The following is a 55,478-nucleotide window of genomic DNA, read 5'->3' as shown; positions in this document are numbered from 1 at the left end:
CGCCGAAATCGCGACGAAGGTCGGCTGCACGCAACAATGGGTCAACATGATCGGCAGCTTGATCGAGCGGGGCGAGGAACGCCTCCTGTCGGCCGTCGAGACCGGGATCCTGCCGATCAGCGTGGCCATCGAGATCGCGAAGGCCGACGAAGCGGGGGAGCAGGCCCTCCTGGCACAGGCATACGCGGAGAAGAAGCTGTCGGGCGGGAAGCTGGTGAAGGCGCGCCTCCTGCTCGAAGCCCGCCGGAAGCGGGGCCGCGAGGTCGACACCAACGCTTTCGGACGCAAGGAACCCCCACGGTCCCCGACATCACCGACCGCGCTGCTCCGCATCTTTCAGCAAGAGGCCGATCGTGAGAGGGTCCTTGTTAAGAAGGCGGAGCTCACGCAATCCCGCTTGATGTTCATTGTCGAGGCCATGCGTAAGCTTCGAGGGGACCAAGCCTTCGTGCAGTTGCTGCAGGCCGAGAGGCTGGATGCGATGCCGGCTGACCTAGAGGCCCGCGTGGCCGGGAGGACGTCATGAGCGAGGGGCGGCGACAATCAGTAAGCCTCGGGTTCGAGCCGGGGATCGTCGTTGTGCCGATCGCCTCGCTGATGCCGGTGAAGATCCTCAGGCCGACCCTGAGGGCGAGCCTCGCGTACGCGCAGATCGCGCAGTCCATCCGAGAGATCGGCGTGGTCGAGCCCCCCGTGATATCGAGGGACGCGGCTGCCCCGGGGCGCTACCTCCTGCTCGACGGCCACGTCCGAGTAGAGGTGCTGAAGGACGAGGGGGCGACCGAGGTGGAATGCATCGTCTCCAAGGACGACGAGGCGTACACCTACAACCGCCACCTCAACCGCCTCACCCCCGTGATGGCGCGGGCGATGATCGTCCGCACAATTGAGCGCGGCGTGCCGCAGGAGAAGATCGCCGCCGCGCTTCGGATGGACGTTGTGAGCATCCAGCGCCGGGTGAAGATGCTGGATGGGATATGCGATGAGGTGGTAACCCAGCTGACGGACCGACACTGCCCGCTGGCCGTCTTCGACATCCTTCGGAAGATGAAACCCTTGCGGCAGATGGCCGTCGCTGACCTCATGGTCCAGCACAACAACTTCAGCGTGGCCTACGCATCGGCGATCCTCGCCGGAACGCCTCAGGCGGACCTCGTCTCTGGAGCGAAATCCAAGCCGAAGGGCGTGAGCCCGGCGGCGATGGCCCGGATGGAGCGGGAGCTGGAGAACCTGCAGATGTCCATGGGCGCGATCCAGGATTCCTTCAGCCGGGACAACCTCCACCTGACGGTGGCCAAGGGGTACCTCGCTAAGCTCCTCGCCAACCGGCAGGTGCATCGCTTCCTCGCCACCCGGCATCCCGAATTGCTCGAACCGTTCCGGACGATCGCGGAGGTGACTTCGACCATGCCCGAGGGCGAGGCGGCCTGAGGTCGAGCCGCGGGGCGCACCGCGTCCGCGTGCTGGCGACCCAGCCTGCGCCCTCAATCGCGGGCCTCGTCGTTGCGATTGAGGGACTGGGAAGGCGCGTAGAGCATGCGTCGGAGGGCAGCGCCGGTCTCCGACCGACCGAGGGACAACCGACCGGGTCCTGTTCGGCCGAGGCGATGTGGGCGGTACCGAGCGCCTTGAGTGAGGTTGGGACAAGCGGCCTCTCCCGCCGTGAACTCTCGGACGCGATACAGGGGCTCGGCGTCAAATCGTGGGCCGGGGAGGCCGCGAAGGCTGTCCTGCGCGCGGTTGGCTTGGTCCGCTGTGAGGGACGACGCCGGTACCTCGATGGGTCGGGCTGGACCGAGTAGGGGCTGGTCGCACCCGGTCGAGAAGGCCCGAGAGGCTCCTCGGCCAGCAAATAATGTGCTCCCCACCGTGCGCCCGCCGTCAGGCGCACGCGGCCCGGTGATCAACCCTGGTAGGGCCGGGGGCGCTACGTTTGCCGGCACAAGCCCGCCCCTCGGTGGATACCCCTTCCCTGCGGCTCCGAGAGGCGCCGTCAGGCGGAGCGCTCTCGCACAGGCAAGCAGAATCCGTAACGACGCGCAGGGCCGGCGTGTGGCGTCGGGGCCGCGTCGCGTCCGAGACATCCATTCCATGCAGCATGCGCGGCTTACATGGAATGGATTTCTGGCTTCCACGAAATGCCTGCCCGGCTCAGCCGGCGGCTCGGCGCCGCCTGTCCCATGGAATGCTTCCAGTCGGGAATGATGTACTCCCGACCGTGCGCCCGCCGTCGGGCGCAGACACCTGGGAATTGGGCCCGATGGTGTGACGGATGAGGAATGCTTTAGTCAGCGCGGCCATTCATGCCGGGAACCACTGGATACGACTCTTGAGATCGCTGCGACCTGCTGCTCACTTGGTGCAAGGATGAACGCTCTTAGGCGTTTACCGGCTCCACCCCGCAGGGATCACGAACCGTGAGGGTGCCGGCCGGAACAGGCCCGCATGTCACGTAGTGCGGGCATCGTGGGCAGGATTTCTCGTCAGGGTCCGGGGGAAAGTTGCCCGCGAGGATGCCCTCGGCAATGAGGCGGAGCTTTTGCTCGCGGTTCGTCTGCTTCCTTGCGGTCAACGAGACGCTCATGACGCCGTCACCGCTCAGGTGGATGGCCTCGACCCGCGCGCCGGGGCCGTAGCGTAGGCCGGCCGCCATGGAATAGGCGGCGTAGACGAGATCGTCCTCCTCTTCCTTCCGCCTCCGACCGGTTCGCACACGCCGGTAGACCGTGCCCGATCCCTCGCCGCGCACCTCGTCTGGCAACACGACGAGGTCGAGGCCGCCGAGATCGATGGTGACTGGCTCACGCGGCCCGGGGACATACCCCTCCCGGGTCCGCATGAGCGTCTCCAACAGTTCGAAGCCCGCACGCTGGAGATCCGCAACGTAGCCCTCGGTCGGCCCCTTCACGGACCAGACCGCGTCGAAATGCGCCCGCACCGCCTCAAGCGGCAGGCTCCAGTTCCGCGCATCCTGCCTGAGCCAGCGCAGTACCTCGTAGACCACGTCGTGCATCCTGGCGAAGGGGGTCGCGCGGCGCCCGCCGGCCGCGCCCAGCACGTGCGTGTAGAAGAAGCGACGGGGACACTGGTCGTAGAGGGAGATCTGTTCAGCGGTGAAGGAGGGCGGTCCCGCCCACGCGACGCCTATCCGGTTCTGGTCGGGCTCGGGTATCTCGGGCAAGTGCAGCGGGGGATTGGCCACGTCCCGCACGACCCCGGCAACCCTGTCGAAGAAAGGTGAGAGCTGGCGACCGCTGCCGTTTGCCTTGCGGCTTGCCGCGAGGAGCGTGAGATGGCGGCGCGCCCGGGACGTCGCGACGAAGAAGAGACACTCCTCCTCCTCGGCATGCCCGCGCCGAACCGCCTCCACGCCCGGCAAGCCCTCGGCGCCGACGATGAGGCCATCCGGAGGAGGGCAGCGCGGCGTCCGGCCGCCGCTCGGAAATCCTTGTCCGACCATGCCGGGGATATGCACGGCCTCGAACTCCAGGCCCTTGCTGGCGTGGACGGTCATCAGGTGAACCCCGTCCATCGCGGCCGCTGCCGCGGGCATCTGGCGGAGGTCCCTTTCCTCGGACAGAAGGACCAACCGCCTGGTGCGGTCCAGCAGGCGTTGGATCGCGAGGCCCTGGCCCGATGGTAGGTCCCGGCAGAATGCAAGGAACTGCCAGAGTGCCACCATCCGCATCCGGTCCCGGGTCCCAAGGGGGGTACGAAGATCGGGCAGCAGGTGCCGTCGGTCGAACAGCAGGCGGCAGAGTGCCTCCCAGGGATGGCTGGTCGCGTCGAGGCCCTGGAAGTCGGCTCGGAGGTTCGCCAGCGCCGCCGCCGGGGCGCCGGGCGGGGCCGTCGATTCCGACGCCCATTCCATCGGTTCCTCACACCGCGCGCTCACGCGCTGGAGGCGACCGACGTCTTCAAGTGGCATGGCGTATCGCGGCATGCGCGCGACCCGTGCCAAGGTGCCGGCCTTGGGATCGACCAACAGCGCCAACACGGCGAGGAGATCTCGGACCTCCTCGCGCTCGAAGAGGTTACCGAGAAACAGCACCGGGACGTCACGTTGTTCGAGCGCCGCCGCGACCGCAGCCAAGCGGCCGTTGCCACGGCAGAGCACGGCCTGATCCCGGAAGTCCACGCCGCAGGTCTGCTGCAGTTCGAGGATGCGGGCCGCGATCGCGGCGGCCTCGTCCTCCGGGCGTTCGACCTTGCGTGTCTCAGGGAGGGCTTGCGCGGGCCCCGCGTGTGCGGTGAGGTCGAGCGGCAGGACGCCGCGCGAGGCCGCCATGTCAGCCGCGAAGGCCGAGAACGTCGCGACTACCTCTTCCGACGAACGGTAATTCATCGTCAGGCGCCCGACCTGCGCGCCGGGAAAATCGGTCTCGAAGCAGGTCATGTTGGCCGAGGAGGCGCCGCGGAACCGATAGATCGATTGGCGAGAATCGCCGACGACCCAAAGCCGCTCGCCCCCGCCAGCCAACGCCCTGAGGAGCCTGACGCTCGCCCGGTTCACGTCCTGGTACTCGTCGACGAGGATGTGGCGGTGTTTGCCGCGCAGGATATCCAGGGCGTCGGGGTCCCGTTCCAGCAGGAGGGTCGGTCGCATGACGAGATCGCCGAAGTCGAGGTGACCGAGCCGCCGCATCTCCGCGTCGTAGGCGCGGTAGACGGCGGCGACCTCGATTGCCTTCTCGGCGCGTAGACCCGCCTCCTCGTCGGCGCCAGCCCGCTCCGCCATGCGCTCGGCGAGGGCCATGTAGTCGTCTGGAAGGGTGAGTTCGTCCTTCGCCCGGGACACAGCTGCAAGGATGTCGCTCAGGTCGAGCGTCGGGTCGTGCAAGTTCCGGAAGTGACGAAGCGGCAACCGTGGGACGAGATCTTCGAGCATGCCGACGGCATCGGCCTTGTCCACGAGCCGAGGATCGTCGGGCAGCCTCTCGCGGTCGTGGAACTGCCGCAGGACGTCGAGGCCGAAGCCGTGGAACGTGCCGATCCAGGCGGCGGCCGCTGCCTCGGGCACGCGAGCGGTCAACCGCTCGACAAGCTCGCCCGCCGCCTTGTTCGAGAAGGTAAGGACGAGGATCTCCGAGGCTGTCGCGCCCCGGTCGAGCAGCCGCTCGATGCGGCTGACCAGCGTGCGCGTCTTCCCTGTTCCGGGACCCGCCTGCAGCAAGTACGGGGTGCCCTCGTGAAAGGCGGCAGCCCGCTGGCTCTTGTCGAGCGGAGGTCCCGAACCGGCACCCAGTTCGGCGCGCGGACGGTGCTCCGGTAGCAGCAGGCAATCGGCCAATTGCTGGGCGACGAGGGCATGGGGCAGGCCGGTGAGACGGACGATGTCGGTGGCACCCTGCCCGTCCTCCAGGAAGAGGCGCCGCGCCAAGGCTCGCGGGAGGACCAGTTCGCGGGCGAACAGGTCGGCCTGCAACTCCCGGCGCTCTCGCCGGCCGTAGCCCTCGACCTTCTCCACGCCCGTGGCGGCGGCCTCCACGGCGCGGCTGGGATCGATGTCGCCGTCGACGATGACATCGTCGGGATCGTGCAGGACGGCGTGTCCCAGCTCATGCCCCGCGAGCAGCGCCTTGGCCGTGGCGTCCCCGCGATCCTCGCAGGCGATGGCCGGAAGGGTCGGGTCGTAGAGGCCGCGTCCGCCGCGGAGGTAGGCATCGCCGGGGCGGAGCCAGCTGAGATCGATCTCATGGGCATCGATGGCAGCGACCACGAGATCCAGCGGGCAGAGCGGATCGGCGCCGCCCTCGACCGCAGCCGCGTGAACCTGCGCCGCTTTCAGCCTGACAACCTCGAACCCGTTCACGACGGCGATGTCCTTCTAAAGCGATGCCAGGTGCCGCCTCTGCTCGTCGCTCAGGCCCGAGCTCTCGATGGCCTCGGCCAGCGATTGCTTCTCTCTGGCCTCCGGCTTGACGTCCGATTTGAACCGCGCGTTCGCAGGCACCCGGGCGGGCCCGGCGAGGAAGCGGGCGAGCTCGTCCGGGCCGGTCCCGAGCGCCTCAGCCAAGCGTGCGACGAACGCGGCGCTCAGATCCTCGGCGCGGACGAGCCGGTCCTTGAGCCGCCCGAGAAAGTTCAGGTTGCAGCCGAAGCTGCGCGCCACCCCACGCAATCCCCCGTCGGCCCGTACGGCGAAGGGGTCGATCCCGCTTTCGGCCGTCGCCGCGGCTGAAGCGGTAACGGTTGGGGCGGGGCACGTGGCGGCGGCGCAAGTGGCGTGGGCGCGCTCGAAGGCGGCATCCGCTATGGCGACGAGTGTGTCCGGGTCCTCCCCGATGGCGAGCAGCTCCGCATCGAGCTCCTCGGGAGAGGCCGCCAGGATCCCCTCGATGTAGAGGTCATCCAGGGCATCCAGGAACCTTTCGTCCTTGGTCATCTCTCGGTTCATGATCTCCATCCTTTCGGGTAGCGGAGGGAGAGCGCATTCCTGATGCGCTTCTTCGCGTAGTCGAGATCGCCCTGTGCCAGCCCGGTGCGCTCCCGCAGCGCCTTGCCGGCGAGCTCGTCCCTGAGAGCTTCGAGCACCGCAAGCTCCTTCGGCTGGTCCCGGAACATCTCGAACACCTCCTCGATGATCCTCGCCCTCTCTTGGGCGTCGATGATGGCGTCCTCCGCGCTCCCGGCCTTCGGCATCCCGCCGAGCCGAGCCCGCATATGCGCGTCGACCTTCTCCGCGTCGTCGGTCGAGACCGACCGGTTTTGCTTGTCCCGCTCGTGCGAGGCGAGACTGCGCATCACACCCGCGAGGTAGGCGACGACGTTCAGCTCCCGGTCGCACTGCCTTGTGCCAAGCAGGGTTCGACAGATCGCCTCGTTCAGGAGATCGTCCGGGTTGAGCGTGGTACCCCCGCACAACCGCTTCGCGATGGCGCCCAGTTTCTTGCGGTCGTCGCGCGATAAGCTGCGACAGGCCGCCCCGAATTCCTCCGGGCTGAAGTCATCTCCCACCCGTTCGCCCCCGGCTCGCCTCCGCAGCCGACCGCTCGGCCCATCGTCCGACCGACATCCCCTATGCCCCCCGCCGACATTTTTCAGAATCCGAGCCAGCCAAATTCTGAGACGCGAGCTTGGCCGGCATACCTCGGCAGGATGCCACGGACACGACGGTTTTCAACCTCGGCGAGTGTCTAGCCAAGGAAAGTTTTCATGAACCATTTTCGACACCCCATGGACCTCGATCCCTTCGCCAGCGCGCTCGACGCGGTCATGGCCGACATCGCCATCTCGGTGCAGCTGCCCCCGGGCCTGCACGCGAAGGCTGGCGGGCGCTATGAGGCCATCCGCGATTATGCGGAGCGCCCGGGCAGCCCGTTGAACGGGCGCATCCTGCGGTTCTATCCGCAGGGCAGCATGGCGATCGACGCGACGACGTCGACGCGGGGCACCGACGACGAGTACGACCTCGACATCGTCGCGGCGCTGGATCTCGATCCGCAGTCCGATCCGGACGCGGTGCTCGACCTGCTCTACCGCTCGCTTGAAGGCTACCCGACCAGCCAGAAGGTCGAGCGCCAGACCCGGTGCGTGACCGTGCGCTACGCGGACCGGATGCATGTCGACGTGACCCCGGCGGTGCGCCTGGGATACGGCGCGGAGCGGGTCAGCCACATCTTCCATGCCCACCCGGACCAGCCGGCATCGAAGCACTTCCACGTGCCGATGAACGCCTACGGCTTCGCCGAATGGTACCAAGCCCGCACGCCGCTGGAGCGCCGGTTCGCGGCTGCCTTCAACAAGCGGCTGCACGAGGCCTACGGCATGGAGGTGCGTGCCGATGCGGAGGTCGACGAGATCCTCGACCAAGTTCCCATCATCGTGAAGGCGGTGGCGACGGTCGCCCTGCAGCTGCTCAAGCGCCACCGCAACGTCGCCTATGCCGGCGTCAAGGGGCGCATCCCGCCCTCGGTGATGCTCTCCTGCTTCGCCGGGCACGCCTCCCAGCCGGGCCTGCCTCTCACCGACATGGTGATCCGTCTGGCTCGCGCCGTGGCAAGCTCCCTGCGCGCGGCCAGCAACCGCCGCGAGCGCATCAAGGTCGTCAACCCCGTCCATACGGACGACTGCTTCACCGATCGCTGGCCGGAGAACCTCGCCCAGCAGGACGACTACGCCGCCAAGCTCACGGACCTCGCCGACGGCCTTGCGTGGATCAAGCAGCACGGTTCGAGCCTGGAGGATATCCAGGACTGGCTGCGGGAACGCTTCGGCAGCCACGTGGTCTCTACCTCGGTCCGCCGCTTCAACGACAGGACCGGCCGCGCGGTCCAGTCGGGGCTCCACGCCTACACGCCGCGAGGCGGCCTCTACGTCCCGAGCCGCCCCGCGCTGGTTGGCGTCGGCGCCGTCGCCGCCGCGGCGCCGGTCTCGGCGAGTTCCCACACCTTCCGTGGGGGGCGCCGGTGGTGAGCGTCTTCCCCTCCATCGCCGATCAGGACTGGGCCATCCGGACCTCCTGGCCATCGTTCCGGCTCGTCGAACGCTCAGAGCGGGCGGCGACCTGGCGCGGGACGCTCAAGCCCTTCATGCTCGGCTACGAGGTGCAGGTCTCGTATCGGCTCCCTCTCGTCATCGAGCGCATCGCCCCTCTCCGGCAGCAGCCCGAGGTCCGCGTGATCTCGCCGGCTCTGAAGCGGCAGCCGGGCAACAGCGAGGGCTCGCTGCCGCACGTCTACGTCGACAGGGCCGGCGATCCGATCCTGTGCCTGTTCGATCACGAGACCGGCGAGTGGACCCCGTTCCGCCTGATCGCCGAGACGACCATCCCTTGGGCTCTCGATTGGCTCGGTTGCTACGAGGGCTGGCGCGCGACCGGACAATGGTCCGGGGGCGGCCGGCACGCCGAACCCCCTGCCGCTAAGGAAGCCGGACGATGAGTTACGTACCCCCGCGCCGTTCCGACGGCACCCAGCAGGGCCGCAGGGAGCCCCTGCCCTGGCCCAAGGACCGGCCCTTCCGGATCCTCTCCATCGACGGCGGCGGCATCTGCGGCATCCTCCCGGCAGCGGTGCTCGCCGAGCTTGAGGGCCGCTTCCTTGATGGGCACTCGGTCGCCCGACACTTCGACATGATCGCCGGGACCTCGACCGGCGGCATCATCGCCCTCGCGCTCGCCCACGGCCTGACGGCCCGCGCGATCCGCGACGTTTACGTCGAGCGCGGCGGCAACATCTTCCCGCCGCCGTCGCGCATCGAGCGCCTCACCCGGTTCGTGCGCCAGCGCTACCGCTACGTCTACGAGCGCAAGCCCCTCGAAGACGAACTGCTGCGGATCTTCGGGGAGACGACCTTCGGCGAGGCCAAGACCCGTCTCTGCATCCCCGCCTTCGAGGGATTCCACGGCGAGCCGTTCGTGTTCAAGACGCCTCACCACCCCGCTTATCGGAAGGACCGCTCCGAGCGCATGGTCAAGGTCGCGCTGAGCACCGCGGCCGCCCCGACCTACTTCGAGGCGCTGTCGAACAACGGCTACGTGATGGTCGACGGCGGGCTGTGGTCGAACAATCCGACGATGAACGCGGTGGTCGACGCGCTCGCATGCTTCGACATCGACCGCAGCCAGATCCAGGTGCTCACCCTCGGCTGCGGGGAGACGGCCTTCAAGGTCGACGCGAACAAGACCTCCGGCGGCATGATCCAGTGGCGCGGCGTCATCCAGGCGGCCATGAAGGCGCAGTCGCACAACGCCATCGGACAGGCGGGCCTGCTCATCGGCCGCGACCGGCTCACGCGCATCGACGCGCCCGAGAGCACCAACCCGATCGCGCTGGACGACTATCTGCGCGCGAAGGCGGAGCTGCCGGCCATGGCACGGGTCCTCGTCGAGGGCGCCGGGCGGGAGATCCAGAGGAACTTCCTGGTCGACGAGGTCGAGCCATACATTCCTTGCCCCGTCGCCTGAAGGGCCCCCAACGCGGGCCAAAAATCTGAAAACCCGTCCTGGGCGGCATCACTGCCTAGGACATCAAGGCGGCTGTCGCCCATTCCGGGCTCCGGCGTTCCAGAGGTAGGCGGATGCCCAAAAATATCGTGGTCTTCTCGGACGGCACCGGGCAGGACGGCGGCGTCCGCCCCGAGCAGCATGTCAGCAACGTCTACAAGATGTACCGCGTGTGCAAGGTCGGGCCGGAGAGCGGCATCGACCCGGCCGAGCAGGTTGCCTTCTATGACCCGGGCCTCGGCACCGATATCGGCGCCACGGCGCTGACGGCTCCCGTCAGGTTCGCGCAGAAGATGGCGGCCTCCCTCTCGGGGCGCGGCATCACCACGAACATCGCGGACTGCTACCGATTCATCATCGACCACTACGAGCCGGGTGACCGCATCTACCTGATCGGCTTCAGCCGCGGCGCCTACACGGTCCGCTGCGTGGCGAACTTGCTGATGTACTGCGGCGTCCCGACCACGGGCGACGGCGTGCCGCTCCTGCGCTATCGCAAGATGTCGCGCGACATCGCCCGCGAGGCCGTCGACACGGTTCTGGAGCACGGCGCCGGGCACCCTCGCAAGGATTTCGACGAGGAGCGACGCGAGCTCGCCCGCCGTTTCCGCGAGCGATACGGCTCGACCCATCTGGACGGCACGGCCAAGTCCAACGTCGAACCATACTTCGTCGGTACCTTCGACACGGTGGCGGCGCTGGGCGTCGCCGGTCCCAAGCGCACGCTGATCAAGGCTGGGCTTGTCGCAGCGGTGACCATCCCGCTCGCGGTCTTGATCGCGGTAACCTCCGCCGTCGTCGGGGGCCTCGCGTACCTCTTCGACCGCTCCTTCTGGTGGGCGGACCTGAGCACCTCCGCGGTCCTCGTGACGGCGTCGGCGCTGGCCGCCCTGACGGTGCGCCGTCACTTCGTGGCCAAGAAGACCAAGAAGATCACCGATTGGCCGACAAAGGGGCAGAGCCACAGCCACGTCGCCGAGTGGAAGGGGGAGAACTTCGACCGTCTACTCAGCGCCCAGGTCGGCTACGCACGCGCGGCCATCGCCATCGACGAGCGGCGCAAGGACTTCGACCGCGTGAAGTGGGGGCCCACGGAGGTGCGCCCCCCGCGCGAGCCGGGGACGCCTGACCAATTTCGGCAGTTCTGGTTCGCCGGCAACCACTCCGACATCGGCGGCAGCTACGACGAGACCGAATCCCGCCTGTCCGACATCGCGCTGAAGTGGATGCTGGAGCAGGCCGTCGGGATCCCGGATGGCCTCAAGGTCGACGGGATGCCCCCGGTCGCTGATCCCCGCCACCCAATCGAGGTGATGCAGATCCCGAGGCTGCGACTGCATCCCTCGGCGGCCGGGGTCCAGCACTGCGAGGTCGCCGGCATGCGCGACACGATCGCCGCGCGCGTCTCGGCCTCCTGGATCCCGGGCTTCGTGCGCCGCTGGGCCGAGGGCAAGACCTGGGAGGCCAAGGATCGAGAGATCAAGCCGGACGCGACCGTGCACCCCAGCGTCGCCGATCGGTTCGCGCTGCCCTCCGTCGTGCAGTGCGACGGCGTCGCGCCCTACCGGCCGGCCGCCCTCGCCAAGCACCTCGATTACCAAGGCTGGTACGCCTCGCAGACGACCCCGGCCGCACCGACCGAAGTAACGCGGGCCACCGCGATCGCTTCCTGAAGCCCCATCGGCAGGAGAAAGAGCCATGTCCCCCGAGAAGTTCAAGTCCGAGGTCCAAGCAGCCTACTCGAAGGCCATCGCCAACACGAATTCATGGCGGAGCTACTCAGAGCAATCCCACCGGATTTTCGATGCCGTCGCCGTTTTCGGCCGGGAGGCCGGCGTCGATCTCGTCGAGACGAGCATCGAGGCGATCCTGCAGGAGGCGATCCAGGCTGCTGCGGCCAAGCGTACCTCTCTCTCCCTGGTGCCCGGCAAGGTCGGCAAAGCTGCCTTCGCCGGCATGGTCGAGACCCTCAAGAGCATGACGGGCCTTCCCGTCAGCGAGCGCAACGGCGTGATCACCCTCGCTTGGGCCAAGGACGAGCCCCAGCTGTACTGAACCCTCGCAACTCCCGGACCTACGCGGTCGTCAGGAAAGACGCATGGCCACGATCTTCTTCTCCTACTCGCACAAGGATGAAGCGCTGCGCGACCGGTTGGAGGTCGCCCTCACGACCATGAAGCGCCAGGGCTTGATCGAGACGTGGCACGATCGCCGCCTCAGGGCTGGCGACGACTTCGACACGGGAGTGAGGGCCGAGCTCGAACGGGCTGACGTCATCCTGCTGCTCGTGTCCCCGGACTTCATTGCCTCGGACTACTGCCATGACGTGGAGATGACCCGCGCGATGGAGCGTCACGAGCGCGGGGAAGCCCGCGTCATCCCCGTGATCCTGCGTCCATGCGACTGGCACCCAATGCCGTTCGGCAAGATCCTGGGAGTGCCTCGCGATGGCCTCGCAATCACGCGCTGGCCCGATCTCGACGAAGCCTTCCTCGACGTCGTGAAGTGGATCCGCGCGGCCCTTCCCAAGCCGGGCCCCGCGCCCGCGCCCCCGCGTGGCGTGCCCGGCCCGGAGGCAGCCGCGCCGATCACGGGGCCGAGGTCGAGCAATCTGCGCCTCAAGAAGGTGTTCACCGAAGCGGACCGCGACCGCTTCCTGACGGATGCCTACGAGTACATGGCGCGCTTTTTCCAAGGGTCCCTTGAGGAGCTCCAGGAGCGCAACGAGGGCATCGAGACCAACTTCCGTAGGCTCGACGCAAACCGCTTCACTGCCGTCGTCTACGATCGCGGGCAGGCCGTCTCCCGCTGCAGCGTGGTGCTCGGCGGCATGCTCGGCAAAGGCATCTCCTACTCGGCCAACGACCGGGCGGAGAGCAACTCGTTCAACGAGAACCTGCGGGTCGACGCAGACGACCAGGGCATGTTCCTGCGCTCGCTCGGCATGGCAAGCAGGAGAACGGATGACGAGCGGAAGCTGACCCCCGAAGGTGCCTCCGAACTCTATTGGGAGCTGTTAATCGGCCGATTGCAGGGACGTTGAAATAAAACCTTACGCCCAACAAAGCATTAGATGATAGGGTGTCGCGATTTTTGTACGTGTCAAGTAGCGTGATCCATGACTTTTCACAGTCCTGGGGAGCCTTTGTGATAGGAGAGGCGACAATGATGATGAAGACGGCACAGGAGGCCCTGGCTCAGGGTCGATGCCTTGAGGTGCGGTACGATGGCTATGTCCGCGTCGTTGAGGTCCACGCCTGCGGTTTCACTCGCCAAAACCATGCGGTGATGCGGGTCTGGCAGGTGAGCGGCGGCAGCGTGAGCGGAGAGCGCACCGGCTGGAAAATGCTGCGTCTCGACGAGGCGCTCGCACTGGCAGTGACGGGCGAGGCGTCTGAAGCGCCGAGGCAGGGCTATCGCCGTGGCGACGCGGGCATGGCCCGCATAGTCGCTCAGGTCTGAAATTATCTGTCGATCCTACGAGAGATGCCCGCAAACGCCCGCCGATCGGGTGACCCTACCGAGGAGGCTTCGCCTTGTCGTCCGATTCGAGCCAGCGCGTCGCGGTGTCGAGACCGATCGCGTGGCCCGACATGGCCGCGATACGCAGCTTCACCTTTCCCCAGTGCGCGCTCGACCTGTTGGCGTCGAACGTCCTGCCGTCGCGTGCGGCCCTGGCGCGATCCCGGGCCACCGAGTACGCCGAGCCCCCGAACCGCTTGACCAGATCCCTGGCATCGCGCTCGACAAGATCGCGGCGGACGGCGCGGGCGGCACGAAGGCGGGAGAGCCAGCCGAAAATCACGTCGCGGCCCTGAATCCGTTGAGGCGTTCTTTCTCGCGCGACCCTTCCATCCCGCCCCGTGAAATGATGGCGATCATCTGCTTACCGGCAGGGCCGGCTGCGTCACGACGCCGTCCCTGCTCTCCCATCTCAGCGCCATGGTCCCGGACGGGAATTCGACGCCGCCGTCGATCCAGGCCTCGTCGCCCTGAATGTGGATGCGGAACCCCATGTCCCCGGTCCAGACGGTGACGCTGCCGTCGGCGTGGCAGCGGATTTCCGTGATGAGGTCCCGAAGCTCCTGAGCGGCGGCGGACCGAACGTCGAACCGTTCCTTCTCGGGTAGGTCGCGAGATGCCTCGACGGCCGAGATGATGCCACACCGCGCTTCCGGCGACGACGTCGGCACCGCCGCCCTCGCGGCACGCCGCGCCGCCACAACGGCCTCTTCCGCCTGCGCCAGTTCGGTCTGACGCTGGATCAGCCGCCCGTCCAGCGATGCGCCTTGCTCGATCGCGACGACCAGACGTTCGACGATGGCGGCGGCTTGATCCCGCAGGCGCTCCGCCGTGGCCAGCGCTTCGTTTTCCGGGATGCCGTGTTGTGTCGCTGGTTCGTCCGCGAGCTTCGCCCATGACAGGACCGTCCGCTCCAACGGCAAGTATCGGGGCCTGCTCTCGTTGTCGCACGTCCCGTTGCGGTTGCCCGAGCATCGCAGGCACGGCGTACTCCGCGGCCCCCTGTCGCGGTAGTTCATCGGGCTCTCGCAGGCGTCGCACTTGGCGAGGCCGCCGAACAGGTTGGAGAGGATGGTGCCTCTCCGGCCGCCGGTGTTGCCCTTGCCCTGCCGCGCCACCTTGTCCGAGGCCTTGCGGGCATCTTGCCAGAGTTTGTCCGAGATTACCTTGGGATAGTAATCTTCGATTGGGTCGCCGACGGGGATGCGTTTCTCGATCCTCACCCCATCTACAACCTTGCGCTCAACGGTGCAGGGCTGGAGGCGGCCGATGAGAGCCTCGTTGTCGGTGAACTTGGTCACCGTTCCGCCGTGCCACTCGCGGCCATGTCCCCAGGGCTTCACGCCATCGGCGTTGAGGCGCCGGGCGATCTTGTCGCGACCGATGCCGGAGGCAAGCTCGTGCAGCATGCGCTCGATGAGTTCGACTCGCTTCCGATTGACGATCCATTCCGTTCCATCATCGGACACCGTAAGCCATGACGGACACTTGCGCGTCATCTTCCGACCGCGGTCGGCTCGCTTGCGGACCCAGACACCTCGCAGGGTCTGGACCTTGCGCATGCTCTCCTCGTGAGCACGCGACATCACCGCCAGCGAGATGATGAGCTCGGTCCAGTTCTGGTTGATGCTCTCTTCGCTGTAGATCCGATCGTCGCCGAGCGTCGCAATGACGATGCCGGCCTCCAGGATGTCCATGAACACCCGGAAGGCTCTCATGACGTTGTCGCGCGAGAGACGGTCAAGGTTCTCGACGAGGAGGTAGGACCCCCGGGGGATCTCCCTCGCCTTGACCTTGCGCAGGAACTTCCCGAGCGCACCGCGCTCCACGTTGTCGCGGTCGAAGGCGGAGACGCCGAGGTCGCGAAGGGTCTCGTCGAGATCGAGGTCGTGCTGCGCGACGAAGCGGTCCCGCAGCTCGATCTGGCGGGTTTCGCCGTCTCCCTTGAGCTGCTTCTCCGAGGACAGGCGGATGTAGGAGTAAGCCTTGATGCGCGGCATGACCGAAACCCTGGACCCAAGGATCGTGCCGGTCAACCTTCCTCATACGACGACGTGATAGATGCCGGCCGCCCGCAGGGCGTCGTTGGTGGGCTGGTCGATGAGGCCGCGCTTGCCGGTGACGAGGGCCGCCGCCACCGCGCCGGCTTGGGTGATGCCGTCCTGGCCGCCATTGGATTCGGCGATGCGGCGGGTGAGCGCGTTGCGGGCCTCGTCCAGGCCGGCGGCGAGCCTCAAGCCCAGCGGCGCCGGCTCGGGCGGCGGCTTGACCGCGGCCTGGCCGAGGAGCGAGCCGACGGCGCCGATGCCGCGAAAGTACGCATCGCGTGCGAAGTCGTAGCCGCCCGGCCGGGCCGGCTCCGGCGGCGGGAGCAGGCGCGCCTTGGCCTCGATGTAGTCGCCGGGCTTGAGGCCGTCGGCGCGGCGATACGAGACCCGCACCCGGGCCGGGCGCTCGGAGACCGGCATCTCGCCGAGCCGCACGACCCGCACCACGAGCCGTGCGCCCTCCTCGCGCTCCTCCAGCGCCTCGACGAAGCCATGAAGCGGCGCGATCACCGTGCGGGCGAGCGCCGGCGCGGCGACGCTGGCCGTCCGATAGGCCGCGGCGCCGAAGCCGAGAAAAACGAAGGACAGGGCCAGGAGCAGGGCCGGCGCCACCGCCCGGGCCCGCAGCGCGACAGCCGCCCCGGCGAGCGCGGCCCCGGTGCCGAGCGGCGCGGCGAGGAAGACCGGGCCGTCCGCCACGGTGAGGAACAGCAGCGCGCCGGCCCCGAAGGCGACGGCGAGCCAGGGAAACAGCCGGCGCTGCGCGGCTTCCGTCGCGAGCCCGGCGGAGAACCAGGAGCCGAGCGCCGGCAGCAGCAGCACGGGCGCCGGCAGCGCGCGGAAACCGCGCACCAAGAGCCCCGTCCCCGCGCCCGGCCCCGCCATCCCGCGCCCCGACCCGACGAGGCTGCGCCCAACCGCCGCTGATCCCGCCGCCAAATCCCTCGCAGCGACAGGACGGCCCGGAAAGCGGTTTCTTAACGGCTCGTCTCGCGCATGCTACAGGACCCGGCGCCGGCGGGTCGACTCAGCCGACCCTGCCCTAACGGCCCCGGCCACACCGTTTTTTCGCTCTCACCCGGTTCTCGTCGCGCATGTCCTCCGTCGTCACCCGCTTTGCCCCGTCGCCCACGGGCTTCCTCCACATCGGCGGGGGTCGCACGGCGTTGTTCAACTGGCTCTACGCCCGCCGGCACGGCGGCCGGATGCTCCTGCGCATCGAGGACACCGACCGCGAGCGCTCGACGCAAGCCGCCATCGACGCGATCCTCGACGGGCTGAACTGGCTCGGCCTCGATTGGGACGGCGACGTCGTCTACCAGTTCGCCCGCGCAGCCCGGCACCGCGAGGTGGCGGAGGGGCTGCTCGCCGCCGGCCGGGCCTATCACTGCTACGCCACGCCGGACGAACTGACCGAGATGCGCGAGGCGGCGCGCCGCGAGGGCAAGCCGATCCGCTACGACGGCCGCTGGCGCGACCGCGACCCCGCGGAGGCGCCCGCCGGCGTCAAGCCGGTGATCCGCCTGCGCGCGCCCACCGACGGCGAGACCGTGGTCGAGGATGCGGTCCAGGGCCGGGTGGTCTGGCAGAACAAGGACCTCGACGACCTCGTCCTGCTGCGTTCGGACGGCACGCCGACCTACATGCTGGCGGTGGTCGTCGACGACCACGACATGGGCGTCACCCACGTCATCCGCGGCGACGACCACCTCACCAACGCGGCGCGCCAGACCCAGATCTATCAGGCGCTCGGCTGGGACGTGCCGAACATGTCGCACATCCCGCTGATCCACGGGCCGGACGGGGCGAAGCTGTCCAAGCGCCACGGCGCGCTCGGCGTCGATGCCTATCGCGACCTCGGCTACCTGCCGTCGGCTTTGCGCAACTACCTCGTGCGCCTCGGCTGGAGCCACGGCGACCAGGAGATCTTTTCCACCGAGGAGATGATCGCCGCCTTCGACCTCGCCCAGGTCGGGCGCTCGCCGGCCCGGTTCGACTTCGCCAAGCTCGAGAGCCTGAACGGGCACTACATCCGCTCGTCCTCGAACGAGGCGCTGGTGGAGGCGATCGAGGCGATCCTGCCGACGCAAGGGTCGCGCTGGAGCCTCTCCGCCCCCCTCGATGCGGCCCTGCGCGAAAAATTCATCGCCGCGATGCCGGGGCTGAAGGAGCGGGCCAAGACCCTGATCGAGCTCGTCGACAGCGCCTATTACCTCTACGCGCCGCGCCCGCTGGTTCTCGACGAGAAGGCGGCCGGCCTCCTCGGCAATGGCGGGCGCGAGCGGCTGGCCGGGGCGCTGCCCCATCTCGAGGCACTGAACGAGTGGACCGCCGCCTCGACCGAGGGGGCGGTGCGCCACTTCGCCGAGAGCGCCGGGGTCAAGCTCGGGCAGGTGGCCCAGCCGCTGCGGGCCGCGCTCACCGGCCGGGCGACCTCGCCGCCGCTCTTCGACGTGATGGCGGTGCTCGGCCGCGACGAAAGCCTGGAGCGCCTGCGCGCGCAGGCAGCCTGAGGCACAACCGAACCGCGCACCCCCGCGAATCTGCGCGCGCGGGGGTGATTCGATCGCCCATGAACAGAAACTGAATTCTGTCACCCGGGCGGGGGGCCGCGGTTGATGCCGGTGCGTCGATCCGCTAACCCGGTCGGCGAGTGAGCACCCGCAGCAAAGTCGCCGCCCTGCCCCGGGGGCCGCGGTCGAGGCGCCAACGCTCAGTCACGTTGATGGAAAGGGTCCGCAACCCCATGAGCCTCCCCACCAGCACCCTCACGGTGAACGGCCGCGCGATCGAGATGCCCACGAAGGCCGGCACGATCGGCCCGAGCGTCATCGACATCAGCAAGCTCTACGCGCAGACCGGCCAGTTCACCTACGACCCGGGCTTCACCTCGACCGCCTCGTGCGAGTCGAAGATCACCTACATCGACGGTGACGAGGGCGTGCTCCTGTACCGGGGCTACCCGATCGAGCAGCTGGCCGAGCACGGCGACTTCCTCGAGACCTGCTACCTGCTGCTGTACGGCGAGCTGCCGACCGCCGCCCAGAAGGCCGATTTCGACTACCGCGTCACGCGCCATACCATGGTGCATGATCAGATGAACCGGTTCTTCCAGGGCTTCCGCCGCGACGCCCACCCGATGGCCGTCATGGTGGCCTCGGTCGGCGCGCTCTCGGCCTTCTACCACGACTCGACCGACATCACGGACGAGAAGCAGCGCATGATCGCCTCCATGCGCATGATCGCCAAGATGCCGACGCTCGCGGCCATGGCGTACAAGTACACGATCGGTCAGCCCTTCGTGTATCCGAAGAATGACCTCGACTACACCTCGAACTTCCTGCGGATGTGCTTCGCGGTGCCGTGCGAGGAGTATCAGCCGAACCCCGTGCTGTCGCGCGCGCTCGACCGGATCTTCATCCTGCACGCCGACCACGAGCAGAACGCCTCGACCTCGACGGTGCGCCTGGCCGGCTCCTCGGGCGCCAACCCCTTCGCCTGCATCGCCGCCGGCATCGCCTGCCTGTGGGGCCCCGCCCATGGCGGCGCCAACGAGGCGGCGCTGAAGATGCTGGCCGAGATCGGCACCCCTGAGCGCGTCGGCGAGTACGTCGCCAAGGCCAAGGACAAGAACGATCCCTTCCGCCTGATGGGCTTCGGTCACCGGGTCTACAAGAACTACGACCCGCGCGCCCGCATCATGCAGAAGACCACCCACGAGGTGCTGAGCGAGCTCGGCATCAAGGACGATCCGCTGCTCGACGTCGCGATGGAGCTGGAGCAGATCGCCCTCAAGGACGAGTACTTCATCGAGAAGAAGCTCTACCCGAACATCGACTTCTACTCGGGCATCACCCTGAAGGCGATGGGCTTCCCGACCTCGATGTTCACGGTGCTGTTCGCGCTCGCCCGCACCGTCGGCTGGATCAGCCAGTGGGCCGAGATGATCGAGGACCCGTCCCAGAAGATCGGCCGTCCGCGCCAGCTCTATACCGGCGCCCCCAAGCGGGATTACGTGACGGTGGCTCAGCGCGGCTGAGATTGTAGTTCAAGGAAATGAGAGCGGGCGGCACGCGAGTGCCGCCCGTTTCTTTTTGGACTGTCATACCATCGCGCTTTCGCATCGACGTGTCGATGCGAAAGCGTCCGGCGCATCAGCGCCGGCGCCCGTTCGGGCTTAGCCGCGCCTTCGAACGAGTCCGTTCGAAGGCGCGGCGGTATCAATCGGCAGCGCGCCAAAATTGGCAAATCGTTTCATGGGAACAAGATCCGGTGCGCAGCAACATCAGATCTTTAATTATCGCATTACTCATTACTCTAGATAATCTGACAATATTAACATTGATTTTATATCTAAAACCTGCCAAAGTTGATGATATAGATCTCTCCGAGCTCCGGGTGCTCGACAACTCCTTCAAAAGCACCGCCGGGACAACACACGGGTAGACGGCTCTTCGCCAACATGACGGCATCTGGTTCGATAAAAAGTACACCTTCCGCCAATTCGATCGGTAGGGTGTGTTTTGTTTTTTCGAAAAAATCCTTTTCTCTTCTCTCTCTCCACGCCTGTAGATCTGACGGCCTGCGAAATGCATAAACATTTGATGCAGTAAAATGCTCGCCGATCTCTATACTCTTTCTGCATCCCCCAAGATTGGCGAAGCCACATCCCGGCCCACGAGGCCAATCCTCGGCAGCCGCAGGTGAGGCGCCGTAAATAGCCGCAATCAGCAGAATTGAAATCGTTTTTAACATCGTCAAAGCATTCGGTTGAGCGAATACGGACGCAGACTCTCAGGAAGGCCAGCACCCGACACTATATCGAACAGCCGCTGCCCCGGGCAGCCACACAAAGGACCGGACTAAACAGATTTCGACGCCCAAGAGCGTGCGGAAGGCGTACCGAGTTCCACGACTGCACCACCCCTGCCCTCCTCCCCGCAAGGGGGAGGAGACGAAGATCATCCTGAAGCCGTGGGGGCCGGCTACGCCGGCACCTTACCGCCCAGCTCGTCCTCGATATGCGCCCGCACGATGGCGTCGAAGTCGGGCTCGGCCTTGAAGCCGAGCTCCAGCGCGCGCCGCGCGTCGAAAGTGCGGGGCCAGCCGGAGACGATGCGCTCGATCGTCGGATCGGGCTCGCGGCGGATACGGGCGACGGCGGAATCGCCGGCGGCGCGGCGCAGGGCCTCGATCTGCTCGGCCACGGTGGCGCCGACGCCCGGCATGGTCAGGTTGCGGCGGTCGCCGAGGCGCTTGGTGTCGATCGTCGCGGCGTGGAGCAGGAAGCCGACCGCCGAGCGCGGCGAGGCGTGCCAGTGGCGGACCTGGTCGGAGACCGGCAGCACCGCCTCCTGGCCGGCCAGCGGCTCGCGGATGATGCCGGAGAAGAAGCCGGAGGCCGCCTTGTTGGGCTTGCCCGGCCGCACGCAGATGGTCGGCAGGCGGATGCCGACGCCGTCGAAGATGCCGCGGCGCGAATAGTCGGAGAGCAGCAACTCGCCGATCGCCTTCTGGGTGCCGTAGCTGGTGAGCGGCGCCGTCAGGTATTCGTCGGGGATCGGGTCCGGCATCGGTGCGCCGAACACCGCGACCGACGAGGTGAAGACGAAGCGGGGCTTGTACCCCTCGCCGATCGCCCGCACGGCGTCGTAGAGGCGGCGGGTGCCGTCGAGGTTGATCCGGTAGCCCTTGTCGAAATCGGCCTCGGCCTCGCCCGACACGATGGCGGCGAGGTGGAAGATCACGTCCGGCCGTCCGGCGACCAGGCGCTCGGCCTCGCCGGGATCGGAGAAGTCGGAAGCCGAGAGCGAGACCGGGATCGTGGTGCCGGCGGGTGCCTCGGGCGGCACCACGTCGTGCAGGGTCAGGCGCGAGATGGTCTCGCCGCCCAGGCTTCCGTCCTTGACCAGGCGGTCGAGGAGCTTGCGGCCGACCATGCCGGCGGCGCCGAGGATGAGGATATGCATGGGATAAAACTCCTGCGCCGTCGGATCAGAGCGTGAAGCCGCCGTCGGCGACGTGGGTCTGGCCGGTGGTGAAGCGGGACTCGTCCGAGGCGAGGTAGACGGCGAGCAGGGCCATCTCCTCCGGCGTGCCGAGCCGGCCCATCGGCTGGCGGTCGATGAAGGCCTGGCGGGCGGCCTCGACCGAGGTCTTGTTCATCTCCGCGAGCGCCGCGATGCGCTCGTCGAGGGAGGGCGACTGGATCGTGCCGGGGCAGATCGCGTTCGCCCGCACGCCGCTGCGGATGAAGTCCCGCGCCACCGCCTTGGTGAGGCCCACCACCGCCGCCTTCGAGGCGCCATAGACGTAGCGGTTCGGCGCCGTCGCATCGGCGCCGACGGCCGACGCGATGTTGACGATCGAGCCGTTGCCGCGCTCCAGCATGCCTGGCAGGAAGGCCCGGATGGTGCGGTGCATCGAGCGCACGTTGAGATCGAAGGCCAGATCCCACTCGGCATCGGTGCAGTCGAGGATGGTGCCGTGGTGGACGAAGCCCGCGGCATTCACCAGCACGTCGACCGGCCCGGCCCCCTTCGCGAATTCCGCCACCGCCGCGTCCGAGCGCACGTCGAGGGAGGAAGCCTGCGCCCCCTTGAGTCCCTCGAGCTTGCCCGCGTCGAGATCGGTCGCCAGCACCTCCGCGCCCTCGGCCAGGAAGGCCGCCGCGATGGCGCGGCCGATCCCCTGGCCCGCCGCCGTCACGACCGCGCGCTTGCCCGTCAGCCGTCCCGCCATACTGTCCTCCCGTGCGTGTCCTGCCCCGCTCGCCGGCGGGGCTTGTCCGTGAACCGTGCCGCCTCAGGCGAGGCGCTTGGGCGTTCCCGCCGTCAGGCGAGGATCTTGAGCATGTGGACCAGACGCCGGTCCGGCAGATCCTCGACCCGCTCGGTGGCGTAGCCCCGTCGCGCGTACCAGTCGATGTTCCGCACGAGCTTGTCCCCGGTGTAGAGCCGGAGGACCGACAGGTCGAGGTCCTGCGCCCGGGCTTCGGCCGCCGCCAGCAGGGCATTGCCGAGGCCGCTACCCTGGTGCGCCGGGTCGACCGACACGCTCCAGATCATCAGGTGATCGGGCGTCGGATCGAGGATCAGGGCACCGGCGAGCCTGCCGTCATGGTCGGGCAACCAGACCTCGTAGCGCGCCAGCACCTCGGCGGCGGGCGTGAGGAGCGGCACCGGCTCGACGCCGAGGAGCGGGCGGTTCGGCGCGTAGGCCGCCGCCTGCAGGGCCGCGAGGGCAGCCTCGTCGGCGATGGTCGCCCGGCGTAAGGGTGTGCCCGGGATCGTCGCCCGGTTCAGCGCACCGAGGCGCAAGGACTGGCCGCCCTCCGACAAATGGGCCGGATCGAGCCAGCGGTCGAAGCCCTGGCGGATCTGCGGCCACTCGCCATCCAGCATCGAGAACCAGGCCGTGTCCCGGTTGCGGCCCTTGACGATCACCGCCTGCCGAAACAGCCCCTCGTAGGCGAAGCCCAGGCGCTCGGCCGCTTTCCGCGAGGGCGCGTTGAGGGCGTTGCATTTCCACTCGTAGCGGCGATAGCCGAGATCGAAGACGTAACCGGCCATGAGCCGCATCGCCTCGGTGGCGCCGGGCGTGCGCTGGAGCGCCGGGGTGTACAGGATGTTGCCGACCTCGATCACCCGGTTCGCCCGGTCGATCCGCATCAGGGAGGCGTGGCCGATCGCCTGGCCCGTGCGGGCGTCCAGGATGGCGTAGAAGAGCGGATCGGCCGAAGCCTCGCAGGCCGTCAGATAGGCCTGGAAACTCTCGCGGTCGTCGAACGGGCCGGCCGCCATGTATTGCCACAGCGCCTCCCTGCCGGGACCGACCGCGCCCTCGGCGAGGGCGGTGCCGTGAGCCTGCGCGTCGAGGGGCACGACCGTGACGTGGCGCCCCTCCAGGCGCACCCGCTCCGGGGCGGGGGCCGGGGCGGTGACGGCGACGGGCCGGCCGATCGGCAGGCCGGTGACGGGATCGCGGTCGGGGTTCATGCGCCGCCCCGCTCCTTCAGGTCGTTGCGGAAGAAGCCGTTGATCTCGGAAAAGCTCACCGAGCCGTCGAAGCCGCCGAAGCTGCCCTCGTCGTGGATGCGCCGGGCGGCGCGGATGAAGCCGGTCCAGGCCGCCCGCGCCAGCGACGAGCCGACGCTGATCCGGCGCACGCCCAAACCCTCGAGATCGGCGACCTTGAGGCCCGGATTGGTGCTCATCAGGATGTTGACCGGCACCGGCGCGAGCGCATCCACCAGGGTACGGATCTCCTCGCGCCGCTTCGGGCCCGGCGCGTAGACGACATCCGCCCCCGCCTCCGCATAGGCCTGGAGCCGGCGGATCGCCTCGGGCAGCGGCTCGGCATGGCCGGTGAGGTAGCACTCGGCCCGGCCGGTCAGCACCACGTCGGCGCCGGAGGCGTCGATCGCCGCCCGGGCGGCGCGGATACGCTCCACGCCCTCCGTGATCTCGTAGAGCGGCCGGTCGGGATTTCCGGTGGCGTCCTCGATCGACAGGCCGGCGACGCCGGTGCCCAAGCAGGCCGCGACGTTGCGGGCGACGCCCTCGGGATCGTGCGCGTAGCCGGATTCGAAATCGGCATTCACCGGCAGGTCGGTGGCCGCGACGATCTCGGCGATGTGGGCGAGCATCGCGTCGAGCGGCACCGCCCAGTCGGTGTCCGGCAGGGCGCGGGTGAAGGCGAAGCCGGAGCTGGTGGTGGCGAGCGCCGGAAACCCCATCGCCGCGAGGTAGCGGGCCGTGCCGATGTCCCAGGGATTCGGCATCACGAAGCAGCCGCCCTCGTGGAGCCGCCGGAAGGCGGCGCGGCGCGCGGCGGGGTCGGTCATCGGGATCGTCTCGCGGGAATCGGGGCGCCAGCCTTTCATAGGGCGCGGCCCGCTGTAAACCGGTCGTCGCCCCGCTCCGGTTATCTCTCACGCCGCGACGGCGCAGCCGCGAGGGGTGAGGACGGCGCCCGGAACCATCATGGGAGCCCGTTAGGCGGCGCGCACCGAGGCGATGAAGGACGCGACCTCGCTCCCGAGACGGTCGGACTGGCGCGCCAGCGCGGAGGCCGAGGCCAGCACCTCGGCGGCGGCGGCACCGGCCTCCTCGGAATCCTGGGCGACGCCCGAAATGGTGCGCGTCACCTCGCCGGTGCCGGTCGAGGCCTGCGCCACGTTGCGGGCGATCTCCTGCATGGCTTCGCCCTGTTGCGCGACGGCGCCGGCGATCGCGGCGGCGCCCCCGTCGATCTCCCGGATGCGCGCCGTGACCGTCCCGATCGCCGCCACGGCGCGGGCCGTCGCGGCCTGGATCTGCGCGATCTGGCCGCCGACCTCCTCCGTCGCCCGCGCGGTCTGAGCGGCGAGCTCCTTGACCTCGGCGGCGACCACCGCGAAGCCGCGGCCGGCCTCGCCGGCCCGCGCCGCCTCGATCGTGGCATTCAGCGCCAGGAGGTTGGTCTGCCCGGCGATGCTGGCGATCAATCCGACCACGTCGCCGATCCGGGACGCGGCCCCGTCGAGGGCCTGGACGAGGGCGCCGGCCTCGTCGGTCTCGACCACGGCCCGCCGCGCGAGGTCGGCCGAGTCCCGCACCTGACCGCCGATCACCGCCACCGAGGCGCCGACCTGCTCGGCCGCCGCGGAGACCGCCTCGACATTCTGCGCCGTCTCCTCGGCCGCCGCCGCCACGGCGGCGGAGCGCTCCGCCGTCCCGGACGCGATGGCGCTCATGCCGCGGGCGGTCTCCTGGAGGGCGCTCGCCGAGGCGAAGACCGTGGCGACCACGGCGCCGACCGCCTGCTCGAACCGGTCGGCCATGTCCTGGAACGCCGCCCGGCGCTCCGCCTCGCTGCGCGCCCGCTGCGCCGCCTGCTCGGCGACGAGGGCCGCGTTCTCGACCATCGTGCGGTGGAACACCGCGAAGGCCCGCCCGATGGCGCCGATCTCGTCCTGGCGCCGGGAGGCCGGCACGGTGACCGAGAGGTCGCCGCCGGCGACGCGCCCCATCGCCGCCGCCAGCTGGGTCAGCGGACCGGAGATGCGCTGGCCGACCCACCAGGACAGGCCGGCGGCGCACAGGACGACGAAGCCGATGCAGCCGAGGATCAGCCGGCCGGTCCAGTCCCGCGAGGCGGAGACCGCTCCTTGCGCGCGGGCCCGCTCCTCCTCGGCGGCCTGCGCGACCGCGGCGAGGCGGGGCGCGAGGCGCGCATAGATCGTCGCGAGGTCGTCCGCCTCCTCCTTCAGGCTGCCGGCGCCGACCAGATAGGCCATGAAGCCGTCCCGGTAGCGCCCGACGAGGTCGCCGATCTCCTCCCTGTCGGCCGGGCTCAGGCTCGTGCTCTTCAGGGCCTCGACGAACTCCGTCGCCCGCTCCCGCAGCGCGTCGCCGTAAGCGTCGTCGCCCCGCAGCATGAAGTCCTTCTCGTGCCGGCGCATCATCAGCATCAGCACCGCGAGGCGCGGCTCGTCGATCCGGGCGAGGCGCGTCTCGACGTCGTGGATGGCCGTGCGCAGACGTCCCTGCAGCCCGTCCTTCTCGGTGAAGCCGAGGGTGCGCTGCGCGGCCGCGACGTTCTGGAAACGCGTGGCGTAGATGTTGAGGCCGGCCCGCAACGCCTCCGCCGCCTTGAGCGGCGCATCGTCCGGCAGGGGGGCGACCTGCCGCTCGATCTCCTCCAGGCGCTCGGCGGCCTTGGTCAGCAGGGCCTCGCGCTCGCCGATCAGCGTGTCCTTCCGGTGCAGCAGGAAGTCGGTCTCGATCTGATGGGCCTTGAGGAGATCGTCGGCGAAGACCGTGATCCGGGCCGCGAGATCGGCGGCATGATCGGCGCTCGCCTGAAGCCGCTCCTGGCTCCACGAGCCCCAGCCGAAGACGATCCCTAACAGCAGGACACCGCCGACGCCGAGGACGGCGATCTGTGCGCGCAGGCCGATGCTGGGAAACCGGGGCTTCATCGGATGGCCTATCAGAGAGACGAGGCCAATTTGTTAGCCGGCGGAGCCTTAAGATCCGGTGTGATTTGACCATGTCGGCCACATAACCGTTACATGGCGCGAAGAACTAACATCCTGCACTGCAAAACGCTGGGTCAAGGCGGTGGACGGCGTCGCACGCGTGCCCTGGACCTCCCGGAAACAGCAAGGCCCAGGATCTCCGCGCTCCCGCGGGGAGATCCTGGGCCTTGCTGCCCTCGCCCCGGACCGTCACGGGCCCGGGGCGACCGGGATCAGTGGTTGTCCCGCGGCACGCCGTACGTCTGGGCGATGCGCTGGAAGGCTTCCGAGCCCTTGAGGATCATGCCCTCGGAGAGCTGGTCGACCATCGCGCGCTGGATCGCCTGCCAGGGGGTCTGGCTCGCCGGATAGGGGTAGCCGCCCCGGGCGCTCAGGTCCTCGCGGCGCCGCCGGATCTCCTCCTCGGGGAGCAGGATGTCGGCGGTGCGCTTGTTGAGGTCGATCCGGACCCGGTCGCCGTTCTGGAGCAGGGCGAGGCCGCCGCCGGCCGCCGCTTCGGGTGAGGCGTTGAGGATCGAGGGCGTGCCCGAGGTGCCGGACTGGCGCCCGTCGCCGATGCAGGGCAGCGAGAGCACGCCCCTGCGGATCAGCTCGCCCGGGGGCTGCATGTTCACCACCTCGGCCGCGCCCGGATAGCCGATCGGCCCGGCGCCGCGCATGATCAGCACCGTGTGCTCGTCGATCCCGAGGGCCGGGTCGTCGATGCGGTGGTGGTAATCCTCCGGCCCGTCGAACACCACGACCTTGCCCTCGAAGGCGTAGGGATCGTCCGGGTTGGCGAGGTAGCGGTCGTAGAACTCGCGGCTGATCACGCTGGTCTTCATGATCGCGGAGTCGAACAGCGAGCCCTTGAGGTTGAGGAAGCCGGCGCGCTCGCGCATGGGCTCGCCATAGGGCTTGATGACGTCGCGGTCCCAGGTCTTGGCGCCCTCGCAATTCTCCGCCACCGTGCGGCCGTTGCAGGTCAGCGCGTCGGCGTGGAGCTTGCCGGCCTCCAGGAGCTCGGCCATCACCGCCGGCAGGCCGCCGGCGCGGTAATATTCCTCGCCGAGATACTGGCCGGCGGGCTGCATATTGACGAGGAGCGGGATGTCGTAGCCGACCCGCTCCCAGTCGTCGCAGCTGAGCGGCACGCCGATCAGCTTGGCGATGGCATTGATGTGGATCGGCGCGTTGGTCGAGCCGCCGATGGCGGTGTTGGCGACGATGGCGTTCTCGAACGCCTCGCGGGTGAGGATGTCGGAGGGCTTCAGGTCCTCCCACACCATCTCGACGATGCGCTGGCCGGTGGCGTAGGCGGCCTGGCCGCGCTCGCGGTAGGGCGCGGGAATCGCCGCCGAGCCGGGCAGCGCCATGCCGAGCGCTTCCGCCAGCGCGTTCATGGTCGAGGCGGTGCCCATCGTGTTGCAGTGGCCGTCCGACGGCGCCGAGGAGGCCACGATGTCGAGGAACTGCTGGTAGTCGATGTCGCCGGCGGCGTGGCGCTCGCGGGCCTTCCACACGATGGTGCCCGAGCCCGTGCGCTCGCCGCGGCTCCAGCCGTTCAGCATCGGGCCGACATTGAGCGAGATGGTCGGGATGTTCACGGTGGCGGCCGCCATCAGGCAGGCCGGCATGGTCTTGTCGCAGCCGGTGAGCAGCACGACGCCGTCGAGGGGATAGCCGTACAGCACCTCGACCAGGGACAGGTAGGCGAGGTTGCGGTCGAGCGAGGCGGTCGGCCGCTTGCCGGTCTCCTGGATCGGGTGGCACGGGAACTCGAAGGCCACGCCGCCCGCCGCCGTGATGCCCTCGCGCACGCGCTTGGCGAGCTCGAGGTGGTGGCGGTTGCAGGGCGACAGGTCCGAGCCGGTCTGCGCGATGCCGATGAGCGGCTTGCCGCCACGCAGCTCCCCTACCGTGAGGCCGAAATTGAGGTAGCGCTCGAGGTAGAGCGCCGTCATGCCCGGGTTGTCCGGGTTGTCGAACCAGAGGCGCGAGCGCAGGCGGCTGGCATCGATGCGAGGGCGCGGCGTCTGGGCCATGGCGGGGTCGTCCTTCCCGAATCCGTTCTTGTCGAGAACCGTTCGCGGGAACCTATGGACCCGGCCGGTGCAGGAAGGCAACACCGACGCGCGCATGTCCGGCGCCTCCGCGGCTGCGACCCCGGAGGCCCAAAGTTTATCGCGCCGGTGCTGTCGCAACGCCGGCGAGCGGTGCTATGAGGCCGGTTGAACCGTACCGCTCGACATATCTCGGGGGAGCCGCCGATGAGCCAAGAGAAGACGTCCAACCCGCTCGTGCCGATCGCCATCGTGGTGGCGATCCCGGTCGTCGTCTGCCTGATCCTGATGCTCACCGACGAGGGCATCGAGCGCTCGCTGCTCTGGGCGGCGATCAAGACCGGCATCATCCTGACCGTCCTCGGCGGCGCGATCTCGTTCGGCGTCAGCCGGCTCGCCGAGCGCAACACGTCGCGCTGACCGGTCCGTCCCGACGGCACCGGAAGGCCGCGGGACGACAAGGCGGGGCCTCTCACGCCCCGCCCGGACGCCATCGAGGAAACGAGAGACCGCCATGCCCGCCATCGTTCCCGCCTTCTCGCGCATCGGGGAGGAGAACGCCTTCGCGGTGCTCGCCCGCGCCACGGCCCTGGCCCAGGCCGGCCGCGACGTGATCAATCTCGGCATCGGCCAGCCCGACATGCCGACCCCGCCCCACGTGGTCGAGGCGGCGGTGAAGGCCCTCCAGGACGGGCACCACGGCTACACCCCGGCGGTCGGCATCCTCCCCTTACGCGAGGCGGTGGCCCGCGACCTCGACCGGCGCCTCGGCGTCCAGGTCTCGCCCGACAGCGTGATGATCGTCCCGGGCGGCAAGGTCACCATGTTCATGGCGATCCTGATGTTCGGCGAGCCGGGGGCCGAGATCCTGTATCCGGATCCGGGTTTCCCGATCTACCGCTCGATGATCGAGTTCACCGGCGCCACGCCGGTACCGGTGCCGATCCGTGAGGAGAACGGCTTCGCCTTCTCGGCCGAGGAGAGCTTAAGCCTCATCACCCCGCGCACCCGCCTGCTGATCCTCAATTCTCCCGCCAACCCGACCGGCGGCGTGACTCCGAAAGCCGAGATCGACAAGTTGGTCGCCGGCCTCGCGGCGCATCCCGACGTCGCGATCCTGTCGGACGAGATCTACGGCACGATGACGTATGACGGCGAGCGCCACCACACGCTGCTCGCCTATCCGGAGATCCGCGACCGGCTGATCTATCTCGACGGTGCCTCGAAGACCTACGCGATGACCGGCTGGCGCCTCGGCTGGTCGGTCTGGCCGGCGCCGCTCTACGATGCGGCCCGCAAGCTCGCGGTGAACTCCTTCTCCTGCGTCAATGCCGCCACGCAATGGGCCGGCATCGCGGCCCTCGACGGGCCGCAGGATTGCGTCGCCGCGATGATGGCCGAGTTCGACCGCCGCCGCCTGCTGGTGGTCGAAGGGCTGAACCGGCTGCCGGGCGTCTCCTGCATCACCCCGAAGGGCGCCTTCTACGCCTTCCCGAACATCGCCGGCACCGGCTGGAAGGCCAAGGCGCTCGCCTCGGCGCTGCTGGAGGAGGCCGGCGTCGCGACGATCGGCGGGCCGGATTTCGGCGTGCATGGCGAGGGCTACCTGCGCCTGTCCTACGCCAACTCGGCCGAGAACATCGCCCGGGCGCTGGAGCGGATCGGCGCGTTCCTGGAGGGGAACCGGCGCTGAGCGGCGCCACCCGTCACCCCACCGTCAGCACGATCTTGCCGCGGAGATGCCCGCTCGCGGCGCGCTCATGCGCCCGGGCAGCCTCCGCGAGCGGAAAGGTGCTGTCGATCGCGACGCAAACCGCGCCCACATCCAGAAGGCGACCGAGTTCCGCCAACTGCGCGCCATTGGAGCGGACCTGGGCCATCGATACGGTGATGCCCCGCTCCCTCGCCTCCTGGGCATCCTGGAAGCCGAGAAAGACCGGAAACAAGGCGCCGCCGCGCTTCAGCGTGCGCAGGAACCGGCCGGTGGAGGGACCGCCGACCGTATCGAGGACGAGGTCGAGATCGCGCGCCATCGTCTCGGGCGCGGTCGCGGTGTAGTCGATGATGTCGTCGGCGCCGATCTCGCGCAGGAAGGCCTGGTGGCGGCCGGACGCCACCGCGGTCACCCGCGCGCCCCGCCACTTGGCGAGCTGTACCGCGAGATGGCCGACGCCGCCGGCGGCCCCGTTGATCAGGATCGACCGGCCTTCCAGCGGCACCGGGCGATGCGGCACCGTCTGGAACGGATTCGGCGCGTCATGCCCGAGCGCGATCAGGTACTGCCAAGCGGTCAGGCCCGCCATCGGCGCCCCGGCGGCCTGGACGAAGTCGAGGCCGCCGGGCTTCCGCGCCAGGTCGGAAGCCGGTGCGGCGACGTATTCGGCGTAGGCCGCGCTGTCGCCGAAGCTCGGGAAGCGGATCATCCCGAACACCGCGTCGCCGACCGTGAAGCCCCGCACGTCGTCGGCGACCGCCGCGACGATGCCGGATACGTCCGACCCCACGATCACCGGCAGCGTCACCGGCGGGTTGAAGCCCGGCACTGCCGTGTAGCCATCGCGCAGGTACCAGTCGGGCGGATTGACGCCGGCCGCCAGCACCCGGACCAGCACCTCGCCCGGCCCCAAGCGCGGCAGCGGCACGTCCTCGTAGCGCAGCACCTCGGGACCTCCGAACGCGTGCAGCCGCACCGCCTTCATCGTGGTCGTCATCGGCCTTCTCTCCGTGGGCTTTCTCCGCCGTGCCAGATCGGCTAGCCTATCCGGAGCGGTGATCCGAATAAACGGATCGCCGCTCCGTTTGTCAAGAAGGGTCCATGCGCGCCGACGCCCGGAAGAATTACGAGCAGCTCCTCTCGGCCGCCCGCGCGGTGGTGACCGAGCAGGGCGTGGATGCCTCGCTGCGCGACGTCGCCCGCCGCGCCGAGGTCGGGCTCGGCACGCTCTATCGGCACTTTCCGACCCGCGAGGCGCTGCTCGAAGCGTTGCTGCGTACGAGTTTCGACGCGCTGACCACACGGGCGGACATTCTCGAAGCCTCGCTCCCGCCGGCCAAGGCGCTGACGACCTGGCTGCGGGAGACGGTCGGTATCGCGCGCGAGTACCGCGGCGTCCTGGCGACGATGGCGGCCGCGATCGCCGATCCGGCCTCGCCGCTGCACGAATCCTGCGTGACGATGCGGGCTTCGGGCACGCGTCTGCTTCAGGCGGCCCAGGCGGCGGGCACGGCGCGGGCCGACATGGACGGCGCCGACCTTTTCGCGCTCGTCGGCGCGCTCGCCTGGCTCGGCGACCAGCCCGCTTTCGCGCCGCGGACCGACCACCTGTTCACGCTCATTGCGGGGGCGATCCTGACGGGGCCGACGGAGAAGCTGAGGGTCGTGGACGCCGCCCTGGCCCGTGGGATCGCCGACGCCGAGGCGGGACGGGGAGTGCCGGTTGCGGAGGCTTTCGCCCGTATCCGCGCCGTGCTGGCGGAAGAGGGGAGCGGCTCCTGCGGATGAGGGGCCGCCCGATCGATCGTCGATCCGCTCGATGGCGCCGATGCCGACCGCGTCATCCCGGGCTCGGGCCAAGCGATGCCGGAACGACGATGGAAGTCACCCCCTGACGGAGCCGCTCGGGCAGGCCCTCACATCACCCCGTACACATCATAGACCGGCCCCTCCGGCAGCCGCTGCCCCACCCCGACGGCGATCAGCCTGGTGAGCCAGGCGAGGTCCGGCGCTCCGGTCTCGAAGCGCAGGGCCGTGCGGAAGTAGTACTGGTCCGGTGCCACCGCCTCGCCGCGGCCGAGGCGGGCCAGCACCTCGGGCGGGCCGGCGCGCAGGCCGGCATACTGGCAGTAGACGAGCCCGCCGCCGGCCGCCCGGAAGGTCAGGCGCACGTCGAGATGCGTCGTGCCGTCGGGCTCGACCCGCAGCCAGTCGCCGGCCGGGGCGGGCAGCACCTCGCCGGCGAGGCGCGGACCCGCGACGGTGCCGCCGGTGACCGGCACGACCCGCAGGTCGGTGCCGCGGGAGGGCCCGATGCCTTGCGGCGCGCCGACCGTGAGGCTGATGCGGAACAGAAACTCGGTGCGGAGCGGCAGCGGCGCGTCCATGCGGTCTTCTCCGATTCTCTCGCGTTCTATCGCGCGATATCCTCCACCGCCCGGCGCGCCGCGTCGAGGTCCGGCGGGTCGATGCGGCGGTAGCGGGCCTGGACGAGGCCGAATACCCCGAAGGCGGCGAGGCCCGCCGCCGTGAGGCCGAGGAGCACCCAGCCATAGGGCTCGCCCCGCAGGGCCTGGAGGGCGCCGCCGAGGCCCTTGACCTCGCTCGACCGGCTGGCGATCGCCGCCGCGATCAGGAAGCCGCCGATCAGCCCGAAGGTGAGCGCCCGCGCGGCATAGCCGAAGCGGCCGACGTGACGCACCCAGTCGCGGGCGTCATGGGGCACGGACAGGCGCTTGCACACGTCGCCCTTCCACGCCTTCAGCGCGAAGGCGAGGCCGGCGCCGATCACGATGAGGCCAACCGCGCCGACGAGCCACTGGCCGAAGGGCTGCTGCAACAGCCAGGCGGTCCAGTCCCGCGCGCCCTGATCCTCGGACTGGCGGGCCGTGCCGCGCCCGAGCGCCGCCAGCATCATCGAGAGGCCGAGGCCGCCATAGGTGACGCCGCTGACGAGGTGGCCGGCCCGGGTCGCCAGCCCCTTGGCCGAGCGGCCGTAGCCGTCGGCATCGGTGAGCGCCTCGACCACCCGCCAGAGCGCGAAGGCGGCGAGGCCGAACGCCACGAGGCCGAGGAGAATCCAGCCGAAGGGCCGCTCCAGCAGGATCAGGAGCGCGCTGCGGCTGCCCCCCGTCTGGCCGCCGACGCCGATCGCCGCCAGCACGGCGAGGCCGCCGACGAGGCAGTAGGTGACCCCGCGGGCGCCGTAGCCGAGGCGGGCGAGCAGTTCGAGGGCTTGCCGGCCGCTTGGATGCCCGGATCCTCGGCGCATGGGAGTCTCCGGTCAGGCTGCGAGGCCGGATTCGACCCGGGCCACCGCCGTCTCGTCGAGGTCGAGGGCCTCGGCCAGCTGGCGCAGGAAGGTGCGCTCCTGCATCGTGTCGGGGTCGATGGCGAGGCGGGCCGCAGCATAGATCCGGGCGCCCGCCCCGGGATCCTGTACCCGGTCGGCGATCTCGTCGATCGTCGCCGGGTCCTCCAGCTCGCGGGCAAGCCATTGCCGGCCGGCGAGGTCGAGGCCGGATTCGGCGACCGCCGCGTCGAGCCGCTCGCGCTCGCGGGCATCGATCAGCCCGTCGGCAGCCGACGCCGCCACCATGATGCGCAGGCAGAGCGTCGCCTCGTCGTCGCTCAGCGCCCCGGCATCGAAGGGTTTCCCGGACGGTTGCGTGCCCGTCCCCGGCCCCGCAGTCGCGTCGGCTTGCGTCGCCCGCAGGGCGAGCCCGGCGATCAGCGCCAGCCCGCCGAGGGCCGCGGAGGCCGCGAGCCCGCCGCGGCGACTCCGCACCAGGGCGTCCAGCACCCGTTTCACTTCGGCCATCGCGCCCTCCCGTCCGACTCGCTTCTTTGCCGACAACGGTCTCGCCCGGCTCCGGTTCGAGCAGGACGGATCGATCGCTGCGGATCGATCGCCGCGCCGGTTGCCCTGCCACGCTCGGCGCGCCATCTCTCCGGCCATGCTCCTCGCCCTGGCCTGGCTCGCGCGCACGCTCGTGCTCGCGCTCATCCTCCTGTTCCTGCTGCCGCTCGCCGCCCACGCCCTGTGGTGGTGGAGCCGCGACGACCTCGCCCCCGACTGGACCACCGCCGACTGGTCGAGCGCCCGGCTCCTGCCCGCCGCCACGGCCGCGCCGGAGGCGAGCGTGCGGATCTACGCTGCCCGGGTCGGACGCTGGCGGGGCATCTTCGCCCATCACACCTGGATCGTCGTCAAGGAGGCGGGCGCGTCGCGCTACACCCGCTACGACGTCGTCGGGTGGGGCCTGCCGGTGCGCAAGGACGCCTACGCGGCCGATGCGCGCTGGTTCGGCAACCCGCCGCAGGTGGTGCTCGCCCTCGACGGCGAGGCGGCGGCGCGGGCCGTGCCGCGCATCCACGCGGCGGTCGCAGCCTATCCGTATGCCAAGGCCGGCAGCTACAGCGCCTGGCCGGGGCCGAACTCCAACACCTTCGTGGCCCACGTGCTGCGGGCGGTGCCGGACCTCGCGGTGGCGCTGCCACCGACGGCCCTCGGCAAGGATTTTTCGGAGCGCCTGATCGCCCGGACGCCGAGCCGCACCGGTTTGCAGCTCTCGGCCCGCGGCTATCTCGGCCTCACCCTCGGCTGGGTCGAGGGGATCGAGGTGAACATCCTCGGCGCGGTGGCGGGACTCGACCTGCGCCGCCCGGCCCTGAAGCTGCCGGGCTGGGGCCGCATCGGCATGGATCCGGCCGGTGCGACCGAGACCCTGATCGCCCCGACGGCGCGGAGCTGAGCGGGATCCTCACGGCCCGGCCGGGCCGCGCACGCCCCCCCGAAACCTGGCCATTCGGCAGCATCAGGTTGCGAGCCGCCGCCGCGAGACCCGGAGCCCCGTGATCAGGCCGGTCTCCCCGCGCCGCTGGTGGCGGATGGTGCGGGAGAGGGGGCGCACCCACGGGTCGCCGGCCTGGCCCACGGCCTGATCGACCATCCGCACGGCGCCGGCATGGTGGCGGCTCACCAGGGCCGAGAAGGCGCTGCGGAGAAGCCCGGGCAGGGCGGCGCGCCAAACCGTGGCGTCTGCGAAGGGCCGGACGAGCATCGTGACGGATCGCTCCTGCGCGAGGTCCTTCCTCACCCCATCCGTGACGGGTCCTGCGCGCCACGACGGCCTACGTTGCGCCTTCGCATCGATGTGCGGATCCGAGGATCATCGGAACGCCGGCCGTGAACCAAACCATGGTGCGGTGCGTTGAGACTGGCCCCGAGGTTCGCACTGCCCCATGTCCAGCTCCCGATTCGTCAAGGCCGACGCGGCCCCTTCCCCGCTTGCCGGCTCGTTCGCCCCGGTCCTCACCGGCGTCTCGCGCGGGCTGCAGGACCTGTTTCCGCCGGTCGAGCTGCCGCTCGCCGCGCGGGAAGCGCATCAGGACGAGCGGGACGCCGTGGCCCCGGTGCTGCGGTCGCGCCCGGTTCCGGAGCCGCGGCTGGCCTGAGAGCCTGTTCGATGGATCTTTCTCCACTTCCATCCCCTCCCGGTCATCCCGGGGCCGCGTAGCGAAAGCCGGGATCCCTCAGCGCTGACGACTCAGGAAGAGGCGGAAGGCTTTCCGCTCGGTCTTGCGCCGTCGGCAGTCATGGATCCGGGCTCTCGCGTTTCGGCGAGCGTCGGGATGACGAGGAGGGTATCGGTTCGGTTGGCCAACTCGAACAGGCTCTCGGATGAGGGCGCAGGTGGGAGAACCAATCGGAGCGAGGCATCCGCTCGGCGTCCGACCCGCGCGGGTCACCGGGCCGGTGAGCAGCCGAAGCGTCGGTTCCGCGCAAGCGACCGCGAAGCTGGCCCTCACGGCTCGTGTGCGAACATCTCGTCGAAGGAATAGCCGGAGCCGCGAACGGTGCGGATCGGGTCGGCGTCGCGGCCGCGGTTGATCGCCTTGCGCAGGCGGCCGATATGCACGTCGACGGTGCGCTCGTCGATATAGACGTCGTGGCCCCAGACCCCGTCGAGAAGCTGCTCGCGCGAGAAGACCCTTCCTGGGCTCTGCATCAGGAATTCGAGCAGCTTGAACTCGGTCGGGCCGAGATGCAGCTCGCGCCCGTCGCGGCGGACGCGGTGGCTGACCCGGTCGAGCTCGATGTCGCCGGCGACCAGGAGGTCGGCGACGTGGGCGGGCTTGGACCGGCGCAGGAGCGCCCGCACCCGCGCCAGAAGCTCGGGCACCGAGAACGGCTTGACGATGTAGTCGTCGGCGCCGGTGGCCAGGCCCCGCACCCGGTCGCCCTCCTCGCCCCGCGCCGTCAGCATGATGACCGGCAGCCGCTCGGTCTCGCGGCGGGCGCGGATGCGCCGGCACAATTCGATGCCGGACAGGCCCGGCATCATCCAGTCGAGGAGGACGAGGTCGGGCACCTGCTCGCGCAGGCGGATATCCGCCTCGTCGCCCCGGGCGACGGCGTCGACCTCGAAGCCCTCGGCCTCGAGGTTGTAGCGCAGGAGGAGGGTCAGCGCCTCCTCGTCCTCGACGATCAGGATACGGGTACTCATGCGGGGCACTTCGGGCAGGGGGCCGGAGGGTGGCCCGGGCCGGGGTCGAGCCCGGGCGCGGGCCGACCCGTCAGGCCTCCGGCTGGGGATCGAGGGTGGCGAAGCTCGAGCCGTCGTTCTTGGGACGGTCGGTCGGCAGCGTCTCGCCGGTGGCGAGATAGTGGATGGTCTCGGCGATGTTGGTGGTGTGGTCGCCGATGCGCTCGACGTTCTTGGCGCAGAACAGGAGGTGCGTGCAGAACGTGATGTTGCGCGGATCCTCCATCATGTAGGTCAGGAGCTCGCGGAACAGCGAGGTGTAGAGCGCGTCGATGCCGCCGTCCCGGGCCCAGACGTCGAGGGCGGCGACGGTGTCCTGGGTGGCGTAGGCGTCGAGCACGTCCTTGAGCTGGCCCTGGACCAGCTCGTTCATGTGCTCCACGCCGACGACGACTTTCTGCAGCTGGACCTGGTCGGCGATGGCGACGACGCGCTTGGCGACGTTCTTGGCGAGGTCGCCGATGCGCTCGAGATCGCCCGAGACGCGGATCGCCGAGATCGTCTCGCGCAGGTCCACCGCCATCGGCTGGCGCTTGGCGATGAGGAGGATGGCCTTCTCCTCGATCTCGCGCTGCAGCCCGTCGAGGCGCTGGTCGACGGCGATCACCGCCTGGGCGAGGGCGGCGTCGCGGCGCAGGAGCGCCTGGCCGGAATCGGCCACCATCTTCTCGGCGATGCCGCCCATCTCGGCGATGCTGCGCCGCAGGTTCTGCAGCTCCTGATCGTAGGAGGTGACGATGTGGCTCGACATGAGGGGTGACTCCCCGCGATGAGGTGGAGCTTACGGTCAGCACCGGCCCGGGCCGGGCCGGCGCAACGAGGCGTCGGGTCTCAGCCGAACCGGCCGGTGATGTAGTCCTGAGTCTGGCGCTTCGACGGGTTCATGAACAGCCGGTTGGTCGGCCCGAACTCGATCAGCTCGCCGAGATACATGAAGGCGGTGAACTGCGAGATGCGCGCCGCCTGCTGCATGTTGTGGGTGACGATGGCGATGGTGAACTCGGTCCGCAGCTGCTCGATCAGCTCCTCGATGCGGCCGGTCGAGATCGGGTCGAGGGCCGAGGTCGGCTCGTCGAACAGGATCACTTCCGGGCGCTGCGCCACCGTGCGGGCGATGCAGAGGCGCTGCTGCTGGCCGCCGGACAGGCCCATGCCGGACTGCTTGAGCTTGTCCTTCACCTCGTCCCACAGCGCGCCCTTGCGCAGGGCCTCCTCGACGCGGTTGTCGAGGTCGGCCTTGCCGAGGCGCTCGTAGAGCCGGATGCCGAACGCGATGTTGTCGTAGATCGACATCGGGAACGGGGTCGGCTTCTGGAACACCATGCCGACCCGGGCGCGCAGCTCGTTGAGGTCGATCGACGGATCCAGGATGTTGCGGCCGTCGAGCAGGATCTGCCCCTCGGCGCGCTGGTCCGGATAGAGGCTGTAGATGCGGTTGAAGGTCCGCAGCAGGGTAGACTTGCCGCAGCCCGACGGCCCGATCAGCGCCGTGACCTGGCGGTCGAGGAAGTTGAGGTTGATGTTCTTCAACCCCTTGAAGTCGCCGTAGTAGAAGCTCAGGTCCTTGACGGCGAGGCGGATCGGGGCGGACTCGTCGGCCGTGCTCTGGCCCACGACCGGCACGGCGGTGGCGGTGGCGCTCATCGGGTTGTCTCCAAGCAGGGTATGACGGTCAGCGCCCCTTCGGGCCGCTCAGGACGAGGCGGGCCACGATCGACAGGCCCAGGATGGTGACGGTGATGAGGAGCGCGCCGGCCCAGGCCAGCTGGCGCCAGTTCTCGTAAGGAGACAACGCGAACTGGTAGATCATCACCGGCAGGTTCGCGACGCCGCCCATCAGGTTGGGGCTGAACCAGGAATTGTTGTTGAGCGCGGTGAAGAGCAGCGGCGCGGTCTCGCCGGCGATGCGGGCGAGCGCGAGGAGCACGCCGGTGACGATGCCGGACTGCGCCGCCCGCCAGGTGACGCTGCGGATCACGATCGACAACGGGGCGCCGAGCGCCGCGCCGGCCTCGCGCAGGGTGCCGGGCACCAGGCGCAGCATGTCCTCGGTGGTGCGCACGATCACCGGCGTCGCGATGATGGCGAGCGCCACGCCGCCGGCCCAGCCCGAATAGCCGCCCATCGGCCGCACCATCAGGGTGTAGACGAACAGGCCGATCAGGATCGAGGGCGCCGAGAGCAGGATGTCGTTGAGGAAGCGGATCATGTCGGCGAGCTTCGAGGTGCGGCCGTACTCGGCGAGGTAGGTCCCGGCCAGCACGCCGACGGGCGTGGCCACCGCGATGCCGAGCGCCGTCATCACCAGGCTGCCGAGGATCGCGTTGGCGATGCCGCCGCCCTCGGAGCCGGGGCCGGGGGTGACCTGGGTGAACAGGGCCGGCGTGAAGCCGCGCACGCCCTCGATGATGAGCATCAGCAGGATCGAGCCGAGCACCACCGCGCCGAGCGCGGTCGCGACGGTGCAGGACACGATCAGGAGCTTGTCGGCGGTGCGGCGGCCGGCGCGGACCCGGCCCCATTCCTGCGGGGCGGGAGCGGCGGGGGCGGAGCCCTGGACCGCGGCGGGGGAGGCGTTCATCGGGAGGTGTCCTGCGATGATCTTGAGACGATCTTGGGATCAGGCCACCTTCGCGCGGCGCACCAGCAGCCGGGCGATGATGAGCACGATGAAGGTGACGACGAACAGGATGCAGCCGAGCGCCATCAGCGAGCTGAGCTGCAGGCCGTCGGCCTCGTTGAACTCGTTGGCGATGCGCGAGGCGATGGTCGAGCCCGGATCGAAGATCGAGGCCGAGAGGCGGTTGGCGTTGCCGATCACGAAGGTGACCGCCATCGTCTCGCCGAGCGCGCGGCCGAGGCCCAGCATGATCGCCCCGATGATCGAGACCGAGGCCTGCGGGATCAGGACGTGGCGCACGACCTCCCAGGTGGTGCAGCCGATGCCGTAGGCGCTCTCGCGCAGGACGGTCGGGATCTGGTCCAGCATGTCGCGGGTGATCGAGGCGACGAAGGGCACGATCATGATCGCCAGGATGATGCCGGCGGTGAGGACGCCGACGCCGGAGGGCACCTGGGCATAGAACAGGCTGCCGACGATCGGCATGCCCTCGACGACGTTCGAGACCGGGATCTGCACGAAGCGCGCGAAGAGCGGCGCGAAGATGAACAGGCCCCACATGCCGTAGATGATGCTCGGCACCGCGGCGAGCAGCTCGATCGTCATCGAGACCGGGCGGCGGGCCCAGCCGGGGCAGAGCTGGGTCAGGTAGATCGCGATGCCGAGCGAGATCGGCACGCCGATGACGAGGGCGAGCAGCGCCGACACGAGGGTGCCGATGATGGCGACGAGCGCGCCGTATTCCTCGCGCCCGACATTCCAGGCGCTGGAGACGAGGAAGCCCGGGCCGAAGGCCTGGAAGGCGGGCCAGCCGCCATAGGCGATCGAGGCGAGGATGCCGGCGAGCACCAGCAGCACGAGCAGCGCCGACGCGAGGGCGGCGGCGCGGAAGATGCGGTCGCCCACGGGGCTTGGGGGGGCGCGGCGGGCGATTTCGGGCCTCGCCGCCACAGCGACGTTCTCAGACAACGCGACCATCCGGGTTTCCCTTGGAGTGAGCGGCCTCTAGCGCGCTCGGCGGATCGAGGCGAGTCGGACGCGATCCGGCGGGCGGCGGGATCTCGGCTTTCCTCAAGCGCCGCGCGGGCCCGGGAGCGGCGAGGCCGGGCGCGGTCGCCCGGCCTCGCCGCATCCTGCGCCGGCGGAAGTGGGAGAGCGGGATTCCCGCCCTCCCGGTTCTAGAGGGTCGGACCGACCGGGTTACATGCCGAGGACGGGCTTGCCGTCCTTGCCGACGACCGTCTTCCACTCGTCCTCGACCTGGCCCACGACCTTGTCGGGCAGCGGCACGTAGTCGAGATCGGAGGCCATCTTGTCGCCGCTCTTGTAGGCCCAGCGGAAGAACTTCAGCACCTCGGCGGTGCGGGCCGCGTCGGCCGGGTTCTTGTGGACCAGGATGAAGGTCGCGGCGGTGATCGGCCAGGCCTTGGCGCCCGCCTGGTTGGTCAGCGAGATGCCGAAGCCGGGAGCGGCCTTCCAGTCGGCGTTGGCGGCGGCGGCCTGGAAGGCCTCGTCGCCCGGCAGCGGGAACTGGCCGTCCTTGTTCTGGATCAGGGCGACCGGCAGGTTGTTCTGCTTGGCGTAGGCGTACTCGACGTAGCCGATGGCGTTCGGGACCTGCTTGACGACGGCGGTGACGCCCTCGTTGCCCTTGCCGCCCTGGCCGGTCGGCCAGCTGACCGTGGTCGAGGCGCCGAGCTCGGACTTCCAGGCCGGCGACACGTCCGACAGGTAGGTGGTGAAGATGTTGGTGGTGCCGGACGCGTCCGACCGGTAGACCGCGGTGATCGGCGCGTCGGGGAGCTTCACGCCCTCGTTGAGCTTGGCGATCTTCGGGTCCGACCACTTCTTGATCTTGCCCTGGTAGATCTCGGCCAGGACCTCGCCGGTGAGCTTGACCTCGCCGGTCTTCACGCCCTGGATGTTCACCACCGGGACGACGCCGCCCATCACGGTCGGGAACTGGACCAGGCCGTCCTTGTCGAGGGTCGCGCCCTTCAGCGGCGCGTCGGTGGCGCCGAAATCGACGGTCTTGGCCTGGATCTGCTTGATGCCGCCGCCCGATCCGATCGACTGGTAGTTCAGGCCGTTGCCGGTCTCCTTGCGGTAGGCCTCGGCCCACTTGGAATAGACCGGGAACGGGAAGGTGGCGCCGGCACCGGTGATGTCGAGGGCGAGCGCCGAGGTGGCGATCTGGGCGGTCGCGAGCCCGATGGCGAGCGCGTAGGAGAAGGGCTTCACTGGTATCTCTCCGTGTTCGGATCGGTCCGGCATGATGCAGGAGCGTTATCGCTGGCCCGCATCCTGCGCGTCGACGGCCGGTGAGGACGCGACCGGTTTCCCCGGACTGCGCCGATCATGTCCCGATCGTTGCCGGGGCCTCCGCCGCGCCGCGAGGGATAAGCCCGGTGCGACGCCGGCCCTATGACGATTGCATGACGCTTAGATGACAAGCGCGGGCCGGATGCGACGTTCCAGGCCTCTCATGCGTTGGGAAGCGGAAAGACGCCGGCTCTCGCGAGCCGCGACCATGCCGACAGGACGAGCCGTTGTGCACAACCTCAACACGACAGAGCGAGATCGAGCCCAGGGAGGCCGCGGGGCCGATCGCCCCGACGATCCCGGGCGCCGGGAGCTGATGGCCCTCCACGCCGAACGGACGGAGCTGGAGCAGCGCCTCGCCAGGGCCGAGCAGGAGCGCCTCTACCTCACCGATCCGGCCGCCGCCGCCGCCGCGCAAGGAGAGGAGGCCGCCCTGCTGGCGGAGCTCGACCGTCTCATGACCCGCATCCGTGCGGCCGAGTACCGGAGCCAGCCCGGCGCCCGCACCTGGTAGGCGCCGGCACGCGACGAGCGCGGGACCGCGACCGCGGAAACCTGGTCGCAGGCGTCCGGTCCCGGGAACCTGGGCAGTACGAAGCCGTTGCCCCTCGCGACCTGGGCCATCGGCCCGGGCGCCGCACGGCCGCGCGGCCGGCGGAGTGACGGGAGCGGCGGCGATGCGGTGCGAGGACGTGCGGATCGGGGGTGCGGCACGCGACCGGATGCGGCGCTGCTGAACCGTCCTTCCGCCCGCGGCGATGCGCGCATCGACAGGCGCGCGGCGCGCCCCACTTCCCCTTCCAGGAAGCTCCGGCGGGGTATTTATGAAAGCGGCCCGTCAGAGTGCCGCCGCCCCGCCCTCCCCGCTTCAGAACGTGAGAGTCGCATGGCGTCCACCGACAATCCCATCCTCAACCGCGAATCCAAGCCCGGCCTGTCCCCGACCGTCCAGCGCCATCTCGGCCACCAGCTGCGCGCGGCCTATGCGCCGCTCGAGACCGCTGCGACGCCGGACGTCTTTCTCGCCCTGATCGAGAAGCTGGAGGCGGCGCTCGCCGCCCAGGGGCGCACCGTCGAGCCGGAATTCCGCGAGGGGATGCTGGCGGCCCTGTCCTCCTTGCGCGCCTTCGCGCTCTCGCTCACCAACAACGCCGCCCGGGCGGATGATCTCGTCCAGGACACGATCCTGCGCGCCTGGCAGAACCAGCACCGCTTCCAGCCCGGCACCAACCTGAACGCCTGGCTGTTCACCATCCTGCGCAACGCCTTCTACTCCGAGCAGCGCAAGCGGATGCGCGAGGTGCAGGACGAGGACGGCTCCTACGCGGCGCGCCTGTTCACCGCCCCCGACCAAGGCCACCGCCTCGACGTGCAGGACCTGCGCGCCGGCCTCGCGAAGCTGCCGCCGGACCAGCGCGAGGCGCTGATCCTGGTGGGCGCCGAGGGCCTGTCCTATGAGGAGGTGGCGGGCATCTGCGGCGTGGCGATCGGCACGATCAAGAGCCGCGTCAACCGCGCCCGCAACCGCCTGGCCGAGCTCCTCGGCTACGGGGACGACGACCTGACCGGCGACCGGATGATGCAATCGGCCATGGGCGAGGGCGTCTGAGGGCGAGGGCGTCTGAGGGCGAGGGCGTCTGAGGGCGAGGGCGTCTGAGGGCGAGGGCGTCCGAGGGCGAGGGCGTCCGAGGGCGAGGGCGTCCGAGACCACATCGTCCGCGGCGGCGTTCGGCGCCGTCGCATCTCACGCTCCGATGACAGCGCCCGCGGCGATCCCGCGGGCGCTTCGCGTACCGCCCTCAGCGGCGGTTGTGGAGCAGCCAGCCGAAGACGTAGCCGATCGCACCCGCCATCAGCAGCGCCGCAAGGTGATGATCGCCGACCTGGCGGGCCACCGCCCGGTCGGCGCGCCGGTAATAGTCGCGCCCGGTCTCGCGGGCCTGATCGATCGAGTCCGGCGCGGCATCGGCGAGGCCGCGCACCGCATCCCTCACCTGGTCCTTGGCCTGGCCGTACACGCTGCGGGCCGCCCCCGCCGCCTGGTCGGCGAGGCCCTGCGCCTGGGTGCCGGCATCGCCGGTCCATTCGCCGACCCGCTGCTGCACCTTGCCGCCGAGCTCTTGGCCGGCGCCAGTGATCCGGTCGGAATCCATCGCGTCTCTCCTTCATGGCGGGCGGTCCGCACGCCGCCGCTTGCCTCTTCAACGCGCCGGAGGCGCAAACGGCTTCCCGGCCCGCGGACGCCGCGTCCCAGGCCGCCACATCGAGGCACGGGAGACGCCCGGCCGGGACACCGGAACGGCGAATCGCCCGGTCAGCGGTGTCGAGTCATGAATTTGTTAACTCAGCGCTTTTCCGCAGTTGCGCGAGGCCGGGGCGAACCGTTAACTGCCGTTAACCTTTGGTGAGGCATCCCGTGAACTCGACCCCGACCGCGTCCGGCGGCGCTCGTATGCGCGCCCTCGCCCGCATGCTGGCTTTTGGCGCGCTGATCGGACTCGGGGGCGTGGGCGCCGGAACCACCCTGGTGCATGCCGCGGACGATGCCGGCGTGCTCGATTTCCTGCTCGGCGACGTGCCGCGCAGTCTGGGCCTGCCGGCGCGGGCCCCGCGGCCGGCAGCGTCCTCGTTGCGCGAGCGGCGGGTGCGCTGGACGAGCCGGCCGGCCAATGCCGCGCTCCCCCGTCCGCGCTGGACCGATCCGGCGCCGCGCCTGCAGACCACGGGACCGAAGCCCTCCTCCTTCCGCCAGACCCGCGAGCCGGTCTCCGGCCTGAGCCGCCACGGCGGTGCCGGCAGCCATGCCCGCACCGTCTGCGTTCGCACCTGCGATGGCTACATGTTCCCGCTGGCGAATCTCGGATCAGAGGACGCGGCCCCTGCGCAGGAGCAGGCCTGCGCGGCGGCCTGCCCCGGAGCGGAGACCGCCCTCTACACGGTGCGGGCCGGCGAGGAGCTCGACCAGGCCGTGGGCCGGAACGGCAAGCCCTATCGCAGCCTCGCGGCGGCCTTCGCCTATCGGAGCCGGCTGGTGGGGAGCTGCTCGTGCAACCCGGGCGCGGGCGGCTATGCCCGGCTCCTCCTGCGCGACGCGACACTCCGGCCCGGCGACGCGGTGGCGGGTGCGGCCGGGGCGCAGGTCTTCGCCGGCCGCGACCGAGGGGGCGAGGCCCGCTACGTCGATTTCCGCCGCGCCGCGATGATCTCCGCGCGCGAGCGGCGCGAGCTCGACCGCACCCTCGACGTGAGCCGCCTGGAGCGGGTGCGGGCGGAGTTCCGCCGCTCGCTGGCCGCCGAGCACCGGGGCGGGTTCGGACGCCTGCGCTATGCCTCGGGCGTCACCGGCTTCGCCGAGGTCGTCAGCGACGCGAGCGCCGCCCCGATCCGGATCGTCGAGCCCTCCCCCTATCGCTGATCGGCCAGGCTCGCGGGGAGTCTGTTGCGGGCCGGAGACAGGGGCCGTCTTCCGGGGGACTGCGCCCTCGCGGCGCTTGCGATTCACAGGCTCCCGAGACGACACTGACTCCGTCGAGGCCTTCGCCCGGCTCCCTCCCGCATCGTCGTTCGCCATGTCGCCCGCGCTCGAGAATCGTCTGTTGCCGTACCGCGAAGTCGCGGCCGTGTTCGTGAGTTCCGGCCTGTTCTTCGCAGGCCTGCTGTGCTGGGCGTTGATGGCTGGGTGACGCCGGGACGACGCGGGCAAGGGGGTCCCGGATCGGCCCCCTCGACAGGGGGGAGCGCGGCCGCTAACCCGGATGCGTCGTGAACGCCGCATCAGGAGGCCGTCCGGTGAGCGAGTCCGAGGCGCCCGAGGCGGCGCCCACCTTCCTGCGCGAGGCCCCGGCGAGCGGCCGGACCGAGGCGGTGTCGCCGCTGATCCGGCGGCTGGTCTGCCCGAATGCCGGGCCCTTCACCCAGAGCGGCACCTGCACCTATCTGGTCGGGCACGGCCGCGTGGCGGTGATCGATCCCGGCCCGGACCATCCAGAGCACCGGGCGGCCCTGCTCGCCGCCCTCGACGGCGAGAGGGTCGAGGCGATCCTCGTCACCCATACCCACCGCGACCACTCCCCCGGTGCCCGCCCGCTCGCGGCCGCGACCGGCGCCCCCATCCTCGGCTGCGGCCCGCACCGCCCGGCCCGTGCGGTGCGCGGACCTGAGCAGGGGCGGCTCGACGCGGCCGGCGATGCCGACCACCGGCCGGACCGCGAGCTGGCCGAGGGCGAGAGCGTCTCAGGCCCGGGCTGGACCCTGACGGCGCTCGCCACCCCCGGCCACACCATGAACCACCTCGCCTTCTCGCTGCCCGAGGAGGACACCCTGTTCTCGGGCGACCACGTCATGGCCTGGTCGACCAGCATCGTGGCGCCGCCGGACGGGTCGATGGGCGCCTACATGGCCTCCCTCGACAAGCTGCGCGGGCGGTCCGAGAGCGTGTACTGGCCCGGCCATGGCGGCCCGGTGCGGGAGCCGCAGCGCTTCGTGCGCGGCCTCCTGAGCCACCGCCGCGCCCGCGAGACCGGCATCCTGGAGCGGCTGGGCGCGGGCGAGCGCACCATCCCGGGCCTCGTCGCCGCGCTCTATTCCGGCCTCGACCCGATGCTGCGGCCGGCCGCGGCGCTGTCGGTCTTCGCCCACTTGGAAGACCTGGTGGAGCGCGGGCGGGTGGCGACGGACGGACCTCCGGCGCTCGATGCGGAGTACCGGGTCGTCTGAAAGCCCTCCCAGGACTCTCCGCCGGCCCCGACACCCTCCGACGTCATCCCGGGTTTTCGCCTTCGGCCAGCCCCGGGATGACGTCCAAGGGCCGTCGGCTCGGAGGCTTGCTCGATTCGGGCCACGGTCGAGCAGGCCCGGCGCACGCGCCCCTACTTCACCGCCAGCGCCAGGTTCCCGATCTCATCCAGATAAGCCCGGATGTGATCGGCGTTCTGGCCGAAATCGCGGTCGCCGAAGCGGGTGGCGGAGCGCAGGTCGATGCGGGTGCCGTCGGCCCGCGGATGCAGCCGCACGGTGACGTCGTAGGGCAGGCCGAGGAGGCGCGAGCGCACCACCGCCTCGATGCGGCCGTTCCCGGCCCGGCCGCCGGGCTTGTAGGATTCGACCACCTGCCACTTGCGGTTCTGCGCCGCCTTCATGGCGAGCGCGAAGGCCTCGTCGGGGCCGAGATCGAGGGTCAGCGGGGCGATCTGCGGATAGGCCTCGCGCTGCAAGGCCCGGGCGGCGGGGGCGGAATCGCGCGGCAGCCGCCAGCCTCGGGCCTCCCAGGCGGCGCGGGAGCGCGAGAAGGCCGGCGGATTCTCGATATCGGTCGAAACGTCGGTGAGCGGCGGCAGCATCACGCCGCGGGCCGCCATATAGGCCGGGTAGGCCAGGACCAGAACCGCGAGCAGCAGGCCGCCGACCGCGATCCCGAGGCCCCGCGCCCCCTCGCGCCAGATCCGCACGAAGGCGGCGACGGCGAGCAGCACCGCCAGCGCCGCGAGCCCGACCCCGGAGCCGAGGGCCGCCAGGGCCGCATCGGTCTGGGCCCGCGGGTCGCGCACGAGCAGCAGCGCGAGGCCGACCACCGCGAGGGAGAGCCAGGCGAGGCGCAGGGCCCAGGGGGCCGCCCGGGTGACGGGTTCCTCGACGATCAGGCGACGCATGGACGGGAACGGTTCGGCAGCATGATCCGGCGGGGCGAAGGGCCGCGCCGGGACGGGCGACCTTGGACAGCCCCGTGTACCGCCCCGCGTCCGCCCGCGCTACCGGGCGGCCGCCGCGGCAGATCGGCGAATTGCGGTCGTCGCCTTGGTCGTGCCCGGTGCAAGGCTCCCGCGCAAGCCGCGCCGTTTCCCAAAGCCCGCGACTTGCTCTAGACGGCGTGACGTTGTTCGACGCCGACCCCAAGGTTCGCTCATGTCCGCCGCTGCCCTTCGCCCCGTCCCGCGTCCCGGTGTCCTCGCGATCGAGGCCTATGTCCCGGGCAAGAGCGCGGCCCCGGCCGGCGTGAAGCTGCACAAGCTGTCCTCGAACGAGACGCCGATGGGACCGAGCCCCGCGGCGATCGCGGCGATGCAGGAGACGGCGGCGCATCTGGAACTCTATCCGGACGGCGCCGCCACCAAGCTGCGCCAGGCCATCGCGCAGAAATACGGGCTCGATCCCGAGCGCATCGTCTGCGGCGCCGGCTCGGACGAGCTGCTCTCGCTCCTGACCTACGCCTATATGGGCCCAGGCGACGAGGGGCTGTACTCGCAATACGGCTTCCTCGTGTACCGCATCGCCATCCTGGCGGCGGGCGGCACGCCGGTGGTGGCGCCGGAGCGCGACCACACCACCGACGTCGACGCGCTCCTGGCGGCGGTGACGGACAAGACCCGCATCGTCTACCTCGCCAACCCCAACAACCCGACCGGCACCTACCTGCCCTTCGACGAGGTGCGCCGCCTCCATGCCGGCCTGCCGAAGAACGTCCTTCTGGTGCTCGACGCGGCCTATGCCGAGTATGTCCGGCGTAACGACTACGCCGCCGGCCTCGAACTGGTGGCCGAGTCCGAGAACGTGGTGATGACCCGCACCTTCTCGAAGGTGTACGGCCTCGCCGCGCTCCGCATCGGCTGGATGGTGGCGCCGGCCGCGATCGCCGACGCGGTCAACCGCATCCGCGGCCCGTTCAATCTCGGCTCGGCGGCGATCGCCGCCGGCGCCGCGGCCATGGCGGACGACGCCCACATCGCGAAGGCGGTGGCCCACAACGACGAGTGGCTGCCGAAGGTGACGAAGTCCCTCGAAGGGCTTGGCCTCAGCGTCACGCCGAGCGTCGGCAACTTCGTGCTGATCCACTTCCCCGAGGAGCCGGGCCGCACCGCCGCCGAGGCCGACGCCTACCTCACCGCCCGCGGGCTGATCCTGCGCCGGGTCGGGGCCTACGGACTGCCGAACGCGCTGCGCATGACGATCGGTACCGCCGAGGCCAACGAGGCCGTGGTGGCGGCGCTGACCGACTTCGTGAAGGGCGGCCAGCGTGGCTGAGGCTCCGTTCCGGCGGCTCGCCCTCGTCGGTCTCGGGCTGATCGGCTCCTCGATCGCCCGCGGCGCCCGGGCGGCCGGACTCGCCGAGACCATCGTGGCGATCGACCGCGACCCGGGCGTGATCGAGCGGGTGCGGGCCCTCGGGCTCGCCGACGAGGCGGTGACCGATCTCGCCGCCGGCGTCGCGGGGGCCGACCTCGTGATCCTGTGCGTGCCCGTCGGCGCCATCGGGGCGGTGGCCGCCGAGATCGCCGGGTCGCTGGCGCCCGGCGCAATCCTGTCCGATGTCGGCTCGGTCAAGGCCGCGGTGGTGGCCGCCGCCGGGGCGCACCTGCCGGACGGCGTCAGCTTCGTGCCCGCCCACCCGGTCGCCGGCACCGAGCATTCGGGGCCGGATGCGGGCTTCGCCAGCCTGTTCCACGGCCGCTGGTGCATCCTGACCCCGCCGGAGGGCACGGACCCGGCGGCGGTCGCGCGGGTGCGGGGTTTCTGGGAGGGCCTCGGCTCCGTCGTCGAGACCATGACGCCCGCCCACCACGACCTGGTGCTGGCGATCACCAGCCACGTGCCGCACCTCATCGCCTACAACATCGTCGGCACCGCCGCCGACCTCGAGACCGTGACCCAGTCCGAGGTGATCAAGTTCTCGGCCGGCGGCTTCCGCGATTTCACCCGCATCGCGGCCTCCGACCCGACGATGTGGCGCGACATCTTCCTCACCAACAAGGAGGCGGTGCTGGAGATGCTGGGCCGCTTCAACGAGGACCTGGCGGCGCTGGCCCGCGCCATCCGCTGGGACGACGGCGATGCCCTGCACGCCCTGTTCACCCGCACCCGGGCGATCCGCCGCGGCATCGTCGCCATGGGCCAGGAGACCGCCGAGCCGGATTTCGGCCGCCGCAGCGGCGGCCCGAAGGCGGCGGAATAGGGTCGGCGGACCGCGGAACCGATCCGCCGTTCGAGCTTTGCCATAAGCGTTGCCGTTTCGTCGTCTTCGTCGGATACTCCCGGCGAGGCGGCGTGGCAAAACTCGTGGTGTGATGATCGTGCTCCATCGATCGACCTGGATACGCGGCCTCGCGGTGGCCCTGATCGGGGCGCAAGCCGCCGCCTGCGCGTCGCTGCCGCGCGCGCCCTATACGGCGGCCGAGGCGGCCGCCGCCACCGTGCCGGGCCAGACCCCCGACGTGCGCTACTGGGCCGACGGCTCGGCCCGCAGCTTCGCGGCGGTCGCCGACCAGGTGAAGTCCTCGCGCGAGCCGTTCAGCTACCTCGCCCTTTCGGGCGGCGGCGGCGACGGGGCCTACGGCGCCGGCGTGCTCAACGGCTGGAGCGAGACCGGCCGGCGGCCGAATTTCACCATGGTGTCGGGCGTCTCGACCGGCGCGCTGATCGCGCCCTTCGCCTTCCTGGGACCGGCCTACGACGAGCAGTTGCGCCAGATCTATACCAGCGGCGAGGCCGCGACGCTGGTGCGCTCGCCCAACCCCCTCAACGTGCTGATCGGCGACGGGCTGTTCGGCGATGCGCGCCTGCGCGACCTCGTCGGGCGCTACGTCACGCCGGACCTGGTGACGGCGGTGGCCGAGGAGCACCGCAAGGGACGGCGCCTCCTCGTCGTCACCACCAACCTCGATTCGCAGCGCGCCGTGATCTGGGACATGGGCGCCATCGCGGCGAGCGGCCAGCCCAACGCCGCATCCCTGTTCCGCGACGTGCTGACCGCCTCGGCCAGCGTGCCGGCGGTGTTTCCGCCGATGCTGATCGACGCCCAGGCCGGCAACCACGCCTTCCAGGAGATGCATGTCGACGGCTCGGTGGTGACGCCGGTCTTCACCCTGCCGGAAGCCTTCCTGACCCAGGACGGGCGCATCGCCACGAGCCGCGGCAAGCCCAACATCTACGTCGTCATCAACGGCCGCATCGAGCCGAGCTTCGACGTGGTGCAGAACGGCACCCTGCCGATCGCGGTCCGCTCGCTCTCGACCGTCGGCCGCGCCCGCTCGCGGGCGACGCTGGCCAGCACCTACGCCTTCGCCCGCCGCAACGGAATGGGCTTCAACCTGACCTATATCGACCGGCGCATCCCCGAGGTCCCGGCCTCGCAGGGCTTCGACACCGCCTATATGCGCCGCCTCTACGAGGACGGCTACCAGAAGGGCCGCGCCAGCACGGTCTGGCAGACGAACCTGCCGCGCGAGGGCGAGCCGGCGGTGGATACCCTGGCGCTCCGCTAGGAGGGACGCCGGGGCGGGCGAGCCGACGGGGACGGTCGGGGCGGTCGCCGCCGGCGCGGCCCCGGTTCCGTCAGCGCTGGGACGGGCGGGGTGCGACTTGGGTTCAAGTTCACGAGCGCGGCGGTCTCAGACGGAGGGCGCCAGCGTCTTCGCTGTCCCCGTGCCGATGCGGCGCGCCCAGGCGATCGCGGGCTTTTCGACGAGCTCGTAGACGCATTCCGCCAGCAGCAGGGCCAGCGGAAGCGCAAGGGTGATGATGACGGGAACCGGCAGGATCCCGGCCAGCATCGCCTTCAGGCTGTCGAGCAGCACGAGATGCGTGAGATAGAGGCTGTAGGAGATCCGGCCGAGCCAGAGCAGGACCGGCAGCGACAGCACCCGGGTCATGACCGGCCAGTCCAGCGCAAGCACGATCAGGACGGCGGCGGCGATCAGGCTCGACTGATCGAGAAGGACGCTCATCAAGACGAGCGCGACGACGAATGCCGCCAGCGGGTATCGGGAGAGGGCGGCAAAGAAGGATCGCCGAGCGTGATGGTCCCAGGCCAGGAACGCACCCACGGCAAAGCATCCGGCAAAACGCGCCGTGATGACGGCGGCCGCGACGGGATCCGCCGACCCATAGGGGAACTGCCCGATCCGGAGAGCGACGAACAACCCCTCGACGCCGATGAGGAAAACGACCATCGCCCAGAACGTCGCGCGCGGCCGATGCAGAATGAGGAAGCAGATCAGCGGCAGGACGAGCGACAGGCGGATTTCATAGACGAGCGACCAGCTGGGTGCGTTGACGGACGTGCCGGCGGGATGGCCGGTGAAGGCCAGGTAGTGCAACCAGCCCGCAGGATCGCTATGCCCGGTGCCCGCGGAGAGCACCATGCCCGCCAGCCCGGCGGCGAGATAGGGCGGATACAATCGAGCAAACCGCCGCGCGGCATAACGCCAGTAGCTGTCGCGCCGGCTGTTGTTCCACAGCGCGGTGGCGAGGACGAAGCCACTCAACACGAAGAAGAAGATGACGAAGCTGCGTCCGTTGGCGAGAACACGCAACGGGGTGTGGTTCAAGGTGCCGTCCGGAAGGACCATCTGCAGGCTGTGCGTCATGACAACGCCGAACGCCGCCACACCCCGCAAGGCGTCGAGGGCATGATAGCGGCCCGGTTCGGCGCGCTCCGCGACGCTGCCGGCATTCCCGGTCGGCACCATTCGGTTCTGATCTCCTGAATTGTTCGCGCGCGGGCCTGGAGGCCGCGGCGCGAGGCCCCGTCGAGTCGGTGGCGGACGGACGAAGCACGCGGGCACTCGTCGCGGGCCGCGTCGTGCCGGGGCCGCATCCGCGGAACATGGAACGACGCGATGGAGCGGGACCGCGGTCGCTCACCCGATGCCCTACACGGCGGAGAAGCCCTCCTCGCTCCCCGCCCCATACCAGGTGAAGTGCTTCTTGATCGGCTCAATCACATCCCAGGTGCCGGAGAAGCCCTTCGGCGTCACGAAGGCGTCGCCGGCCCGGTAGGTCCGCGAGACGCCTTCCGCGTCGGTGACGGTCACTACGCCTTCGAGGATCTGGATGAACTCGGCTCGATCGAAGTCGATGCGGAACTTGCCGACCCGGCAGGTCCAGATGCCGGCGGCGAACAGGCCGTCCGGGCTGCGATAGATGTAGGTCGCGGTCTGGGCCGGATTGCCCGACAGGATCGTCGAGAACGGCGGCAGGTAGGTCTCGGCCGCGGGCTGCACAGCCGGAAACTCGACCGTCTGCTGCAGCGGCCCGTCGAGGAGCGGCGGCGGCTCGCGGCGCAGGAACGGCACCATCCGCAGCACCGGCACGACGCCCATATAGGCCAGCACCGGCCCGCCCGAGGTGATGAGCTGCTTGATGATCGACATGGCTTCCTTTCGGGGCGATGATCGCCGGCCGTCGCAACCTGTTCGCTGACCCGGACAGACAACCCGGTCGCTCTTAACGGAGGGCTGCGGCGATGATTCGAATGCGCCGGGATGTGGCGCCGCCTGCCGGGCAAGGTTAAGGGACCCTCGCCGGGTCCGTCGAACGTCCAGGAGGGACGAGACGGCCCGCGATCATCCGTCAAAAGCCTGCGAGATGCGGGGATCATCGTCGCCGTCCAGTGGCGATTCCCGACGGACACGCTTACATCGCGCTACGGCGTGAGGTTGAAGGATGCGTGCGGTCTCGTCATGGTTGCGGCGTCTCGGCCGGGCGCTGGCACTGGCTGTCCTCCTCTCCGGCGGCGCGGCGATCCATCCGCCCGCGGCCGCCGGCTCCCTGGCCTGGCCCGCGGGGCATGGCTTGGTCGACCAGGCGGGGGCGCCCGTGGACGAGGCCCGCTTCGCCGGCCGGCTGCGCCTGGTCTCTTTCGGCTACACGCGCTGCCCCGACCTCTGCCCGACCGCCCTGATGACGGTGACGCAGGCCCTCGACGACCTGCCGCCCGCCCTGCTCGCCCGGCTGGCGCCGGTGCTGATCGCCGCCGATCCGGAGCGTGACGGCCCGGCCGTGCTCGCGGCCTTCCTCGACACGTTCCACCCCGCCATCGTGGCGGTGACCGGCCCGGTCGCCGTCATCGACGGCCTCGCCGCGGCTTACGCGGCACCGATCCGGCGCCATGACGGTGTGGTCGACCACCCGGTCGGGTTCTTCCTCGTCGGCCCGTCCGGGATGCTGCTGGGGCGGCTCCCGGCCTCGATCACGCCGGACGAGCTGGCCGAGACCCTGCGGCGCGCGCTCTCCCGTTGAAATCTGCCCGTTGAAAATCTGCACGCTGAGATCCGCCCCCTCGCGGTCGCGCTGCATCGCACAGCATTTCTTCGCACCGCACCAAGCACAGGAAACATCAGGATCCCGTGAATCGGCGTGAAGCGGGTTGACGCAACCGCCGGCTCGGCTACTCATATAGAAAATCATAAGAACAAAGAACGATTCCACCGGGAGGAACGATGGATCGCGGTGAACGACGCGCGCAGGGACTCGACCGGCGCAGCGTGGTGATGGGAGCCGTTGCCTGCTGCGCGGCGGGACATGCAGCCTGGGCGGGTCCCGAAGAGCTGCTGCCGCAGAAGGGCGACCGGCTGGTGCTCGGCGATGGGGCGAAGGCGGGGCAACCCGTGACCCTCGACGGCCTGCCGATCGGCGGCGACCTCGTCGAGGCGGTGGCGGTCGATCCGCAGGGGGTCAAGCGCGAGGGCTCGCGCTTCGCCAAGATCATCCTGGTGCGGGTCGCCCCCGAGCAGGTCGCCGAGGACCAGCGCGCCCACGCCGTCGACGGCGTCCTGGCGCTCTCGGCCATCTGCACCCATCAGGGCTGCACCATCTCGGGCTGGAGCCACGAGACCCGGCGCCTGAGCTGCTTCTGCCACCATTCCGAGTTCCTGCCCGCCGAGGGCGGCCGGGTGGCCAAGGGGCCGGCGCGCAAGCGCCTGCCGGTTCTGCCGCTCGCCAAGGGGGAGGGCGGCACGCTGATGGTCGCCGGCGGCTTCACGACCAAGCCGGGGCCGGGCCCCGCCTGAGCGGGACGGGACGGCATCCGCGCGACGCCCCGCGCCAACAGCCGCCCCGCGCCCAGACAGGCAGCGCTGCCGCGCTGCCCGTCATACGAAGAGGACGGCAGCGCTGCCGCGCTGCCGCCGCGAAGGGGGACCGAGACCCGCGCAGCAACGACGCGGATCCGGACAACGAGACCACAAGGGTTTGAGGAAATGCCGGGCCGGCCCGCGCCTGCCCCTGCCTAGGAGAGCAGCATGACACGTCTCGTTCGAGCCAGGGGCTGGCTCGCCGCGGTCGCGCCCTGTGCCGTGGCCCTCGCACTCGCCACCGCCCCGGCGAAGGCCGGCCCGGCCGACGGCAAGCCAACCGACGGCAAGCAAGCCGGCAGCAAGGTCGACTACAAGCCGGTCACCGACCAGCGGCTGGCCAACCCCGAGCCCGAGAACTGGCTGCAATACCGCGGCAACTACCAGAGCTGGGGCTATTCCCCCCTCGACCAGATCACCGCGAAGAACGTCACCAAGCTCGTGCCGGCCTGGAGCCTGTCGACCGGCGTGAGCGAGGGCCACCAGGCCCCGCCGATCGTCAATAACGGCGTGATGTTCGTCACCACCCCGCAGGCGCAGGTGATGGCGATCAACGCCCGCACCGGCGAGATCCTGTGGCGCTACCAGAAGGAGCTGCCGCCGGAGCTGTCCCAGCTCCACCCGACCAACCGCGGCGTCGGGCTCTACGGCGACAGCGTCTACATGACCACCACCGATTCCTGCGTGGTCGCGCTCGGCGCCACGACCGGTAAGGTGAAGTGGGAGAAATGCGTCGCGCCCTGGCAGGACGGCTACTACATGACGCTCTCGCCGCTGGTGGCGAAGGGCAAGGTCGTGGTCGGCGTCTCCGGCGGCGAGTACGGCGTGCGCGGCTTCATCACGGCGCT

Annotated in this window: 53 protein-coding genes and 1 pseudogene (2 of these 54 only partly in view); 26 read left to right on the top strand and 28 right to left on the bottom strand. The window is 70.0% G+C overall.

What is annotated here, in order from left to right; all coding sequences use genetic code 11:
• Positions 1-526: the 3' portion of a plasmid partitioning protein RepB C-terminal domain-containing protein gene (locus DA075_RS13470; protein WP_164712318.1), read on the top strand. 371 nt of this gene lie to the left of the window's left edge; only the last 526 of its 897 coding nucleotides appear in the window; its start codon lies beyond the left edge, outside the window; the stop codon is at positions 524-526.
• A complete protein-coding gene (locus tag DA075_RS13465) occupies positions 523-1,431 on the top strand; it encodes a plasmid partitioning protein RepB C-terminal domain-containing protein (RefSeq protein WP_099953675.1) in 909 nt (302 codons plus the stop codon). Before DA075_RS13470 ends, DA075_RS13465 begins: the two co-directional genes overlap by 4 nt.
• Before the next feature lie 946 nt (positions 1,432-2,377).
• On the opposite strand, the gene DA075_RS13460 is transcribed toward DA075_RS13465, so the two are convergent.
• The 3 genes from DA075_RS13460 to DA075_RS13450 are packed head-to-tail and all read right to left on the bottom strand — an operon-like array spanning position 2,378 to position 6,957.
• Positions 2,378-5,812 (bottom strand): ATP-dependent helicase, encoded by a 3,435-nt coding sequence (locus DA075_RS13460; RefSeq protein ID WP_099953674.1) that lies wholly within the window; start codon positions 5,810-5,812, stop codon positions 2,378-2,380.
• Between the two features lie 15 nt (positions 5,813-5,827).
• Positions 5,828-6,385, bottom strand: a complete 558-nt coding sequence (locus tag DA075_RS13455; RefSeq protein WP_123834281.1) for a hypothetical protein — start codon at positions 6,383-6,385, stop codon at positions 5,828-5,830.
• Positions 6,386-6,393: 8 nt separating this feature from the next.
• Positions 6,394-6,957: a hypothetical protein gene (locus tag DA075_RS13450; RefSeq protein WP_099953672.1), complete on the bottom strand. Its 564-nt coding sequence runs from the start codon at positions 6,955-6,957 to the stop codon at positions 6,394-6,396.
• 198 nt (positions 6,958-7,155) lie between these two features.
• On the opposite strand from DA075_RS13450, the gene DA075_RS13445 reads away from it, so the two are divergent.
• The 7 genes from DA075_RS13445 (at position 7,156) to DA075_RS13415 (ending at position 13,408) form a co-directional block, all read left to right on the top strand.
• Complete coding sequence (locus DA075_RS13445; protein WP_099953671.1) at positions 7,156-8,415, top strand: nucleotidyltransferase domain-containing protein; 1,260 nt, start codon at positions 7,156-7,158, stop codon at positions 8,413-8,415.
• Positions 8,412-8,882 (top strand): type II CBASS E2 protein, encoded by a 471-nt coding sequence (locus tag DA075_RS13440; protein ID WP_244936572.1) that lies wholly within the window; start codon positions 8,412-8,414, stop codon positions 8,880-8,882. Before DA075_RS13445 ends, DA075_RS13440 begins: the two co-directional genes overlap by 4 nt.
• Positions 8,879-9,907, top strand: a complete 1,029-nt coding sequence (locus DA075_RS13435; protein WP_099953669.1) for a CBASS cGAMP-activated phospholipase — start codon at positions 8,879-8,881, stop codon at positions 9,905-9,907. Before DA075_RS13440 ends, DA075_RS13435 begins: the two co-directional genes overlap by 4 nt.
• 113 nt (positions 9,908-10,020) lie before the next feature.
• On the top strand, positions 10,021-11,619 hold the full coding sequence (locus tag DA075_RS13430) for a DUF2235 domain-containing protein (protein WP_099953668.1): 1,599 nt from the start codon (positions 10,021-10,023) through the stop codon (positions 11,617-11,619).
• A gap of 25 nt (positions 11,620-11,644) precedes the next feature.
• Positions 11,645-12,001 (top strand): hypothetical protein, encoded by a 357-nt coding sequence (locus DA075_RS13425; RefSeq protein WP_099953667.1) that lies wholly within the window; start codon positions 11,645-11,647, stop codon positions 11,999-12,001.
• Between the two features lie 43 nt (positions 12,002-12,044).
• Positions 12,045-12,989, top strand: a complete 945-nt coding sequence (locus tag DA075_RS13420) for a toll/interleukin-1 receptor domain-containing protein (protein WP_099953666.1) — start codon at positions 12,045-12,047, stop codon at positions 12,987-12,989.
• A 122-nt stretch (positions 12,990-13,111) separates the two neighbouring features.
• Positions 13,112-13,408, top strand: a complete 297-nt coding sequence (locus tag DA075_RS13415; RefSeq protein ID WP_099953665.1) for a hypothetical protein — start codon at positions 13,112-13,114, stop codon at positions 13,406-13,408.
• Positions 13,409-13,463: 55 nt separating this feature from the next.
• Here the strand turns inward: DA075_RS13415 and DA075_RS13410 are convergent, their stop codons facing one another.
• From DA075_RS13410 to DA075_RS13400, 3 genes and pseudogenes are all read right to left on the bottom strand, one after another.
• Entirely contained in the window at positions 13,464-13,751 is a 288-nt protein-coding gene (locus DA075_RS13410) for a hypothetical protein (RefSeq protein ID WP_099953664.1), read from the bottom strand.
• A gap of 73 nt (positions 13,752-13,824) precedes the next feature.
• Positions 13,825-15,504: a recombinase family protein gene (locus tag DA075_RS13405; RefSeq protein ID WP_123834279.1), complete on the bottom strand. Its 1,680-nt coding sequence runs from the start codon at positions 15,502-15,504 to the stop codon at positions 13,825-13,827.
• A gap of 12 nt (positions 15,505-15,516) precedes the next feature.
• Positions 15,517-16,401, bottom strand: a pseudogene (locus tag DA075_RS13400) (DUF4131 domain-containing protein); the annotation flags it as partial.
• A gap of 209 nt (positions 16,402-16,610) precedes the next feature.
• Between DA075_RS13400 and gltX the strand changes: the two are divergent.
• Positions 16,611-18,029 carry a glutamate--tRNA ligase gene (gltX, locus tag DA075_RS13395; protein ID WP_099953661.1) on the top strand — a complete coding sequence of 473 codons (1,419 nt, stop codon included), beginning with the start codon at positions 16,611-16,613 and terminating at the stop codon, positions 18,027-18,029.
• 233 nt (positions 18,030-18,262) lie between these two features.
• Positions 18,263-19,555, top strand: a complete 1,293-nt coding sequence (gene gltA, locus DA075_RS13390; RefSeq protein ID WP_099953660.1) for a citrate synthase — start codon at positions 18,263-18,265, stop codon at positions 19,553-19,555.
• 314 nt (positions 19,556-19,869) lie between these two features.
• Here gltA and DA075_RS35975 read toward each other — a convergent pair whose 3' ends face one another.
• The 7 genes from DA075_RS35975 to DA075_RS13360 all read right to left on the bottom strand — a co-directional run bounded on the left by DA075_RS35975 (position 19,870) and on the right by DA075_RS13360 (position 28,563).
• On the bottom strand, positions 19,870-20,271 hold the full coding sequence (locus DA075_RS35975) for a hypothetical protein (RefSeq protein ID WP_123834277.1): 402 nt from the start codon (positions 20,269-20,271) through the stop codon (positions 19,870-19,872).
• Between the two features lie 230 nt (positions 20,272-20,501).
• Positions 20,502-21,485, bottom strand: coding sequence for a D-erythronate dehydrogenase (gene denD, locus DA075_RS13385; protein WP_099953659.1), 984 nt, complete (start codon positions 21,483-21,485; stop codon positions 20,502-20,504).
• 25 nt (positions 21,486-21,510) lie between these two features.
• Entirely contained in the window at positions 21,511-22,257 is a 747-nt protein-coding gene (locus DA075_RS13380; RefSeq protein ID WP_099953658.1) for an SDR family oxidoreductase, read from the bottom strand.
• 92 nt (positions 22,258-22,349) lie between these two features.
• Positions 22,350-23,513 carry a GNAT family N-acetyltransferase gene (locus tag DA075_RS13375; RefSeq protein ID WP_099953657.1) on the bottom strand — a complete coding sequence of 388 codons (1,164 nt, stop codon included), beginning with the start codon at positions 23,511-23,513 and terminating at the stop codon, positions 22,350-22,352.
• Positions 23,510-24,361 (bottom strand): isocitrate lyase/PEP mutase family protein, encoded by an 852-nt coding sequence (locus DA075_RS13370; protein WP_099956580.1) that lies wholly within the window; start codon positions 24,359-24,361, stop codon positions 23,510-23,512. The genes DA075_RS13375 and DA075_RS13370 overlap by 4 nt, the downstream gene beginning before the upstream one ends.
• A gap of 150 nt (positions 24,362-24,511) precedes the next feature.
• The gene (locus DA075_RS13365; RefSeq protein ID WP_099953656.1) at positions 24,512-26,479 is read right to left on the bottom strand and encodes a methyl-accepting chemotaxis protein; all 1,968 of its coding nucleotides are present in this window, start codon (positions 26,477-26,479) and stop codon (positions 24,512-24,514) included.
• Between the two features lie 272 nt (positions 26,480-26,751).
• Positions 26,752-28,563: an IlvD/Edd family dehydratase gene (locus DA075_RS13360; protein WP_099953655.1), complete on the bottom strand. Its 1,812-nt coding sequence runs from the start codon at positions 28,561-28,563 to the stop codon at positions 26,752-26,754.
• 225 nt (positions 28,564-28,788) lie between these two features.
• Here DA075_RS13360 and DA075_RS13355 point away from each other — a divergent pair, with 225 nt between their 5' ends.
• Positions 28,789-29,001 (top strand): hypothetical protein, encoded by a 213-nt coding sequence (locus DA075_RS13355; RefSeq protein WP_099953654.1) that lies wholly within the window; start codon positions 28,789-28,791, stop codon positions 28,999-29,001.
• Between the two features lie 94 nt (positions 29,002-29,095).
• Positions 29,096-30,274 (top strand): pyridoxal phosphate-dependent aminotransferase, encoded by a 1,179-nt coding sequence (locus DA075_RS13350; protein WP_099953653.1) that lies wholly within the window; start codon positions 29,096-29,098, stop codon positions 30,272-30,274.
• Positions 30,275-30,287: 13 nt separating this feature from the next.
• Here the strand turns inward: DA075_RS13350 and DA075_RS13345 are convergent, their stop codons facing one another.
• A complete protein-coding gene (locus DA075_RS13345; RefSeq protein ID WP_210207036.1) occupies positions 30,288-31,292 on the bottom strand; it encodes an NADP-dependent oxidoreductase in 1,005 nt (334 codons plus the stop codon).
• A 104-nt stretch (positions 31,293-31,396) separates the two neighbouring features.
• Here DA075_RS13345 and DA075_RS13340 point away from each other — a divergent pair, with 104 nt between their 5' ends.
• A complete protein-coding gene (locus DA075_RS13340) occupies positions 31,397-32,083 on the top strand; it encodes a TetR/AcrR family transcriptional regulator (protein ID WP_099953652.1) in 687 nt (228 codons plus the stop codon).
• 128 nt (positions 32,084-32,211) lie between these two features.
• Here the strand turns inward: DA075_RS13340 and DA075_RS13335 are convergent, their stop codons facing one another.
• The 3 genes from DA075_RS13335 to DA075_RS13325 are packed head-to-tail and all read right to left on the bottom strand — an operon-like array spanning position 32,212 to position 34,115.
• Positions 32,212-32,682, bottom strand: a complete 471-nt coding sequence (locus DA075_RS13335; RefSeq protein ID WP_099953651.1) for a DUF3237 domain-containing protein — start codon at positions 32,680-32,682, stop codon at positions 32,212-32,214.
• 26 nt (positions 32,683-32,708) lie between these two features.
• Positions 32,709-33,566 (bottom strand): DUF1206 domain-containing protein, encoded by an 858-nt coding sequence (locus DA075_RS13330; protein ID WP_099953650.1) that lies wholly within the window; start codon positions 33,564-33,566, stop codon positions 32,709-32,711.
• A gap of 12 nt (positions 33,567-33,578) precedes the next feature.
• On the bottom strand, positions 33,579-34,115 hold the full coding sequence (locus DA075_RS13325) for a tellurite resistance TerB family protein (RefSeq protein WP_099953649.1): 537 nt from the start codon (positions 34,113-34,115) through the stop codon (positions 33,579-33,581).
• 136 nt (positions 34,116-34,251) lie between these two features.
• Between DA075_RS13325 and DA075_RS13320 the strand changes: the two genes are divergently transcribed.
• Positions 34,252-35,049, top strand: a complete 798-nt coding sequence (locus DA075_RS13320) for a DUF3750 domain-containing protein (RefSeq protein WP_099953648.1) — start codon at positions 34,252-34,254, stop codon at positions 35,047-35,049.
• Between the two features lie 63 nt (positions 35,050-35,112).
• On the opposite strand, the gene DA075_RS13315 is transcribed toward DA075_RS13320, so the two are convergent.
• Positions 35,113-35,358, bottom strand: a complete 246-nt coding sequence (locus DA075_RS13315) for a DUF305 domain-containing protein (RefSeq protein WP_099953647.1) — start codon at positions 35,356-35,358, stop codon at positions 35,113-35,115.
• 181 nt (positions 35,359-35,539) lie between these two features.
• Between DA075_RS13315 and DA075_RS13310 the strand changes: the two genes are divergently transcribed.
• Complete coding sequence (locus DA075_RS13310; protein ID WP_099953646.1) at positions 35,540-35,752, top strand: hypothetical protein; 213 nt, start codon at positions 35,540-35,542, stop codon at positions 35,750-35,752.
• A gap of 350 nt (positions 35,753-36,102) precedes the next feature.
• On the opposite strand, the gene phoB is transcribed toward DA075_RS13310, so the two are convergent.
• The 6 genes from phoB to pstS form a co-directional block, all read right to left on the bottom strand.
• Entirely contained in the window at positions 36,103-36,804 is a 702-nt protein-coding gene (gene phoB / locus DA075_RS13305) for a phosphate regulon transcriptional regulator PhoB (RefSeq protein WP_099953645.1), read from the bottom strand.
• Positions 36,805-36,874: 70 nt separating this feature from the next.
• Positions 36,875-37,594 carry a phosphate signaling complex protein PhoU gene (gene phoU / locus DA075_RS13300; RefSeq protein WP_099953644.1) on the bottom strand — a complete coding sequence of 240 codons (720 nt, stop codon included), beginning with the start codon at positions 37,592-37,594 and terminating at the stop codon, positions 36,875-36,877.
• 80 nt (positions 37,595-37,674) lie between these two features.
• Complete coding sequence (gene pstB / locus DA075_RS13295) at positions 37,675-38,487, bottom strand: phosphate ABC transporter ATP-binding protein PstB (protein WP_099953643.1); 813 nt, start codon at positions 38,485-38,487, stop codon at positions 37,675-37,677.
• A gap of 28 nt (positions 38,488-38,515) precedes the next feature.
• Positions 38,516-39,424: a phosphate ABC transporter permease PstA gene (gene pstA, locus DA075_RS13290; protein ID WP_099953642.1), complete on the bottom strand. Its 909-nt coding sequence runs from the start codon at positions 39,422-39,424 to the stop codon at positions 38,516-38,518.
• A 39-nt stretch (positions 39,425-39,463) separates the two neighbouring features.
• Positions 39,464-40,441, bottom strand: a complete 978-nt coding sequence (gene pstC / locus DA075_RS13285; RefSeq protein ID WP_099953641.1) for a phosphate ABC transporter permease subunit PstC — start codon at positions 40,439-40,441, stop codon at positions 39,464-39,466.
• 222 nt (positions 40,442-40,663) lie between these two features.
• Positions 40,664-41,704, bottom strand: coding sequence for a phosphate ABC transporter substrate-binding protein PstS (pstS, locus tag DA075_RS13280; protein ID WP_099953640.1), 1,041 nt, complete (start codon positions 41,702-41,704; stop codon positions 40,664-40,666).
• 397 nt (positions 41,705-42,101) lie between these two features.
• Here pstS and DA075_RS13275 point away from each other — a divergent pair, with 397 nt between their 5' ends.
• Together DA075_RS13275 and DA075_RS13270 are read left to right on the top strand one after the other, a co-directional pair.
• Positions 42,102-42,299: a hypothetical protein gene (locus DA075_RS13275; RefSeq protein ID WP_099953639.1), complete on the top strand. Its 198-nt coding sequence runs from the start codon at positions 42,102-42,104 to the stop codon at positions 42,297-42,299.
• A gap of 372 nt (positions 42,300-42,671) precedes the next feature.
• Positions 42,672-43,394 carry a sigma-70 family RNA polymerase sigma factor gene (locus DA075_RS13270; RefSeq protein ID WP_099953638.1) on the top strand — a complete coding sequence of 241 codons (723 nt, stop codon included), beginning with the start codon at positions 42,672-42,674 and terminating at the stop codon, positions 43,392-43,394.
• A 190-nt stretch (positions 43,395-43,584) separates the two neighbouring features.
• Here the strand turns inward: DA075_RS13270 and DA075_RS13265 are convergent, their stop codons facing one another.
• Positions 43,585-43,938 carry a CsbD family protein gene (locus tag DA075_RS13265; RefSeq protein WP_099953637.1) on the bottom strand — a complete coding sequence of 118 codons (354 nt, stop codon included), beginning with the start codon at positions 43,936-43,938 and terminating at the stop codon, positions 43,585-43,587.
• Between the two features lie 263 nt (positions 43,939-44,201).
• Here DA075_RS13265 and DA075_RS13260 point away from each other — a divergent pair, with 263 nt between their 5' ends.
• Both DA075_RS13260 and DA075_RS13255 read left to right on the top strand, forming a co-directional pair.
• A complete protein-coding gene (locus tag DA075_RS13260; RefSeq protein ID WP_244936571.1) occupies positions 44,202-45,200 on the top strand; it encodes a DUF2865 domain-containing protein in 999 nt (332 codons plus the stop codon).
• A 374-nt stretch (positions 45,201-45,574) separates the two neighbouring features.
• On the top strand, positions 45,575-46,501 hold the full coding sequence (locus DA075_RS13255) for an MBL fold metallo-hydrolase (protein WP_099953635.1): 927 nt from the start codon (positions 45,575-45,577) through the stop codon (positions 46,499-46,501).
• 152 nt (positions 46,502-46,653) lie between these two features.
• On the opposite strand, the gene DA075_RS13250 is transcribed toward DA075_RS13255, so the two are convergent.
• The gene (locus tag DA075_RS13250; protein ID WP_099953634.1) at positions 46,654-47,433 is read right to left on the bottom strand and encodes a DUF1499 domain-containing protein; all 780 of its coding nucleotides are present in this window, start codon (positions 47,431-47,433) and stop codon (positions 46,654-46,656) included.
• Between the two features lie 253 nt (positions 47,434-47,686).
• Between DA075_RS13250 and hisC the strand changes: the two genes are divergently transcribed.
• The 3 genes from hisC to DA075_RS13235 all read left to right on the top strand — a co-directional run bounded on the left by hisC (position 47,687) and on the right by DA075_RS13235 (position 51,039).
• Positions 47,687-48,802 (top strand): histidinol-phosphate transaminase, encoded by a 1,116-nt coding sequence (hisC, locus tag DA075_RS13245; RefSeq protein WP_099953633.1) that lies wholly within the window; start codon positions 47,687-47,689, stop codon positions 48,800-48,802.
• Positions 48,795-49,730: a prephenate/arogenate dehydrogenase family protein gene (locus DA075_RS13240; RefSeq protein WP_099953632.1), complete on the top strand. Its 936-nt coding sequence runs from the start codon at positions 48,795-48,797 to the stop codon at positions 49,728-49,730. Before hisC ends, DA075_RS13240 begins: the two co-directional genes overlap by 8 nt.
• Before the next feature lie 112 nt (positions 49,731-49,842).
• Positions 49,843-51,039, top strand: coding sequence for a patatin-like phospholipase family protein (locus DA075_RS13235; RefSeq protein ID WP_174800089.1), 1,197 nt, complete (start codon positions 49,843-49,845; stop codon positions 51,037-51,039).
• Positions 51,040-51,165: 126 nt separating this feature from the next.
• On the opposite strand, the gene DA075_RS13230 is transcribed toward DA075_RS13235, so the two are convergent.
• Entirely contained in the window at positions 51,166-52,245 is a 1,080-nt protein-coding gene (locus DA075_RS13230) for an acyltransferase family protein (RefSeq protein ID WP_099953631.1), read from the bottom strand.
• Between the two features lie 183 nt (positions 52,246-52,428).
• A complete protein-coding gene (locus DA075_RS13225) occupies positions 52,429-52,929 on the bottom strand; it encodes a cupin domain-containing protein (RefSeq protein ID WP_099953630.1) in 501 nt (166 codons plus the stop codon).
• 292 nt (positions 52,930-53,221) lie between these two features.
• Here DA075_RS13225 and DA075_RS13220 point away from each other — a divergent pair, with 292 nt between their 5' ends.
• The 3 genes from DA075_RS13220 to DA075_RS13210 all read left to right on the top strand — a co-directional run.
• The gene (locus DA075_RS13220; protein ID WP_099953629.1) at positions 53,222-53,797 is read left to right on the top strand and encodes an SCO family protein; all 576 of its coding nucleotides are present in this window, start codon (positions 53,222-53,224) and stop codon (positions 53,795-53,797) included.
• Positions 53,798-53,997: 200 nt separating this feature from the next.
• A complete protein-coding gene (locus DA075_RS13215) occupies positions 53,998-54,567 on the top strand; it encodes a QcrA and Rieske domain-containing protein (RefSeq protein ID WP_099953628.1) in 570 nt (189 codons plus the stop codon).
• A 231-nt stretch (positions 54,568-54,798) separates the two neighbouring features.
• A protein-coding gene (locus DA075_RS13210) for a PQQ-dependent dehydrogenase, methanol/ethanol family (RefSeq protein ID WP_099953627.1) crosses the window boundary here: on the top strand, positions 54,799-55,478 show its 5' end (the start). The gene runs 1,156 nt beyond the window's last position; the window shows 680 of its 1,836 coding nt (coding positions 1-680); the start codon lies at positions 54,799-54,801; its stop codon lies beyond the right edge, outside the window.

This window comes from Methylobacterium currus (genome assembly GCF_003058325.1).
Taxonomy (GTDB): domain Bacteria; phylum Pseudomonadota; class Alphaproteobacteria; order Rhizobiales; family Beijerinckiaceae; genus Methylobacterium; species Methylobacterium currus.
The sequence above is the reverse complement of the archived record's forward strand: the minus strand, read 5'-3'. Positions and strand labels throughout refer to the sequence as shown.

What these genes read in the sequence shown, in the direction of transcription:
- DA075_RS13465 (WP_099953675.1), top strand. Translation starts at nt 523, where the DNA reads ATGAGCGAGGGGCGGCGACAATCAGTAAGCCTCGGGTTCGAGCCGGGG.
- DA075_RS13455 (WP_123834281.1), bottom strand. Translation starts at nt 6,385, where the DNA reads ATGACCAAGGACGAAAGGTTCCTGGATGCCCTGGATGACCTCTACATC.
- DA075_RS13445 (WP_099953671.1), top strand. Translation starts at nt 7,156, where the DNA reads ATGAACCATTTTCGACACCCCATGGACCTCGATCCCTTCGCCAGCGCG.
- DA075_RS13435 (WP_099953669.1), top strand. Translation starts at nt 8,879, where the DNA reads ATGAGTTACGTACCCCCGCGCCGTTCCGACGGCACCCAGCAGGGCCGC.
- DA075_RS13430 (WP_099953668.1), top strand. Translation starts at nt 10,021, where the DNA reads ATGCCCAAAAATATCGTGGTCTTCTCGGACGGCACCGGGCAGGACGGC.
- DA075_RS13425 (WP_099953667.1), top strand. Translation starts at nt 11,645, where the DNA reads ATGTCCCCCGAGAAGTTCAAGTCCGAGGTCCAAGCAGCCTACTCGAAG.
- DA075_RS13420 (WP_099953666.1), top strand. Translation starts at nt 12,045, where the DNA reads ATGGCCACGATCTTCTTCTCCTACTCGCACAAGGATGAAGCGCTGCGC.
- DA075_RS13415 (WP_099953665.1), top strand. Translation starts at nt 13,112, where the DNA reads ATGATGATGAAGACGGCACAGGAGGCCCTGGCTCAGGGTCGATGCCTT.
- gltX (WP_099953661.1), top strand. Translation starts at nt 16,611, where the DNA reads ATGTCCTCCGTCGTCACCCGCTTTGCCCCGTCGCCCACGGGCTTCCTC.
- gltA (WP_099953660.1), top strand. Translation starts at nt 18,263, where the DNA reads ATGAGCCTCCCCACCAGCACCCTCACGGTGAACGGCCGCGCGATCGAG.
- DA075_RS35975 (WP_123834277.1), bottom strand. Translation starts at nt 20,271, where the DNA reads ATGTTAAAAACGATTTCAATTCTGCTGATTGCGGCTATTTACGGCGCC.
- denD (WP_099953659.1), bottom strand. Translation starts at nt 21,485, where the DNA reads ATGCATATCCTCATCCTCGGCGCCGCCGGCATGGTCGGCCGCAAGCTC.
- DA075_RS13380 (WP_099953658.1), bottom strand. Translation starts at nt 22,257, where the DNA reads ATGGCGGGACGGCTGACGGGCAAGCGCGCGGTCGTGACGGCGGCGGGC.
- DA075_RS13375 (WP_099953657.1), bottom strand. Translation starts at nt 23,513, where the DNA reads ATGAACCCCGACCGCGATCCCGTCACCGGCCTGCCGATCGGCCGGCCC.
- DA075_RS13370 (WP_099956580.1), bottom strand. Translation starts at nt 24,361, where the DNA reads ATGACCGACCCCGCCGCGCGCCGCGCCGCCTTCCGGCGGCTCCACGAG.
- DA075_RS13365 (WP_099953656.1), bottom strand. Translation starts at nt 26,479, where the DNA reads ATGAAGCCCCGGTTTCCCAGCATCGGCCTGCGCGCACAGATCGCCGTC.
- DA075_RS13360 (WP_099953655.1), bottom strand. Translation starts at nt 28,563, where the DNA reads ATGGCCCAGACGCCGCGCCCTCGCATCGATGCCAGCCGCCTGCGCTCG.
- DA075_RS13355 (WP_099953654.1), top strand. Translation starts at nt 28,789, where the DNA reads ATGAGCCAAGAGAAGACGTCCAACCCGCTCGTGCCGATCGCCATCGTG.
- DA075_RS13350 (WP_099953653.1), top strand. Translation starts at nt 29,096, where the DNA reads ATGCCCGCCATCGTTCCCGCCTTCTCGCGCATCGGGGAGGAGAACGCC.
- DA075_RS13345 (WP_210207036.1), bottom strand. Translation starts at nt 31,292, where the DNA reads ATGACGACCACGATGAAGGCGGTGCGGCTGCACGCGTTCGGAGGTCCC.
- DA075_RS13340 (WP_099953652.1), top strand. Translation starts at nt 31,397, where the DNA reads ATGCGCGCCGACGCCCGGAAGAATTACGAGCAGCTCCTCTCGGCCGCC.
- DA075_RS13335 (WP_099953651.1), bottom strand. Translation starts at nt 32,682, where the DNA reads ATGGACGCGCCGCTGCCGCTCCGCACCGAGTTTCTGTTCCGCATCAGC.
- DA075_RS13330 (WP_099953650.1), bottom strand. Translation starts at nt 33,566, where the DNA reads ATGCGCCGAGGATCCGGGCATCCAAGCGGCCGGCAAGCCCTCGAACTG.
- DA075_RS13325 (WP_099953649.1), bottom strand. Translation starts at nt 34,115, where the DNA reads ATGGCCGAAGTGAAACGGGTGCTGGACGCCCTGGTGCGGAGTCGCCGC.
- DA075_RS13320 (WP_099953648.1), top strand. Translation starts at nt 34,252, where the DNA reads ATGCTCCTCGCCCTGGCCTGGCTCGCGCGCACGCTCGTGCTCGCGCTC.
- DA075_RS13315 (WP_099953647.1), bottom strand. Translation starts at nt 35,358, where the DNA reads ATGCTCGTCCGGCCCTTCGCAGACGCCACGGTTTGGCGCGCCGCCCTG.
- DA075_RS13310 (WP_099953646.1), top strand. Translation starts at nt 35,540, where the DNA reads ATGTCCAGCTCCCGATTCGTCAAGGCCGACGCGGCCCCTTCCCCGCTT.
- phoB (WP_099953645.1), bottom strand. Translation starts at nt 36,804, where the DNA reads ATGAGTACCCGTATCCTGATCGTCGAGGACGAGGAGGCGCTGACCCTC.
- phoU (WP_099953644.1), bottom strand. Translation starts at nt 37,594, where the DNA reads ATGTCGAGCCACATCGTCACCTCCTACGATCAGGAGCTGCAGAACCTG.
- pstB (WP_099953643.1), bottom strand. Translation starts at nt 38,487, where the DNA reads ATGAGCGCCACCGCCACCGCCGTGCCGGTCGTGGGCCAGAGCACGGCC.
- pstA (WP_099953642.1), bottom strand. Translation starts at nt 39,424, where the DNA reads ATGAACGCCTCCCCCGCCGCGGTCCAGGGCTCCGCCCCCGCCGCTCCC.
- pstC (WP_099953641.1), bottom strand. Translation starts at nt 40,441, where the DNA reads ATGGTCGCGTTGTCTGAGAACGTCGCTGTGGCGGCGAGGCCCGAAATC.
- DA075_RS13275 (WP_099953639.1), top strand. Translation starts at nt 42,102, where the DNA reads ATGGCCCTCCACGCCGAACGGACGGAGCTGGAGCAGCGCCTCGCCAGG.
- DA075_RS13270 (WP_099953638.1), top strand. Translation starts at nt 42,672, where the DNA reads ATGGCGTCCACCGACAATCCCATCCTCAACCGCGAATCCAAGCCCGGC.
- DA075_RS13265 (WP_099953637.1), bottom strand. Translation starts at nt 43,938, where the DNA reads ATGGATTCCGACCGGATCACTGGCGCCGGCCAAGAGCTCGGCGGCAAG.
- DA075_RS13250 (WP_099953634.1), bottom strand. Translation starts at nt 47,433, where the DNA reads ATGCGTCGCCTGATCGTCGAGGAACCCGTCACCCGGGCGGCCCCCTGG.
- hisC (WP_099953633.1), top strand. Translation starts at nt 47,687, where the DNA reads ATGTCCGCCGCTGCCCTTCGCCCCGTCCCGCGTCCCGGTGTCCTCGCG.
- DA075_RS13235 (WP_174800089.1), top strand. Translation starts at nt 49,843, where the DNA reads ATGATCGTGCTCCATCGATCGACCTGGATACGCGGCCTCGCGGTGGCC.
- DA075_RS13230 (WP_099953631.1), bottom strand. Translation starts at nt 52,245, where the DNA reads ATGGTGCCGACCGGGAATGCCGGCAGCGTCGCGGAGCGCGCCGAACCG.
- DA075_RS13225 (WP_099953630.1), bottom strand. Translation starts at nt 52,929, where the DNA reads ATGTCGATCATCAAGCAGCTCATCACCTCGGGCGGGCCGGTGCTGGCC.
- DA075_RS13220 (WP_099953629.1), top strand. Translation starts at nt 53,222, where the DNA reads ATGCGTGCGGTCTCGTCATGGTTGCGGCGTCTCGGCCGGGCGCTGGCA.
- DA075_RS13215 (WP_099953628.1), top strand. Translation starts at nt 53,998, where the DNA reads ATGGATCGCGGTGAACGACGCGCGCAGGGACTCGACCGGCGCAGCGTG.